The organism is Streptomyces sp. NPDC107581 (assembly GCF_055657175.1).
This window is the reverse complement of sequence record NZ_JBVKBH010000022.1, coordinates 1-55,581: the sequence shown is the minus strand read 5'-3', so window position 1 is coordinate 55,581 and position 55,581 is coordinate 1. Positions and strand designations below refer to the sequence as shown.

Here is a 55,581-nt window from a genome sequence, read left to right as displayed (position 1 = left end):
GCGAGGGCGACCAGGCCGAGCCACCACAGGATGGTGACCTTGAAGTCGACGCCGCCCACGGTGAGGGTCGAGGCGAAGACGGCGTGGGCGCTGGGGAAGCCCTCCATGTCGGCGATGGTCTTGGTGGAGACCGTGCCGTCGATCAGCTTGGTGAAGCCGAGGTTCATGCCGGTCAGCATCAGGAAGGTGCCCAGCGTGATGATGAAGCTGGGCAGCCTGGTGCGGGTGAGCAGGAAGCCGTTGAAGGCGCCGATCGCCAGGGTGACCAGCAGGGACACCGCGACGCCGACCCAGGTGTTGGCCGTCATCTGGTAGCTGAACATCGACGAGACCAGCGCCGAGGACGTGACCAGGACGCCGGCCGACAGGTCGAACTCGCCGCCGATCATCAGCAGGGCCACGGGGACGGCCATGATGCCGATGGTCGAGGAGGCGTACAGGACCGTGCTGAGGCTGGCGGCGCGCACGAAGCCGTCGGCCGCGACGGCGAAGACCGCGAAGACGGCGAGCGCGCCGACCACGGAGCCCAGCTCGGGGCGGGAGAGCAGCTTCCGCAGCGGCGAACGCTGCAGAATCCTTTCGTCGGCCGTTCGTTCCAGGGTGGCGGTCATCGGGTGCCCCGCTCGGTGTACTCCGCCAGCGCGGCCGCCTGGTCCTTGGTGATGATCTGCGGGCCGGTGAGGACCGGCTTGCCGCCGCCGAGGACGTCGCCGTTGTACTTGTAGGCCCACAGCAGGTCGACCGCCTCGTAGCCCTGGAGGTACGGCTGCTGGTCCACGGCGAAGCCGAGGGTGTCGTCCTTGAGCTCGGCGGCGACCTTGGCGTTGAGGTCGAAGGTGTCCACCTCGGCCTTGCTGCCCGCGTCGGTCTTCGCCTTCACGGCGGTGTCGGCGTAGGGGGCGCCGAGGGTGACGACGGCGTCGACGGACTTGTCCGCCTGGAGCTTGGCCTCGATCGCGGACTGCACGTCGGGCATGTTGGTGCCGTTGACGTAGAGCTTCTGGACCGTGCCGCCGAAGGTCTTCGCGACGCCGTCGCAGCGCTGCTCGTGGCCGACGTTGCCCTGCTCGTGCAGGACGCACAGGGCCTTCTTCTTCCCGCGCTTGTTCAGCTCGTCGCCGACGGCCTCGCCGGCGATGGTCTCGTCCTGGCCGATGTGGGCGAGGGCGCCGAAGGCCTTGGACTCCTCGGAGCCGGAGTTCACCGTGATCACCGGGATGCCGGCCTTCTCGGCGCGGGCCACGGCGGCCTTGAGGGCGTCGGGCTTGGCGAGGGTGACGATGATGCCGTCGACCTTCTTGTCGACCGCCGCGTCCACCAGCTGGGCCTGCTGCTGTGCCTCGTCGTCGTGCGAGTACAGGAAGTTGATGTTGTCCTTGACGGCGGCCTGCTTGGCGCCGCTCTGCACGATGTCCCAGAAGGTGTCGCCGTCTCCCGAGTGGGTGATCATCGCGAAGGTCCAGCGGGGCGTGTTCACCGCCGCCCTGCCCTGGGCCGCGGCGGCCTTGCGGGCGTCCTCGGCCCGCTTGCCGCCGGTGCTGCTGCAGCCGGCGAGTGCGACGCTCAGCGCCCCCGCCACCGCGATGCCTACCCAGGTCCGAAACCGTGCCACGAGGCCATGCCCCTTCTTGCAGTGCTGACTGTGCTCCGACGTGCGCAAGGGGCGGGCGATCTCACCGTCGGTGCGTCCCGGCGGCCATCTCACCAGCCCCAAACACTTCAGTATCGAACACAGGGAACACCCATGACATGACCGGGGAGCCCGCGACGGTCGCATTGTCCGGACATTGCGACGAAGTCGGGGGCGGGCCTCAGGGCCGTACGAGCAGCTGGAACTCGAAGGAGTAGCGGGCCGGACGGTAGGTGTGGTCGCCGAACTCGACCGCGCGGCCGGTGTCGTCGAACGTGGTGCGCTGCATGGTGAGCAGCGGAGCGCCCTCCGCCTCGGCGAGCCGCTCGGCCTCGGCGGCCGTGGCGCCGCGGGCGCCGATGGACTGGCGGGCGCTGTGCAGGGTGATCCCGGCGGAGCGCATCAGCCGGTACAGGCCGGTGGCCTCCAGCTGGCCGGTTTCCAGGTCGAGCAGGCCGGGCGGCAGGTGGTTGATCAGGTACGCCATCGGCTCGCCGTGCGCGAGGCGCAGCCGCTCGACGCGGTGGACGTCGCTGCCCTCGGCGACGCCGAGCGCGGCGGCGACCTCGGCGGTGGCCGGCACGACGGTGTTGACCAGGACCTTGGTCGCGGGGCGCTGGCCGGCCGCCTCCAGGTCGTCGTAGAGGCTGCTCAGCTCCAGCGGACGCTTGACCTGGCTGTGCACGACCTGGGTGCCCACGCCCCGGCGGCGGACCAGCAGTCCCTTGTCGACGAGGGACTGGATGGCCTGGCGGACGGTGGGCCGGGACAGGCCGAGACGGGCGGCCAGCTCGATCTCGTTGCCCAGCAGGCTCCCGGGGGTGAGGTTGCCGTGCTCGATGGCGGCCTCCAGCTGCTGCGAGAGCTGGAAGTACAACGGCACCGGGGAACTGCGGTCCACACGGAGGTCGAGTGACACGGTCGGATCCACATCTGGTTTCGGCACGGGCCCGAGCGTAGCCGCGTGCATGGTTGACGGGAAGTTGTGTAGTCCGATTGTCCGGACATTTGCATTGACAGCGTACGGGGTCCGCCCTCACTTTGTTTCCATGCGCATCGGCGTCATCGGTACGGGCCGCATCGGCACCGTTCACGCGAACACACTGAGCCGCCACCGTGAGGTCGGATCACTGATCCTCACGGACGCGGACCCGGCGCGGGCACAGGAGCTGGCGCACCGGCTGGGCGAGACCGCGGCGCCGGGTGTGGACGAGATCTTCACCTGGGGCGTGGACGCGGTGGTGATCACCACCGCGACGCCGGCACACGCCGAACTGATCGGTCGGGCAGCCCGCTCGGGCCTGCCGGTCTTCTGCGAGAAGCCGATCGCCCTCGACCTGCCGGGCACCCTGCACGCGCTCGCCGAGGTGGAGGCTGCCGGAACGGTTCTCCAGATGGGCTTCCAGCGGCGCTTCGACGCGGGCTACACGGGCGCCCGGGAAGCGGTGCGCTCGGGCCGGCTCGGACGGCTGCACACCGTACGGGCGATGACCTGCGACCAGTCCCCTCCCCCGGTGGAGTGGCTGCCGCTGTCCGGCGGGCTGTTCCGGGACACGCTGATCCACGACTTCGACGTGCTGCGCTGGGTGACGGGCCGTGAAGTGGTGGACGTGTACGCGGCCGGCTCGGACGCCGGGCCCGCCATGTTCCGCGAGGCCGCCGACGTCGGCACCGGCGCGGCCCTGCTCACCCTGGACGACGGCACGCTGGCCACGGCGACGGCGACCCGGCTCAACGGCGCGGGATACGACGTCCGGATGGAGCTCGCCGGGGAGCTGGACACGGTGGTGGTGGGCCTGGACGACCGGACTCCGGTCGCCTCCACCGAGCCCGCCGGGCCGCCGCCCGCGGACAAGCCCTGGACCGGCTTCCTGGAGCGGTTCGGGCCCGCCTACGAGGCCGAGCTGTGCGCCTTCGTCGAGGTGCTGCTCGGAGGGCGGCCCAACCCGTGCGACGGCGGCGAGGCCCTCCAGGCCCTGCGGATCGCCGAGGCCTGCGAGGTGTCCCGGCGGGAACACCGCCCGGTACGGCTGGCGGAGATCCCGGACCGGGGGCGGGCGTCGTACGGCTGATCCCGGAGGGAGGCCCACCGGCTCGTGGGGCTCACGGACACCGACTCGGGGGCCCGGGAGGGCTCACCGGCTCGGGGGACTCACCGACTCGCGGGACTCACCGACTCGCGGGACTCACCGACTCGCGGGACTCACCGGCTCGGGAACGCTCGCGGGCTCGCGGGCGGCTCGCCGACTCGGGGGGCGGCTCACCATCGCACCGGCAATGTGCGCACCCCCCGCATCAGCATGCCCGGCAGCCAGTCGCCCGGGGAGCCGTCGAGCGCGAGGTCCGGAGCTCGCTCCAGGAGGGTGCCGACGGCGATACGGCCCTCCAGACGGGCCAGGGGTGCGCCCAGGCAGTAGTGGATGCCGTGGCCGAAGGCGAGGTGGCCGCGGCTGTCCCGGTGGATGTCGAACCGGTGCGGGTCGGGGTAGCGCTCGTCGTCGCGCTGGGCCGCGGTGAGGCCGATCACCACCGACTGGCCCCGCCGGATCTCCGCGCCGGCGATCTCCAGGGGTTCGGCGGCGTACCGGTATGTGGCGGTCTCCACCGGGCCCTCGTAGCGCAGCATCTCCTCGACGGCGCCGTCCAGGAGGGTCATGTCGGCGCGCAGGGCGGCGAGTTGGCCGGGGTGGGTGAGGAGGGCGAGGACGCCGTTGCCGATGAGGTTGACGGTGGTCTCGTGTCCGGCGATGAGCAACAGGTAGGCCATGCCGCGCAGTTCCTGCGGGGAGAGCCGGTCGCCGTCCTCGGCGGTGGTGCGGATCAGGTCGCTGAGCAGGTCGTCGGCCGATCCGGCACGCCGCTTGTCCTCGATCAGCTCGTTGAGGTACTCGGCGAGGCGGACGACCGCGTGGTACTCCGTGTCCGAGGTGGTCGGCGCGACCACCTCGGTGGACAGCTTCCGGAACTCCGTGCGGTCCATGTCCGGGACGCCCAGCAGTTCGCAGATGACGGTGATGGGCAGCGGAAAGGCGAGCGCGTCGATGAGGTTGGCGCGGCCGCGCGGCAGCATCTCGTCCAGCAGGTCGTCGGTGATCCGCTGGATCCGCGGGCGCAGCTGCTCCACCCGGCGCATCGTGAACGCGCGGGTGACGAGGCCGCGCAGGCGGGCATGCTGGGGCGGGTCGGTGACCAGCAGGTTCTTGCCGATCAGCTGCTCGTCCAGAAACGCCGAGTCGATCTTGCTGCGGTCCTTGGACAACCGGGGATCGGCGAGCGCGGCACGGGCCTCCTCGTACCCGACGACCAGCCAGGCCTCGTACTCGCCGTCGCCGTCCGGCAGCCGGACCCGGTGCACCGGTCCCTGCTCGCGCAGGCGTGCGTACACCGGGTGCGGGTCCTCGCGGAACGCGTCCCCCCACTCCCCCAGATCGATCACCTGTCGCCGGTCCATCGCGCCCCTTCCCGGAATCCCCCCGAGGCCCACCGGGCTCCTCCCGGTACCCCGGCAACGCGTGCGGCGCCCGCCTAGTGCCCGTCCTCCAGAAATCCCGCGTCATAGGCCAGCAGGGCGATCTGGACCCGGTTGTTGAGATCCAGCTTGGCGAGGATCCGGGAGACGTGGGTCTTGACGGTGGCCACGCTCATGAAGAGTTCGGCGGCGATCTGCGCGTTGGCCAGACCGCGGCCGACGGCGACGGCGACCTCCCGCTCACGGTCGTTGAGGGCGGCGAGCCGATCCCGCGCCCCTGCCTGGCGGGAGTCGGCCGCGGTGCCGGCCGCGTGCCGCATCAACTGACGGGTGACGGCGGGCGACAGCACCGGTTCCCCGGCCGCGACCCGGCGCACCGCGTCGACGATCTCGGCGGGCGGGGTGTCCTTGAGCACGAACCCGGCGGCGCCCGCGCGCAGGGCCTCCAGCACCTGTTCGTCGGCGTGGAAGGTGGTGAGCAGTACGACCTGCGGCGCGTCCGCCCGCGCCCGCAGCCGCCGGGTGGCCGTGAGCCCGTCCACGGACGGCATCCGGATGTCCATGAGCACGACGTCCGGCCGGGTCCGCCCGACCACGTCGTCGACCTCGCCTCCGTCGGCGGCCTCCCCGACGATCTCGATGTCCCCGGCCCCGCCCATCATCAGCGCGAGTCCGGCACGCACCAGGGGATCGTCGTCGACGAGGAGGAGCCTGATCGGAGTCGTAGTCATGGGGGTTACGTAATCATGTGCGGACCGGTCGGCGGGGGCGCACGTCCCAGGCGGCTCCCTCAGCTCCCGCCCGTCCCAGGCGGCCCCCTCAACTCCCGCACATCCGACGCGTCCCCCTCAGCTCCCGCCCGTCCCACGCGGCCCCCTCAACTCCCGCACATCCGACGCGTCCCCCTCAGCTCCCGCACGTCCCACGCGGCCCCTTCAGCTCCCGCACGTCCCAGGCCGCTCCCTCAGTTCCCGCCCCACGGCAGCCGGCCCCGTACCTCGAACCCCCCGTCCGCGGTCACCCCGTGCTCCAGGTGTCCCCCGGCCAGGGTGGCGCGTTCGGTCAGGCCGATCAGGCCCTGGCCGGAGCCGGGGACCGGCGGGACGTCGGGGGCGGGGGCGGGGTTGCGGACCGTGACCGTGAGGCCTTCTCCGGGGGCTCCGGAGACATGGACGGTGACCTCGGTACCGGGGGCGTGCTTACGGGCGTTGGTCAGGGCCTCCTGGGCGATGCGGTAGGCGGTGCGGCCGACGGAGGCGGGGACGGCGGCCGGGTCGGTGACACGCTGGTCGAGGGTGACCTTCATGCCCGCCTCACGGCTCTCGGCGACGAGGGCGTCCAGTGCGGCCAGCGTCGGCTGCGGCCGGCCGCCGGCCGCGTCGTCGGACTCCCCGGCGCGCAGCACGCCGATGATCTCCCGCAGGTCCTGCAGCGCCTCGTGGGCGCTCTCCCTGATCACACCGGCCGCCCGCGCGATCTCCTCGCGGGGCGCGTCCGGCCGGAACTCCAGGGCACCGGCGTGCACGCTCAGCAGGGTGAGCCGGTGCGCGAGCACGTCGTGCATCTCGCGGGCGATGGCCTCGCGGGCGAGCCGCTGGGCCCGGTCCGCGCGCAGGAGCGCCTCGGTCTCCGCACGCCGGGCCCGGTCGCGCAGGCTCAGCATGAGCTGCCGCTTGGAACGGACGAACATGCCCCAGCCGATGACCGCCACGGTGAGCAGTGCGCTGAACGCGACGATCCCGGCGTACGGCAGATCGGGGTCGGGCCGCAGCCAGTAGAAGAGCGGGATCAGCGCGAGGTTGATGCCGCCGATCCAGGCCACGTAGCGGAAGGGCCGGTGCACGGCGAGCGTGAACACGGCGACCATCGTCGCGCCGCCCGCGGTGTTGGACAGGAAGCCGACCGGGACCATCGCGACGGCGAGCCCGACCGGCCAGCGGCGGCGCAGCCAGACGGCCGCGCAGGCGACGCCGCCCAGCGTCCGGTCCAGGACGGCGAGGGACTGCGGCAGGCCTGTTTCCTGGGACAGGTTGTGCGCGGCCATCGCGCCCAGCACGGCGGCCAGCAGGAAGCAGGAGACGTCCACGGCCCAGTCGCGCGCCGTGCGCCGTGGCCGCCGGCCCGAGGTCGTGGCGTCCGGGTCCAGTTCGTGGATCAGGGCGGACGGGAAAAGCCACCGGCGCCGGACCGCGAATTCCTGCGGCACCAGCGCCGGCTCGTCATTGCTCACGGTCGACAAATCTACGCAGGTTCGGCCGCCGCGACCTCCCTGTGCGCGGGATCGCCGACCAAAGTCGCACCACTGTGGACTTTCGGTGGGCCCGCGCCGGCGGGAAGCAGTCCTGCGGCGAACGGACGGACGCCCCGCGGCCGGTGCATGGGGGAGGCCGCGGGGCGAGAGTCGTGCCGTGAAGCAGTTACTGGAACTACTCGGACTGATCGCCCTGGTACAGGGCGTGCTGGGCCTGGTGCACGGGTTCACGCACCGGCACGTGGGGCTCGTGCGGCGGCTCGGCTTCCTGGACGGCTACGAGGTGTACGCGAGCATCGCGCTCGTGCTGCTCGCGGTCGCCCTGTTCGCCGTCGCGGACGGCCGGGGATCCGGCTGAGCACGGATCGGGTCCCCGGCCGGACGCACCGTTCTTCCGGAACCGGCCGGCAGACTCAGCAGCCGAAGTCGACCAGGTCGAACGTGGCGTAGTGGTCGGAGGTGTAGTAGTCCTCCTGGGACTCCTCACCGGTCACGATGCGCCGGGCACCGCGCGTGGAGGAGCCCGGCGTCTTCACCGTGTACTCGTGGTAGTAGCCGGACGACTGGCTGGGCAGGACGCCTTCACGGTTCGAGAAGACGGTGCCGTCCTGCGAGTAGGGGAAGGGGCCGCCCTGGTCGATCAGGTTCAGCGTGTCGTGCGCCTGCGACGGCAGCTCGCCGTAGCAGATGCTGCCGACCGACGCGGCGGCGGCGTCCGCCGTGGTGGCGGAGACGGTTCCGCCGACCAGGAGGGCGGAGAGGAGGGCGGCTGCAGCGCCGATACGTGTTGCGCGTGGGGGGAATCTCATGACCTCATGATGACGCGCGTAGACGTTGGCATGTCAACGACAAGGTTGAAGATTTTCCCTTCAAGTCCGATGAATTTTCAGGAAGTTAACCTGCTGCCCGACGTCCTCACGAGGCCCCCACAGGGACCGGGCCCCGCCCGTGTCCGGGTGCCGTTCCCGCACGGGGTGAGGCAGCGGGCCTCCGGGGCACCAGTGCCGCACCGGGCAACGTACGCCCTGGTCACGGCCTCCCGCGGGCGTTCGTCCTGGCGTGTTCGTCCCGCTGGATGATCGGCGGCGTGTCGGTGCGTCGCGTTTCAGTGAAGTGCGGCCCTCATGTCCGGTGCGGCCGGCGCCTGTTGGTCCGGTCCGGGCCGGCCGGGGCCGGACCGGCACACGTGGTCATTCGGTGCCGAACGCCCGGCGCAGAACGGTGACGGCCTGGCTGATCGCGGCCTCGGCCGCATGGGTGCCGCGCAGGGCATTGAGCATCACGAAGTCGTGGATGACGCCCTGGCAGCGGGTGGAGGTGACGGGGACGCCGGCGGCGCGGAGCTTGTCGGCGTAGGCCTCGCCCTCGTCGCGCCGGACGTCGGCCTCGCCGGTGACGACCGGAGCCGGGGACAGGCCGGTGAGCTGATCGGTGGTGGCGCGCAGCGGGCCTCCGGGGACAGGTCGTGCTCCGGGAAGACCACGGCCGCCCCGGCGCCGGTGGCGAGTTCGCGGACCAGGCGGTCGTGGGTGTGGGCGTTGCCGAAGACCCGGCCCGCGCCGTGTATGTAGACGATCACGGGGAGAGTGCCGGTGGCGCCGGCCGGCTTGACGATCCGGGTGCGGACCGAGCCGGTCGGGCCGCCCGGAACGGTGACCCACTCCTCGTCCACCTGCGGCGCGGCGACGTCCGCCGGACTGGACCTCGTCGACGGCCTTGTGGCCCTCGGCCGGTCCGGGGTCGAACAGGTAGGGCGGGTTGGCGGTGGCGGCGGCGGCGAACTCGGCCGCGGCGGGCTCCAGCACCGGCGCGGTCGGGGTGCAGTCGGACATGGCGGGACTCCTCGCACGTGTCGCGGAGCGGGCGACTGCCCACGCCCAGAGCTGCCCAGCAGGGCCCCGGCCACCGCCCTGACCGAAGTCGCCGCCGGGGTCCTCCTCGGGGCCGCCGGGCGCCCGATGGACGCCGTCGAGTGTGACGAACACGGTGGAGACGAGCTTGCCCATGGCGGGTGCGTTCTTCCGGGCGCGGGGTCCGTTGCCATCGGTACAGACCCCGCTCGCGGCCTCAGCTCATCGGTTCAGCCGGTGTGCGTCGAGAACAGTCCGCCGGTCGGGCCCTGCTTGTCGCCGCCCTGGGCCTTCTTCAGGGCATTGGCGAGGCTCTCGATGGTGAGGGACTGCAGGATCACCCGGCCGTTGCCCTCCAGGGTGGCCAGGGACAGGCCCTCGCCGCCGAAGACGGCGTTCATGATGCCCTGGCGGTTGAGGCCGCCGACGCGCTGAACGCCGTACTGAATGCCTTCCTCGAAGGCGACCACACAGCCGGTGTCCACCTCGATCCGGCCGCCGAAGTCCGCCGGGTTGAGGTCGATGAAATTGCCCGCGCCCGCGATGATCACCGTGCCGTGCCCGGTGAACTTCTCCAGGATGAAGCCCTCGCCGCCGCTCATGCCGGTGCGGCCGCCCTGGAAGGCGATGCCGAACTCGACGGTGGACTCGGCCGCGACGAAGGCGTCCTTCTCGGCGAACCACGCACGCCTGCCGTCCAGCTCCAGAGCGCGCATCTCGCCGGGCAGCACGCCCGCGAAGCCGACCGTGCCCTCGCCGCCCTGGGCACTGAAGTACTGGAACGCCAGCGACTCGCCGGCCAGCATGCGCTGGCCGACCTGCATGGCGGTGCCCATGGCCTGGCGGAGCATGCCGCCCATGCCGCCACCGCCGCCGCTCTGCTGCTGACCGTTGCCCGACGGGCCGGACAGCCGGGTCTCCATGGTCACGTTCGTCGTCTTGAACAGGAACTTCCCCGCCTCGCAGTACACGGTCTGGCCGGGGTGCAGGTTGACGACCGCCATCTGCATGGCGTTGCCGACGATCTCTTGCTGAAGGGTCACGCGGGGAGAACGCGGGAGGTGGAGCGAAGAGTTCCGGCTACGGGCGGATTCGGTGTCCGTTCGCCGCCAGCGGACGGAGCGCCGGGCCGGTGGGATGGACGCATGCCGAACACGACGAACGAGATGAATACGGCAGACGCCTCGAATGAGACGAATGGCGCGATCGATGCGAATGAGGCGAACGGCATCGACTCGACCGGTGCGACGGACCCGTCCACCACGATGAACCCGACCACCACGATGAATGCGATGAACACGATGAACGTGACGGAGACGACCCAGGCCCACCGGGCTCTCGACGGCAAGGCGGCCCTGGTGACCGGGGGCAGCCGGGGCATCGGGGCGGCGGTCGCCCTGCGGCTCGCGCGCGCGGGCGCGGACGTGGCCGTGACCTACGTCAACGGCAAGGAGGCGGCGGACGATGTCGTACGGGCCGTGCGGGCGATGGGGCGCCGGGCGGTGGCCCTGCGCGCGGACTCGGCCGACCCCGGGGAGGCGGCGGGCGCGGTGGAGCGCGCGGCACAGGTGCACGGCGGCCTCGACGTGCTGGTGAACAACGTGGGGGTGGGTCTGCTGGGCCCGCTGCCGACGCTCACGCTGGAGGACGTCGACCGGGTCCTCGCGGTGAACGTGCGCGGGGTCTTCCTCGCCTCCCAGGCGGCTGCCGCGGCGATGCCGGCGGGCGGGCGGATCGTCACGGTGGGTACGTGCATGACGCAGCGGGTGCCGGGGCCGGGCGGGACGCTGTACACGATGAGCAAGGCGGCGCTGGTGGGGCTGACGAAGGCGCTGGCGCGGGAGCTGGGTGAGCGCGGGATCACCGCGAACATCGTGCATCCGGGGCCGACGGACACGGACATGAATCCGGCGGACGGGCCGTATGCGGGGGCGCAGGCGGCGATGACGGCGGTGGGCCGGTTCGGGACGGCGGATGAAGTGGCGTCCATGGTCGCGTACTTGGCGGGGCCGGAGGCGGAGTACGTCACGGGAGCGGAGTTCGCGGTGGACGGCGGGCACGCGGCATAGCCCTACCGGGCAACTCTGCCCACCCGCCCAGCCGTCTCGGTAAGCCGCGAAGGGCCTCGGTACGCCGAGAAGCGGACCTCGGTACGCCGAGAACCGGATCTCGAACGGCCGAGCGAAGGTGCGAACCGGCGTACCGCCCGCGCACCCCGTCGCGCGGCCGGCCGGACGGGCACAGCCACCCGCACGGCCGGCCGAGTGGCCAGCCAAGTGACCGGGCGGGCACAGCCATCCCATGAGAACGGAAGAGCCAAGCCGAGCCGGAGGCCAACGACCTGCCCCCCGCGCCCAGTCGGGCACGGGGGGGGCAGGCGGCCGCCACCTCACAGCGGCACGGACAGGCCGTCCGGCGCCAGAAACCGACACACCGCTTCCTCGCACCCCACCAGACCCGTGGGTCGGCGCAGCCGGGCACAAGGGTGCCGACGCGATTGGCGGGGCTGGTTCGGTTCTTGGATCGTCGGGTCGGGTCGGGTAGGCGGTGGGCCGAGAGAGGTGAAGGGTCAGGCGCCCAGTTCCTGGTGGCGGGCGGACAGGGCGGTTGCGCCCGTCTCCGTCAGGGTGCCGAACAGGCGCAGGCGGGAGATGCCGCCGTCGGGGAAGATGTCCACGCGCGCGTGGGTGCCGACGGCCGGCTGCGGCAGCACGAAGCGGTGGTTGGTGTCGGGCTGCAGCCGGGTGCGCGGGAGGACCTCGGTCCAGGCACCGCCCTCGCCGTCCTGCACCGACACGGAGGCCCAGCCGGCGCTGTTGCCCTTCAGGTACGCCGTGTCGATCTCGATCGCGCGGATCTGGGACTGGGCGGCCAGCCGGTAGCGGATCCAGTCGTTGCCCTGGTCGCGGCGGCGGCGGGTCTCCCAGCCGTCGTCCATCTTGCGGGAGCGGCCCGGCTGGATGGTGTTGGTGGCCGGGGAGTAGAAGAGGTTGGAGGCGTCCTCGACCTGGCCGCCGTTCTCCAGGGCGACCACGTCGAAGGTGCCGAGGACCGCCAGCCACTCGGGGTCGGGTACGACCTCGCCGTAGACGCGCAGGCGGGCGATGCCTCCGTCGGGGTGCTGGTTGACGCGCAGGTGCGTGAAGCGCTGCTCGACCGAGACGGCGAAGCCGTTGGCCGCGTGACCGCCGATCGGCGTGCGCGGTACCAGCGTCGTCCACTTCACGTCGTCGCCCAGCAGCTCCTGCGGGGACGGGGAACCCGGTACCGACGCACCCTCGATCGACACCGCCTGCGGGTAGTTGCCGCGGAAGTGGGCCGTGTCGACCACGATGCCGCGGATCACGCCGGGCGCGCCGAGGCGGACCAGCGCCCAGTCGTGGTCCTCGGCCGTCGGCCACGGGTGCTCGGCCGACACGCCACGCCGGCGCCTGGTCTCCCAGCCGTCCATGATCTTGCCCTTGTGCCCGAAGTGCTCGGGGTCGAACTCGGCCCGCTCGGGCACCAGCAGGTTCTCGCGCTGGGCGAAGAACTCGTCGTTGGCGGCGATGACCCCGGCGCCGAGCTGCCGGTCGGCCAGGTTGGCGTACTGGGTGAAGGGGAAGTCGGCGGTGCGGTAGTCCGCGTACGGGTCGCCGCCTCCGTAGGGGTTCGCGTCGCCGGTGAAGCTGGGTATCGCCGTCACGGTGATCAGGGGTTCCTTTCCATAGTCGGCGGGGTGCCGGGGGCAGCGGGGGCTTACCGGGGGCGGGTGAGCAGACGGCCCTTCGGCTCGGTGAACTCACCGTCCGCGAAGATGCGCTCGCCGCGCAGCCAGGTGGACTTCACGACGCCGTGGAGGGTCTTGCCGGCGTACGCGGTGACCCGGTTGCGGTGCTGGAGGCCTGCCGGGTCGACGGTGAAGGTCTCGTCGGGGGCGAGGACCGCGAAGTCGGCGTCGTGGCCGGCTTCGATGGCGCCCTTGCGCGCGCCGAGACCGGCGAGGCCGGCCGTCCGCACGGACATCCAGCGGACCACGTCCTCCAGAGCGTGCCCGCGCCTGCGGGCCTCGGTCCACACCGCGGGCAGGCTGAGCTGCAGGCCCGATATGCCGCCCCACGCGGTGGCGAAGTCGTCGGTCTTCAGGTCGGCCGTGGAGGGCGAGTGGTCGGTGACGATGCAGTCGATGGTGCCGTCGGCCAGGGCCTGCCAGAGCAGGTCCTGGTTGGCGGCCTCGCGGATGGGCGGGCAGCACTTGAACTCGCTTGCGCCGTCCGGTACTTCCTCGGCGGTCAGGGTGAGGTAGTGCGGGCAGGTCTCCACGGTGAGGCGTACACCCTCGGCGCGGGCGGCGGCGATGAGCGGCAGCGCGTCGCTGGAGGACAGGTGCAGGATGTGCACGCGCGCCTGCAGGCGCCTCGCCTGCGCGACGAGGCTCGCGATGGCCGTGTCCTCGGCGTCGCGCGGGCGGGAGGCCAGGAAGTCCGCATACTTGGGGCCGCCGTGCTGCGGGGCGGCGGCGAGGTGGTGCGGGTCTTCGGCGTGCACGATCAGCAGGCCGTCGAAGCCGGCCGTCTCCGCCAGGGACTGGGCGAGCTGATCCTGGTCGAGGTGCGGGAACTCGTCCACGCCGGACGGCGACAGGAACGCCTTGAAACCGAAGACCCCGGCGTCGTGCAGCGGGCGCAGGTCCTTGACGTTGTCGGGCAGGGCGCCGCCCCAGAAGCCGACGTCGATGTGCGCCTTGTCGGTGGCGACCTGCTGCTTGATCCGCAGGTTCTCGACCGTGGTGGTCGGCGGGAGGGAATTGAGCGGCATGTCGATCAGGGTGGTGATGCCGCCGGCCGCCGCCGCGCGCGTGGCGGTCCAGAAGCCCTCCCACTCGGTGCGGCCGGGGTCGTTGACGTGCACATGGGTGTCGACCAGACCGGGGAGCAGGACGTGGTCGCCGAGGTCCTCCAGACGTGCCACGGCCGGGACCTCGGCGTCGTACGGCAGTACGGCCGTGATCGTGCCGGCGGACACGGTGACCGTGGCGGCCCGCGTCCCTTCCGGAGTGATGACGCGCGTCGAGCGCAGCACCAGTTCAGCGTCGGACACCCGAACCCCTCTCTCTGCCACCGTTTTATCTCCGGAAAACGGGATGTACACCCACGTAACGGAATTCAACGTTCTGTTGAAGGAGTCTTCACTCCCGCCATCCCGTCGTCAAGAGGCACACTTCTGAGCGGTACGGACAGGCGTCTACTCTAGACGTTTCCACAAAGCGGAATTACAATTCCGGCAGGCAGAACGTAGTTACGTACGAGCAGGGAGTCAACCGACTGCCGGGTAGGCTTCTGACCTTCTTGCCAGTCCCGAAAGGAACGCGCCGTGCCGACGTCCGACGCCAGCACCACCGACTCCGCCAAGTCCACCGCCAGCGGCGGGGTCCAGTCCCTGGAGCGTGCCTTCGATCTGCTCGAGCGGATGGCGGACGCGGGCGGTGAGGTCGGCCTGAGCGAGCTGTCCGCGTCCAGCGGGCTGCCGCTGCCCACCATTCACCGGCTGATGCGCACGCTGGTGGCCTGCGGTTACGTACGCCAGCAGCCGAACCGGCGGTATGCGCTCGGCCCGCGGCTGATCCGCCTCGGCGAGTCCGCCTCCCGTCTGCTCGGCACCTGGGCGCGGCCGTACCTGGCGCGCCTGGTGGAGGAGACCGGCGAGACGGCGAACATGGCGCTGCTGGACGGCGACGAGATCGTGTACGTGGCGCAGGTGCCGTCGAAGCACTCGATGCGGATGTTCACCGAGGTGGGCCGGAGGGTGCTGCCGCACTCCACGGGGGTGGGCAAGGCGCTGCTGGCCGGTGTGCCCGATGACGAGGTGCGGGCGCTGCTCTCCCGGACGGGGATGCCGGCCGCGACGGAGAAGACCGTCACCACGCCGGAGGGGTTCCTGGCGGCGCTGGCGGACGTGCGGCGGCTCGGGTACGCGGTCGACGACAACGAGCAGGAGATCGGGGTGCGGTGCCTCGCGGTGTCCGTGCCGGACTCCCCCACCATGGCGGCCATCTCGATCTCCGGGCCCGCCGGGCGGGTCACCGAGGAGGCCACGGACAAGATCGTGCCGGTGCTGCAGCAGGTGGCCCTTGAGCTGTCGCAGGCGCTGGCCAGCTCCGGCGCATAGCGGGAAGGCCGGCAAAAGCAGGTCGGGGCTGGTCTACGGTGCGTGAGCGGCTGCGGGAGCGTCGGGGCCGTTCGCGCAGTTCCCCGCGCCCCTTGACGATGTGACCGGGGCATTCAAGTCCTCGGTGGTTCTCTCGACAGATGCGCCACCTGCGGGAGCGTCGGGGCCGATCGCGCAGTTCCCCGCGCCCCTGACCGTGCAACCGGGGCTCTCAGGCTCTCGGCGACTCCCCCTACAGATGCGTCACCTGCGGGAGCGTCGTGGCCGATCGCGCAGTTCCCCGCGCCCCTGACGATGTGACCGGGGTCTTCACGTTCTCGGTGGTTCTCCGAACAGGTCTACCGCCTGGCGTACGCCGGAGAGGCTTCGTGACAGTGCGCTGACCGAGCCGATCGCTCCTGCGATCAGCAGCAGGGACCTGCGCAGGCGGGGGATCTCCGGCAGACCGCCGGCGGCCATCGCCGCGAGTGTGGCCAGTTCGTCCTCGGCTATGCCGCGGTCGGGGAACTCGGACGGCAACGCGGCGAGTTCGCGGCGCAGCCGGGACACCGCGGTCCGCAGTTCCGCCACCCTCGGGTCCTCGTCGCTGCCGGTCACTGGCCTCTGTCCCAAGCTCCGCAACACAGCTCTCCCCCCTGGCGCTCCCTCGTGCGCGGGTCAGTTAACGCCACCCCGTGCGGCAGCGCCACCGCACGGGCCGAAATTCAGCCCAAGGAAGCGGGCCGCCGCGTTCCGCGTCAGGTATGCAGGACGCATGACGGACAAGCAGGACCGATACCAGGAGATCGCCGGACTGCTGCTCGCCGCGGGCGGCGGCAGACGGCTCGGCGGGCGGCCCAAGGCGCTGCTGGAGCACCGGGGGCGCCCCCTGGTCGAACACGCGGTCGGAGTGCTGCGGGCGGCCGGATGCGGGCGGATCCACGTGGTGCTCGGAGCGAAGGCCGACGAGGTCCGGGCGCGCGCCGAGCTGAACGGCTGCGTCCTCGTGGACAACCCCGACTGGGCCGAGGGCATGGGCTCCTCCCTGCGCGCCGGACTCGGCTCGCTCGCCGGCACGGGCGCACGCGCCGCCCTGGTGAGCCTGGTCGACCAGCCGGGGATCGGGCCGGCGGCCGTGGCCCGGGTACTCGGTGCCTACGAGGACGAGAAATCACTGGTCTCGGCGGCGTACGACGGTGTGCGCGGGCATCCGGTGCTCTTCGGCGCGGGGCACTGGCCGGGCATCGCGGCGACGGCCACCGGTGACCGCGGAGCACGTGCCTACCTGAAGGAGCATGCGGCGGCGATCCGGCTGGTGGAGTGCGCGGACGTGGCCGCGCCGTACGACATCGACACCGAGGCCGATCTGAGCCACCTTGAGTGAACGGGGTGGCACTGAGCGCCACCTTGCCTCGACCCAGAGAATCTCGATATCAACAAACCATTGAGGTTCCACGATGAGGAAACTACTATCCACTGTTCAGAAGCGTCCGACCGTACAGCGGGCGCTGATTGCCCTATTCGTGCCTCCTGGCACCCGGTGCCACCGCTGAAGGAAGTGACAGCTCATGTCCGCACCAGCGCCGTCTCCGCTGGCCATCGTCGACGCCGAGCCCCTGCCCCGGCAGGAGGAGGTCCTCACCGACGCGGCGCTCGCCTTCGTGGCGGAGCTGCACCGGCGGTTCACCCCGCGCCGTGACGGACTCCTCGCCCGCCGGGCCGAGCGCCGCGCCGAGATCGCCCGCACCTCCACGCTCGACTTCCTCCCGGAGACGGCCGCCGTCCGCGCGGACACCTCCTGGAAGGTCGCCCCGGCCCCGGCCGCGCTGAACGACCGGCGCGTCGAGATCACCGGCCCCACCGACCGCAAGATGACCATCAACGCGCTCAACTCGGGCGCGAAGGTCTGGCTCGCCGACTTCGAGGACGCCTCCGCCCCCACCTGGGAGAACGTGGTCCTCGGCCAGCTCAACCTGGGCGACGCCTACACCCGCAGCATCGACTTCACGGACCCGGCGTCCGGCAAGTCGTACGCCCTGCGCCCGGCCGGGGAACTCGCCACCGTCGTCATGCGCCCGCGCGGCTGGCACCTGAACGAGCGCCACCTCGTCGACGCCGACGGCAAGCCGGTCCCCGGCGCCCTCGTCGACTTCGGCCTCTACTTCTTCCACAACGCCCAGCGCCTGCTGGACCTCGGCAAGGGCCCGTACTTCTACCTGCCCAAGACCGAGTCGCACCTCGAAGCCCGGCTGTGGAACGACGTGTTCGTCTTCGCGCAGGACTACGTCGGCATCCCGCAGGGCACCGTCCGCGCGACCGTCCTGATCGAGACGATCACGGCGGCGTACGAGATGGAGGAGATCCTCTACGAACTCCGCGACCACGCCTCCGGGTTGAACGCGGGCCGCTGGGACTACCTGTTCTCCATCGTGAAGAACTTCCGTGACGGCGGGCCGAGGTTCGTCCTGCCGGACCGCAACGCGGTGACGATGACCGCCCCGTTCATGCGGGCGTACACCGAACTCCTCGTCCGTACCTGCCACAAGCGCGGTGCGCACGCGATCGGCGGCATGGCGGCCTTCATCCCCTCCCGCAAGGATCCCGAGGTCAACAAGGTCGCCTTCGAGAAGGTCCGCGCCGACAAGGACCGCGAGGCGAACGACGGCTTCGACGGCTCCTGGGTCGCCCACCCGGACCTGGTCCCGATCGCCCTGGAGTCCTTCGACCGCGTCCTCGGCGACAGGCCGAACCAGAAGGACCGGCTGCGCGAGGACGTCCACGTCGAGGCGGCCGACCTGATCGCGATCGACTCGCTGGCCGCGAAGCCGACGTACAACGGGCTCGTCAATGCCGTCCAGGTCGGCATCCGGTACATCGAGGCGTGGCTGCGCGGGCTCGGCGCGGTCGCCATCTTCAACCTGATGGAGGACGCGGCCACCGCCGAGATCTCCCGCTCGCAGATCTGGCAGTGGATCAACGCGGGCGTCGAGTTCGAGAACGGCGACAGGGCCACCCCGGAGCTGGCCCGCAAGGTGGCCGCCGAGGAGCTGGACGCGATCCGCAAGGAGCTCGGCGAGCAGGCCTTCTCGGCCGGTCACTGGCAGGAGGCGCACGACCTGCTGCTGCAGGTCTCCCTCGACGAGGACTACGCCGACTTCCTCACCCTGCCGGCGTACGAGCAGCTCAAGGGCTGACCCTTACGGCGAAGGAGCAGCTCAGGGGCTGACCCATACGGCGTGAGAGCAGCTCAAGGGCTGAGGCTTACGAGGTTCCCTCCGAGTGGCCCAGGGACTTTCCCGGGGCCACTCGGTCGCGTACGGCCCGCTTCACCGCCGTGGGCTCCGGGAAGCCCTGCTCGCGGCGGTCCCAGACGACCTCGTCGTTCACCCGGACGACGAAGACGCCGCCGGTGCCGGGCTTGAGCGACAGTTCGGTCAGCTCGGTCTCGAAGGTGGTGAGCAGCTCCTGCGCCAGCCAGGCCGCGCGGGGCAGCCAGCGGCACTGGGTGCAGTACTCGATCTGGACGCGCTGTATCATCGGGTGGTCCTCATCCCAGGTGTACCGACCAGTCCTGTTCCGCCCCCGGCTTGCCATGCAGATCGGGGACCTGCTTGAGCCAGGCCGGGCGGCCCTGCCGGGTCCTGGCCGCGCGGTCGGCCTCCTCGGCCGCGAGTTCCTCCCGGTTCGGGAAGTCCGTGGGCAGCCACTCCTCGGACAGTCGTACGCGCGCGAGGAGGTAGTCGACGTAGGCGGCCCGGACGTCGTCGGGGGCAGCGAATCCGGCGTCCTCGGCGAGCCAGGCATCCGGCACCTCGCCGACGATCCCGCGCAGCAGCTCCTCGGTCACCCGGGGAGCCAGTTCCGCGTCGGCGGCCCGCACGTCGGGGGCGTGGTGGCCGAGCGCATGATGGCGGAAGTCGTACCTCTTGCCCGGGGTGGTGGTGTCCCAGCGGTGGTGGAAGACGAGGGCGGCGCCGTGGTCGATGAGCCACAGGCGCGGGGGCGCGGTGCCGAGCGTCGGCCAGACCATCAGGTTGGAGCTGTGGACCGTACGGTCCACGTTGACGGTCAGGGCGTCGAGCCAGACGATCCTGCCCGCCTCCACGGGATCCACCGGGAAGGCCTCGGCGATCTCCGGCGTGAAGTCGGCGGCGCCGGACAGGTAGTCCATGCCGAGGTTGACCCCCGCGCTCGCGCCGTGCAGCTCGCGCACCTCCTGGTGCGGCTCGTCCGCGGCGATGGCCGGGTCGAAGTGGACGAGGACCAGCTCCGGGAAGCGCAGGCCGAGAGCGCGGGCGAGTTCGCCGACGATCACCTCGGCGACCAGCGCCTTGTGTCCCTGCGCGGAGCCGGTGAACTTCACGACGTAGGTGCCGAGGTCGTCGGCCTCGACGACGCCGGGGACGGAGCCGCCGGAGTGCAGGGGTTCGACGTAGCGGGTCGCGGCGACCTCTCTCAGCATGGTCCCGGGCTCCATGGCCCCGCTGTCCTGCCATCCATGGCCAACCCCAACCTGGTGCGACCCGGGGATCCGTCACTGACGGGGCGGCGCCCCTGGTCTCCGCCCTCCGGCATCACGTGTGCATGGTAACCGGGCGTGACCGCGGTCGAGGAGTGCGGCAGGGCGCCGGTGCCCGTCGTGCCCGGCGTGCGCCGTGTCGCCGTGTCGGCCTCGCTCACTCACCCAGCAGCGGGTTCGGCAGGGGCAGATAGCGGGCGTCGGCGCCGTCCGCGTCCGTCCAGCGCAGCAGCAGGTTGGTCTTGCCGGGCAGGGTGGGCGCGGCGAGCAGGGCCGGGATCTCGGGCAGGTCGTGGCGGGCGAGTTCGCGGCGGGCGGCGGGCCAGGGGTCGAGGCCCGGGTGGTGTTCGGCGAGGGCGGCGGCGATCTCGGCGAGGTGGTTGACGACCAGGCAGTACACCAGCCGCTCCCAGCCGGCGGCACGGGAGACGTCGGGCAGCACCTTGGCGCCCTCGGCGTCCCGGAACAGCGCCTGTACGGGCGTGCCGGCCGGGTCGACGGCGACCAGGGTGTTCTGCAGATGCGCCTCGACGACGACCCCGTGCTCGTCGAACGCCCTGAGGGCGGGCGGGATCACCTGCCGCAGGTACGCCTCCCACCAGGCCTGCGGATCGGCCGTGGCGGCCAGCGGACTGCCCTCGAAACCCTCGGCGAGCCCGGCCGCGAGCAGCGGGGTGGCGCCTTCCAGGAGGTGGCCGCGCAGCCCGTCCCGGACGAGCACGGCCAGCTCCTCGAAGGCGAAGGCGGCCGTGCGGTAGCCGCGGTCGCCCAGCCAGGCCGCGGGTCGTCCCACGGCGGCGAAGGCGGCGGTCGCGGCCGTGTCGGTGCGGCGCAGTTTCAGCAGGTCGTGGCGCCACAGGCGGCGGATGTCGTTGGTGATGCGCACATCGAGGCTGAACTTCAGGAACAGGTCGCGCCCGGCTTCGTACACCGTGCGGATCGCCGCCGTCGGCCAGGTGTCGAAGGCGGTGTCGCCGAGCCGGACGAGGCGGCCGTCGGCGAAGGCGGGGGCGAGGTCGTCGGCGACGAGGCCGAGCTGCCAGGGGTGGGCGGGAAGCAGCCGGTAGCCGGGCGGGGCCGTGCCGAGGGAGTCCAGGGCGCGGGTGTCGCCCTCCTCGGCGATCTGGTCCTCGCGGACGCCGAGCAGCACCAGCGGGAAGTGCGCGTACGCCTCGGGGGCGTACGGAAGCCAGGCCGCGACCGGGCCGCCGCCGCGCGCCTTGGGGGCGGGGTGGCAGGGGTGACCGGTGATCAGGGACTGCTCGGAGCGCAGGTAGGGGTCCTCGGGCGGCGTCGCCGCGGCGCGCGCGGCGAGCAGCGCGGCGACCGCGTCCCGGCTGTCGATCATCTCGGCGGGCAGGTCGCCGCCCGGTTGCCCGGTGTGCCGGCGCAGTTCCTCGGCGACCAGTTTGACCAGTTCGGTGTGGCCGAGGCGGCGCCAGGCCCCGGCGGCGTGCACCTCGGGGTCGGCCGGCCGCCGTCCGGGGCGCACGCGCAGCAGGCGGCCGGTGCCGGGCAGCCGGTAGGCAGGCCGCTCGCCGGGGTCCGGGAGCGGTTGGGCGACCTCCCGCAGCAGGCAGTTGAGCAGGGGGGCGGCCGCATAGGCGTCGGCACGCTGTCCGACGATGCCGGTGGGTGGGTTGAGGTCCACGCGATCCATTCGTTCTTCGTCCGGGGCCCGAGCGAACAGTATGTCTTTCGTCCCGGACAATCGTGCCCCGCGCCGCCGTTCCCGAGGAGACCGACCGTGTATCAGTCCCCCACCGCCGAGGCCGAGACCGCCGAGGAGCTGGCCGCCGTCCGGCCCGGCCTGCTGCCCCGGTACTCGGCCGAGCTGCCGGGTGCCCGCGCGGCGGTGCTGACCCGCCTGTGGCGTGGGCTCGCCCACGAGCCGCTGCCGTGGGTGACCGGCAGGGTGCGCGGGGCACACGGTCTCGCCCTGCGGCTGGCCGACGGCCGGACCCTGCACGGCCCGTACGCGGACCCGTACGCGACCGCCGACCACGTCACCGCCGTCCGCCTGGACCGCGAGCGCTACGAGGATCCCGCGCGGCTGATGACCGACCTCGCGGTGCCGCACGCGGCGGGCTTCGCGGTCGAACTCGGGCACAGCGTGGCCTCGTTGGCGCTGTCCCGGGCCGATGCGGATCACCCGAAGGGGTGGTCCGAGCGGGAGTGGGAGTGGGAACAGCGGGTGGTCGACGGCCATCCCTTCCACCCCAACTGCCGTTCCCGGCCGGGGCTGTCGGTGGCGGACCAGCTGGCGTACGGCCCGGAGCACCGCCCGGTGGTCGAGCTGGGGACGGTCGCCGTGCCGGCCGCCGAGTGCCTGGTGTCCGGAGCGTGGCCGGAGGAACTGCGGGACGGGGACGACCTGTTGCTGCCGGTGCACCCCTGGCAGGCGGCCCATGTGCTCAAGCGGTCGTACGCCCCCTGGCGCCCCGCACACCCGCTGATGTCGCTGCGCACGCTGGCCCTGCCCGGCGGCCCGCATGTGAAGACCGCGCTCAGCGCCCGGCTCACCTCCTCGGTACGGGACATCTCCACGTACTCGGTCGGGGCGTCCGCGGCCCTGTCGGCCTTCGCCACGGACCTGGCCGCGCGCACGGACGGGCTGCTGCACATCACCCGCACCCTCGGCGCGGCCACCGCCCACTCCCCCGATCTGGCCGCGCTGCTGCGCGAGTCTCCCGAGCAGTACGCGGGGGCGGACGAGCGGGTCCTGCCGGTGGCCGCGCTCCCCGCCACCGCTCTTGCCGAGTCCCCCGCCTGGCTGGCCGCCTTCGCCCGCCTCGCCCTCACGGCCGGTCTGCGCCTGCTGGACCTCGGGGTGGCCCTGGAGGCCCACGGCCAGAACCTCCTGGTGGTCCTTTCGGCCGACCGCACGCCCCTGCGTCTCGTCTACCGCGACCTCGCCGACATCCGCATCAGCCCCGCCCGTCTCTCCCGCCACGGCATCACCCCGCCCGACCTGACCGGCCGGCTCATCACCGACGACGAGACGGTTCTGCGCCGCAAGCTGTTCGGCTCCCTCGTGGCGGGCGCACTCGCCGGTACGGCGGGCTCGGGCCCGGCGCTCGGGGCCGCGCTGGCGGCCGCCGTACCCGGTCTGCCCCGCACCCCCGATCTGGCGGCCCTGCTCGAAGGTCCCGTCCCGGCGAAGGCGTTGACGCTGATGCGGCTCTCCCCGGACACCCCCGGTGACCAGTGGACCTCGCTGCCGAACCCGCTCGTGTTGGAGCCCGGCGCCCGAGATCAATAAGATCCACCGATGATCAGAAGACAACGGCTGGCGGCGGGCGTCTGCGCTCTGCTCGCCGCCCTGACGGCCGGGCTCGCGTTCCCGGGCCCGGCTGTGGCCGATGAGACGGAACAGGCCGCTCCGAAGGTCGAACTCGTCCTGGACGTCAGCGGTTCCATGCGGGCGCGGGACATCGACGGCGGCTCGCGGATGGCGGCCGCGAAGCAGGCGTTCAACGAGGTGCTCGACGCGACGCCGCAGGAGGTCCGGCTCGGCATCCGTACGCTGGGCGCCAACTACCCCGGCAACGACCGCAGGACGGGCTGCAAGGACACCGAGCTGCTCTACCCGGTCGGCCCGCTGAACCGGACCGAGGCGAAGACCGCGGTGGCCACGCTGGCGCCGACCGGCTGGACGCCCATCGGTCCCGCGCTGCTGAAGGCGGCCGCCGACCTCGACGGCGGCGACGGCACCCGCCGTATCGTCCTGATCAGCGACGGCGAGGACACCTGCCAGCCGCTCGACCCCTGCGAAGTCGCCCGCGAGATAGCGGCCAAGGGCATCGGGCTGACCATCGACACGCTGGGCCTGGTGCCGGACGCCAAGACCCGCAACCAGCTCAGCTGCATCGCCCACGCGACCGGCGGCACCTACACCTCCGTGCAGCACAAGGAAGAACTGACCGACCGCGTAGGACAGTTGGTGGACCGGGCCGCCGATCCGGTGGTGACTCCGGTGGCCGCGGAGGGCGCGGACCAGTGCACCGACGCCCCGTCGCTCAAGTCCGGGCTGTACACGGACCGCGAGGAGTTCGGGCGGCAGCGCTGGTACAAGGTGGACGTCAAGCCCGGCCAGGAGCTGCGGGCTTCGGTGAGCGTGGCGGACGACCGGACGGTCAACCCCGACTACGGGGTGCTGCTGCGGGCGGTGACCGTGCACGGCCGGGAGATCGTGCGCGGCGAGGCGGCGGGCAACGGGCGTACGGACGTCATCTCCACGGGTCTCAGGTACCCGAAGGCCGAGAGCGACGACGACAACGCCACCGCCGAGACCGTGTGCCTCCAGGTGACCAACTCCTACTCGGCCGCCTCGGGCGTCAAGACGACGCCGGGACTGCCGCTGGAGCTGACCGTCGATGTCGTGGACGGCCCCGACAAGGCGAGCGACGTGGCCTCCTTCGGCCTCGGGCGCGGCTGGTGGCTGCTCGGCGCACTGGTGCTGACCGGCTTCGTGGCGGGTCTGCTGTGGGGCTGGCTGTCGCGCTGGCGGGTCGCGGTCTGGAGGACGAACTGATGCGTATCACACGAGTGCTGGGTGCCGCGCTGCTGGCGCTCGGGCTGGCCGCCGGGCCTGCGGCGGCCGACGCCTCCCCGTCGCCGAGCGCCTCGGACGACGGCAGGGCGCCCACGCAGGCGGGCACGTCGTTCCGTACGGCGACCGGGATCGAGCAGGGGCAGCCGGCCACCGCGTCCGCTTCCACCGGTGACTACCTGTACTGGTCCTTCGCCGCCGACGCCGGGCAGCGCCCGACCGTCAAGGCGACCGTGAAACTGCCCCGGACGCACGGGGTGCAGACCTGGCAGATCGACGTGTACGACGGTCTGCGCCGCCGCCAGGCCTGCCAGTACGGCGCGGCCACCCGCGCCGCCGCGCAGGAGGCGTCCTCGGTCGAGCTGACCTGTGTGCTGCGCACGGTGCGCGCCTGGTCGGAGCCGTGGGCCAACGACCCGCTGCCGGGCACGTACTACGTACGGCTGACGGTGATGGACAACCTCGCCGGTTCCGCCGACCTCGGACTGCCGGTGAGCACCGAGGTGCGGGTGGACTCCAAGGACATCGGCGGCTCGGCGGCGGTGGACGGCTCGCTGGCCGAGCCGCTCGTTCCGGGTGTGGCGGTCAAGTCCAAGGCGGAGCAGGACGGTTCGAAGCCCGCGGTGCTCTCCAGCATCAAGCCCGACGACGGCTGGTCGTCCGGCTGGTGGACCGACCGCTGGGTGTGGACCGCGGTGGGCGGCGTGCTGGCCGCGCTCGCGGGCATCGGCGGGTACGCGCTCACGCGCGGCTCGGGGCGGCCGTCCCGGGTACCGCCGAACGCCTGAGGCGTCCGAAGGGCCGCCCATGGTAGCGCCGATCGTCTGAGGCGTCCGAAGGCCCGCCGACGGTGCCGTTGAGCGCCCGAGTCGTTCGAAGGCCCGCCCACCCGGCGGGCCTTCTGCCTTTTCAGGCCTCCCGCAGCGCCTTCGCGAGCGTGCCGTCACCGGTGACGGTGACCCGTCCGGCGCGGACCGCCTCCGGCAGGGTGCAATCGCCGCGGGCGACGGCCGCGCAGGTCCCGGCGTCCATGACGAGCCGGGCGTCCGCCCCGCCGGGCGCCGGTCCGTCGCCGTAGACCGCTCCGCGCCTGGCGCCGACGCGCAGATGGAAGTCCCCCTCCTCCAGACCGACTTCGACGAGCCCTTCGCCTTCGATGGCCCGCAGCAGGGGCAGGGCGAACCAGTGGGCGCGCACGGCGTCCGTGGGCCGCCGCTCACCCAGCTCGGCCTGCCCCCACTCGCCCAGCGCCTGCAGGACGGGCAGCAACCGGCTTCCGTGCTCCGTGAGTTCATACACATAGGCCGCGCCCGGCGGAGGCAGCCGCCGCCGGGTGGTCAGCCCGTCCCGTTCCATGTCCTTCAGCCGTGAGGCGAGGACGTCCGTGCTCACCCCGGGCAGGTCCGCGTGCAGGTCCGTGTAGCGGCGGGGGCCGGCGAGCAGTTCCCGGACGATCAGCAGGGTCCAGCGGTCGCCGACGAGGTCGAGGGCGCGGGCTGCGGAACAGTACTGGTCGTAGCTTCGGCGAGGTGGCATGGGACGCAGTCTAGACATGTTGTTGGACTTTCCAAGCTCCCACTTGGTAAAACCAAGCAACACAAGTTTCCGGAGGGACGCATGGAATTCCGGCAGTCGAACAAGCTCAGCGAGGTCTGTTACGAGATCCGCGGCCCGGTGATCGAGCACGCCAACGCGCTGGAGGAGGCGGGCCACAGCGTGCTGCGCCTGAACACCGGCAATCCCGCGCTGTTCGGCTTCGAGGCGCCCGAGGAGATCCTCCAGGACATGATCCGGATGCTCCCGCAGGCGCACGGCTACACGGACTCCCGCGGCATCCTCTCCGCCCGCCGTGCGGTCGCCCAGCGCTACCAGAGCCTGGGCCTGGAGGTGGGCGTCGACGACGTGTACCTCGGCAACGGCGTCTCGGAGCTGGTGTCCATGGCCGTGCAGGCACTGGTCGAGGACGGCGACGAGATCCTCATCCCGGCGCCGGACTTCCCGCTCTGGACGGCCGCGACGACCCTGGCCGGCGGCAAGGCGGTGCACTACGTGTGCGACGAGCGGGCCGAGTGGAACCCGGACCTGGCCGACATGGCGTCGAAGATCACCGACCGCACCAAGGCCGTGGTCATCATCAACCCCAACAACCCGACGGGCGCGGTCTACCCGAAGGAGGTCGTGGAGGGCATCCTCGACCTGGCGCGCCGTCACGGCCTGATGGTCTTCGCCGACGAGATCTACGACCAGATCCTGTACGACGACGCCGTCCACCACTCGGCCGCGGCCCTCGCTCCCGACCTGGTGGTCCTCACCTTCTGCGGCCTGTCGAAGACGTACCGGGTGGCGGGCTTCCGCTCCGGCTGGCTCGTCGTCACCGGTCCGAAGCAGCACGCCCGGGACTACCTGGAGGGCCTGACCATGCTGGCCTCCATGCGGCTGTGCCCCAACGCTCCCGCGCAGTACGCCATCCAGGCCGCGCTGGGCGGCCGCCAGTCCATCCGCGAACTCGCCGCGCCCGGCGGGCGGTTGTACGAGCAGCGGAACGTGGCCTGGGAGAAGCTCAATGAGATTCCCGGGGTGTCGTGCGTGAAGCCCAAGGGCGCGCTGTACGCCTTCCCGCGCCTGGACCCCAAGGTCCACAGGATCCACGACGACGAGAAGTTCGTCCTGGACCTCCTCCTGCGCGAGAAGATCCAGGTCGTGCAGGGTACGGGCTTCAACTGGCCGGCCCCCGACCACTTCCGGATCCTCACCCTGCCCCACGCGGACGACCTGGAAGCGGCGATCGGACGGATCGGGCGGTTCCTCGGCGGATACCGGCAGTGACCGGGCGGCCCGGGCCGGGGCCGGGCCCACCGGCCCGGACACGGCCGGCCCCACCGGCTCCACCACACTCGGCGCCACCGTGCTCGGCCCCGCCACACCGGGCCCCACCGGTCACACCCCCGGCGGCCCTGAGGACTCACTGCGCGAGCCGGTCCAGCTCCTCGCCGATCGCCGCGCGCAGGGCATCGTGACGCGGACCGAGCAGATGACTGTCGTCGCTCCACGTCCGTCGTGGGTACAGCCACACCGGAAGGCCCACGAGTTCGGCCGGCTCCCACTCGTACCGGGGCCACACGTGCGCGTGCAGGAACGCGTCGGTGTTGCCGAGTATCTCCAGGTTCACCCGCCGGAAGGCCGGGTCCAGGCGCTTGCACGCACACTCGACGGCCTCGCCGAGCCGGTCCATGCCGTCCAGGAACCGCATGCGTGCGGCCTTCGGCAGGTCCGACAGCCGTCCCACGGCGGGATCGTCCGCGATCAGCACCGAATAGCCGGGCAGGAACTGGACGTCCCCGATCACCGCGAACCCCGCGTCCAGGCGCCGCAGCACCGTGGGGTTCTCCCCCCGGAGAGCGCTGCCGATCCGGTCCTTGCGCCAGTCCTCAGTCATGCCCCGACCTTAGGGAGTGCCCCGGGACGCGCCGCTGCCGGGCCCCCGTGCTCCCCGGTGCTCGTCAAACCCCGGGGTACGGCGCGGCCGTGGTGACCACCCGTCCGGCCCAGTCCGCCCCGCGGGCCCCGGGCGCCGTGTGGCACGGTGCCTGAAGGCGGGCGTGCCCGACAGTCGAGCGGGAAGGGCGCTGACATGGGTGACCTCTTTCTCGTCCGGCACGGCGAGACCGAGTGGTCGCGGTCCGGACGGCACACCGGCTGGACCGACGTGCCCCTGACCGAGCACGGGCGGCAGGAGGCGCGCCGGCTGGTGCCGCTGATCCGCTCGCAACGGATCGGCGCCGCCTTCGTCAGCCCCCTGCAACGGGCCCGGGAGACCGCCGGCCTCATCGGCGTCCACGACGCCCGGGTCGACGCCGACCTGCACGAATGGGACTACGGCGGCTACGAGGGTGTGACCACCGTGGAGATCCAGAGCACCCGGCCCGGCTGGTTCCTGTTCACGGACGGGGTCGCGCCGGGGCCGCCCGAGCATCCCGGGGAGACCCCGGAGCAGGTCGGAGAGCGGGCCGACCGGATGCTGGGCAAGGTGGACGCGACGCTCGCCGGCACCGAGGGCGGCGTCGTCCTGGTCGCCCACGGCCACTTCCTGCGCGTCCTGGCCGCACGGCGCCTCGGCCTGTCCCCGCAGCACGGTGCCCTCTTCCAGCTGGCGACGGGCACGCTGTGCCGCCTGGGCACCGAGCACGACCGGCCGGTGGTGGCGGGCTGGAACATCCGGCCACCCGACTGAACCACCTCCCCGGTCCCGTCCAGCCCTCCCTTGCCTTTTCCGTGGCTCCGCAACGGGGCCTCCGGTCCTCGGTCGCCGGTGCGTTGTCAGCGTTGTCAGACCCCGGTCGTACGCTTCGAACGAGCCGTCCGCCCGGCGGTTCCAGGGCCCCGACGCACCGGAGGGAGCACGCCGTGAGCCGACCGCCGACCGCCGCGCAGCGGCAGGTGATCGATGCCGCCGACCCGGTCACCGGCCGGCTGCGCGGTACGGAGGCACAGCTGGTCGCGCTGGTGAAGCGGGGCCTCGCCTTCCGCCATCCGCGGCCGCCGCACGATCACTTCCTCACTCCTGCGGGGCACCGGACACGGGAGGCGGTGCCCGAGGCCCCGGCCGAGCCCGCACCCTCCGCAGGGGTGTTCGCGGCGCGTGTCGGCGGCGAGGAGGAGCCACCGACCCCCTCGTCCGGTCCGGCCCGGCTGCGTGAGGTGCACAGCGCCTGGCAGGGGCTGCTGGAGCTGCGCCGGATGACCAACCCCGGCGGGGCCACCGACCGCCCGTGCGGCTGGGAGCGGACGCACCTGGTGCGGGCCGCCGCACTCGCCCTGGAGGCGGCCGGGCACCGCCCGGCGGGCCCGGACGACGACGGCTACCGGGTGCGGGCGACCCCGCAGCCGGAGGCGGTCGCCGTGCACGGACCGGACGAGGAGACGCTGCGGGTCTGCGCGGTCACGCTGGAGCGGGCGGGCTGGCAGACCGGCGCGTACAGGGAGCCGCGCACCCGGGTGCGCTATCTGCTGGCCTCGCCGCGCCGGGTGTGAGGCGCGTGCCAAGATCGGTGGACCGGAGATCCGAACGTGAGAAGGGCAAGCAGTGTCCGAACCGTTTTCCGTCCGTGTGAGCGTCCGCGGCTACGAGACCGATGCACAGGGGCACCTCAATCAGGCGGTGTACCTCAACTACGCCGAGCACGCGCGCTGGTCGTTGCTCCAGGCCGCCGGAACCGGCCAGACCCAGCTCGTCGGCCGCGGTGTGGGCCCGGTGACGCTGGAGACGACCGTCCGCTACCGGCGCGAGCTGCTCGCCGGGGACGAGGCCGACGTCACCTGCGAGTTCGAGTGGGGCGGCGGCAAGACCTTCCGGATCCTGCAGGAGATACGCAAGACGGACGGCACGGTGGCCGCCGAGGTCACCGCGGTGTGCGGCCTGATGAACCTGCGGGAGCGGAAGCTGCTCGCCCACCCCGGGGAGGTGTTCAGGGAGCTGGCGAAAGACCCCCACTTCTTCAGCTTCTGACGGCCCCCGGGTTCTTGGGCTTCTGACGGCCCCGGGGTTATTGGGCTTCTGACGGCACCCCGGGTTCCTGGGCTTCCGACCGCACCCGGGGTCCTCGGCTTCCGACCGCACCCGGGGCCGTAGGCCTCCGGCCGCCCCCCGGGCCTACGCGTCGAGCAGTTCGGGCTGGTGCTCGGCGTCGTAGGCCGCCCGCGCCTCGGCGATGTACACCCGGTTCTCCTCGGCCCAGTCGGTCAGGCGCCGCAGCGTCTCGTGCAACTCGTGGGCGACCGGCGTGAGTTCGTACTCCACCTTCGGCGGCACCGTCGGGTGCACGGTGCGGGTGACCAGGCCGTCGCGCTCCAGGTTGCGCAGGGTCAGCGTGAGCATGCGGCGGCTGATGCCCTCGATGCCGCGCTCCAGCTCCGTGAAGCGCAGCGGTCCGCGGGCGGCCGCGACGAGGATCTGCACGCTCCACTTGCCGGCCACCCTGTCGAGAACCTCACGGACGGGGCAGGCGTGCGCGTCCACGGCCTGGACGGTAACACCGGTGTTCCTCCGGGACATCCGACTGTCTCCTTACGCCAGCCTCCATGGTCACCCACGGTGGACTCCGTCGCACATCGTGCACCGAGGTGCACGATGAGGAACGGGGAGCCAGGTCGGCCGCGATCGAGAACAGTCCGTCACCGGCAACGGTGGCACCTTCACGAACATACCCCCGCCGGCCGTGGCTCGCCGTGCTGTGGCGGGCACACTGATGACGCTCCTGGACGGCACCGTCGTCACGGTGGCGATCGCCACCGGTCTGCTGATGCCGGGCCTGTCGGCACGGGGCCCCGCGCGGTGCGGCGGCCACCGTGCTGCCGGCCGACGGGTGCCTCGGCGGCACGGCGCGGGAGCGCCGGCTAACCGGCCGTGAAGGCCTCCCTGTGGTCCTCCGCCCACTCCCGGAACGACCGGGCCGGCCTGCCCAGCGTCTCGGGCACGTCCTCGGTGACCAGCGCGTTGCGGCCGGCGCGGACGTAGCCGACACCGGTCAGCACGCCCTCCGCCCGTACCTCGTCGAAGCCCCAGGCCGAGCGCAGGAAGGCACGGGTCTCGTCGGGCGACAGGTCCCGGGTCCCGACCGGACGGCCGAGGACCGAGGCGAGGACGGCGGCCTGTTGCGGGGCGCTGATCGCCTCGGGCCCGGTCAGGGTGTACGTCCGCCCCGCGTGCCGGCCGTCGAGCAGGGCATGCACCGCCACCTCCGCGATGTCGCGCGGGTCGATGACGCCCGACGCCCCGTCACCGGTCAGGTTGGGCACCGGCTCGTCCCGGCCGACCGCCTCCGCCCAGCTCAGGGTGTTCGAGGCGAACGACGACGGCCGCAGGACCGTCCATGCGGCCCCGCTCTCCGCCACGGCCCGCTCCCCGTCCGTGTGCCAGGTGCCGGACGGACCGACTCCGGCCTCTCCCGTCCCGATGGCGGACAGCTTCACCAGCCGCCGCACACCCGCCGCACCGGCCGCCGCGACCAGCGCGGTATCGTGCCGCCCGGCCTCGGGCCCGGGCGGACCCGCCAGGAACGCGGCCGTCACCCCCGCCATGGCACCCTCCAGGGAGCCGGGGTCGAGGAAGTCCCCGCGCACCACCTCCACCCCGGCGGGCACCCGGGCCCCCGCCGGGTCGCGGGTCAGGGCGCGCACCTTCTCACCGCGCGCCGCGAGCTGTCGTACCACGTCACGTCCGATGGTGCCCGTGGCACCCGTCACCAGAATCATGAGGACCACGGTGCTCCCGGCGGCGGTCCCGGCTCTTGGAAATTCCGGCACGATCGGGCCGGCCGGAAGCCGGTGCGGCGCCCGTACCGTGGAGGGGTGCCGAACACCACCGCCGAACAGGCCCCGACCACGCCCGAGGTCCTGCGTCCCTGGATCGCCGGGGTGCGGACCGTGTCCTTCACCGAGCCGGCCGACGAGGCCTTCGTCCACCTTCCCGACGCGGTCACCAAGGTGGTGCTCCGCGTGGGGCCGGGCGGGCACCGCGATGTGCTGGCCGTCGGGCCGCGGGTGCGCGCCGGTTACTACGAGGGCAAGGCCCATGTCTCCTGTGTGGAACTGCGCCTCGCACCGGGCACGGCCCGTCCCCTGCTCGGTGTGCCGGCGGCCGAGCTGGCCGGCCGCGTCGTGGCGCTGGACGAGCTGCCGGGCCGGGCGGCCCGCCGGCTCGCGGGCGAGCTGCGGTGGCTGGACCCGCGCGAGGCGGTGCCGCACCTCGCCCGGGCGCTGCCCGAGCTGCTGTCCGCCGCCGTGGACCCCGCCCGCACGGCCCTGCTGCGGGCGGGGGTCGACGCGCTGTCGGTCCATGCGGACCGGGCACCCGCCCAGGTGCGGGAGGTCGCCCGGGAACTCGCCGTGAGCGAGCGCCAGTTGCGCAATCTGTTCACCGAGGGCGTCGGTGTCTCCCCGAAGCACTATGCCCGTATCGACCGTGTCCGCACGGTCATCGGCCAGGCCACGGCCGCGCCCTGGGCCGAACTCGCCGCGGCCACCGGCTACTACGACCAGGCGCACATGACGTCCGACTTCCGCGCTCTGATGGGCGTCCCGCCCCGCTCGTACTTCACCGGCCGGCTGCCGGCCTCCGCTCCGTGCCGGGCGGGCCGGCCCGGCTGAACTCCCGCCGCGGCGGCCTGTCTCAGGGCGAGGCCGGGGTCTGCCGGGTCGGCACCGGCACCTGGTTGAAACCGTAGTAGAGGGCGAGCACCCCGTGGGCCGCCAGGGTGAGGGGAGCGGAGACGAAGGCGAGACCCACCGTGACGGGGTAGGCGAGGGAACCGAGGGCGAAGCGGGCCCGGGTGGCGCGTGCCGCGGCGACGTCGACGCGGGAGTCGAAGAGACGGCCGGTGCGGGTGAGGTGCCACCACAGCCCCTGGAAGGTGAACGCCATCGCGACCATGACCAGGCTGTAGACCGCGGCGGCGACGTGCGAGGTCCGCTCCTCGCGCAGGTACTCGGCGAGCATCGCGGTGGGCCAGGGCACCGCGGCCACCACCATCAGCACCAGCAGGTTCAGGAACATCAGCGTGCGGTCGACACGGGCGACATAGCTGAACAGCTGGTGGTGGTTGACCCACATGATGCCGATGACGAGGAAGCTCACCACATAGGCCGCGTACGAGGGCCACTGGTCGCCCAACGCCCGCCACAGATCACCGTGTTCGCCGACCTTCGGGACCTTGATCTCCAGGATGAGCAGGGTGATGGCGATGGCGAAGACGCCGTCGCTGAAGGCCTCCACACGGCCGGACTCGTTCATGCGCCCAAGCCTGCCCCAAACGGCCGCTCGGGGTACGGCATCCGCCGTACCCCGAGCCGGACCGGGTGCACGGGTTCAGTGCGCGGGGGCGAGTTCCTCCCCGGATTCCATCGGATGGGTCACGTCCTCGGCCTCACGGCCCTTGCCCAGGTGGTTGAAGACCAGGTTGAGCAGGACCGCGGCGACGCAGCCGGTGGAGATGCCCGAGTCCAGGACGATCCGGGCGGTCTGGGGGAACGCGTGGTAGAAGTCCGGCGCCGTGATCGGGATGATGCCGACGGCCAGGGACACGGCCACGATGAGCACGTTGTTGTCCTTGTCCAGGCCCGCCCTGACCAGGGTCTGGATGCCGCTGGCCGCCACCGAGCCGAACAGGACCACGCCCGCGCCGCCCAGGACGGGACGGGGCACGACGGCGATCAGGGACGCGGCCGTCGGGCACAGGCCCATCAGGACCAGGAAGGCGCCGCCGGTGGCGACGACGTAGCGGCTGCGGATGCGGGTCATGGCGACCAGCCCGATGTTCTGGGCGAAGGCGCTGCACATGAAGCCGTTGAACAGGGGGCTGAGGGCCGAGCCGAGGGTGTCGGCGCGCAGGCCCGCGGCGATCGTCCGCTCGTCGGCCGGGCGCTCGACGATCTCGCCGAGCGCCAGCATGTCGGCGGTCGACTCGGTCATCGAGACCACCATCACCACGCACAGGGACAGGATCGCGGCGAGGTGGAACTGCGGGGCGCCGAAGTGGAACGGCGTCGGGAAGCCGATCACGTCCGCGTCGGCGACCGGGCCGAAGTCCGTGGCCCCGAAGGGGATCGCGACGAGGGTGCCGATGACCAGGCCGAGCAGTACCGCGATCTGCTTGACGAAGCCGGTGGTGAAGCGGCGCAGCAGGAGGACGATCAGGAGGGTCGCGGCCGCCAGGCCCAGGTTGGTGCCCGAACCGTAGTCGTGCGCGGTCGGGTCGGGGCCCTGGGCCCAGCCGAAGGCGACCGGGAGCAGGGAGACGCCGATGAGGGTGATCACGGAGCCGGTGACGACCGGCGGGAAGAAGCGGACGGCCTTGCTGAAGAAGGGGGCCGCTATGAAACCGAGGATGCCGGCGACGATGACCGCGCCGTAGATGACGGGCAGGGCGTCGGACTTGTGGTGCGCGGAGGCCACGATCGCGGTCATGGGGGCGACACCGGCGAAGGTGACGCCGTTGACGAACGGCAGCCGGGCACCGATCTTCCAGAGACCGAGGGTCTGCAGGAAGGTGGCGAGGCCCGCGGTGAACAGGCAGGCGCCGGTGAGGAAGGTGAGTTCGGTGCCGCTGAGGCCGACGGCGGCGCCGACGATCAGGGGCGGGGCGACGACTCCGGCGTACATGGCGGCCACGTGCTGCAGACCGGTGGTCGCCATCTTGAGGGCGGGGAGCTTCTCGTCGACAGGGTGGGTCTCGACGACAGGGTGGGCGGACACGGGCGGCTCCTCCGGTCGGTTATACACGTCGGCTCCGACGTGGGTTTCAGGGAGGTGGTGCGCGGTCGTGCGGGACCGGAGGCCCTGGGGGGCCTGAGGACGGAGACCGTTCCGGAGCGCGCGCATGCACGCGCGCCCCGGAGACGGCCGCCATGGACCCCGCTCGGGTCCACGGCTGCCGGCCGGGAGCCGTCCCTCCCGGCCGGGGTCCGGCGTGGGCTCAGCCCTGGGCGGCGATCCGCGCCAGGCGCTGGGCCTCGTCCCGCGTGGAGCGGGCGATGGCGTCCTCGTCGACGGTCAGCAGGCGGCCGTTCTCGACGATCTGACGGCCGTTGACGAAGGAGGCGGTGACCGGGGCCGCCGCACCGAAGACCAGCGCGGTCACCGGGTCGGCGATGGAGGCGTGCGCGAGGGTGTCCAGCTTCCACAGCACCAGGTCGGCCAGCTTGCCGGCCTCCAGCGAGCCGGTCTCGGCCGCGCGGCCGAGCACCTGGGCCCCGCCGTGGGTGCCGAGGCGCAGCGCCTGGCGGGCGTTCAGCGCGGCCTCGCGGTGGGCGCCGAGACGGTTGATCAGCAGGGCGTTGCGCAGTTCGGTGTGGAGTTCACCGGACTCGTTGGAGGCGGTGCCGTCGACGCCGAGGCCGACCGGGACACCCGCCTGGAGCATGTCGGGGACGCGGGCGATGCCGGCGGCGAGCCGCGCGTTGGAGGAGGGGCAGTGCGCGACACCGGTCTTCGTGCGGGCGAAGGCGGCGATGTCGGAGTCGTTCATGTGGACGCAGTGCGCCATCCACACGTCCTCGCCGAGCCAGCCGGTGGACTCGAAGTAGTCGGTCGGGCCCATGCCGAACAGCTCGTGGCAGAACTTCTCCTCCTCCACGGTCTCCGAGCCGTGTGTGTGCAGCCGCACGCCGAGGCGGCGGGCCAGCTCGGCACCCTCACGCATGAGTTCGGTGGAGACGGAGAAGGGGGAGCAGGGCGCGACGGCGACCTGGGTCATCGCGTCGAAGGAGGCGTCGTGGTGCTCCTTGACGGTGGCCTCGGTCCCGGCGAGCGCGCCTTCGAGGGTCTCGACGGCGAAGTCCGGGGGCAGGCCGCCGTCCTTCTCGCTGCGGTCCATGGAGCCGCGGGCCAGGGTGAAGCGGACACCCGTCTCGCGGGCGGCGCGGATGATCGCGCCGGACAGGTCGCCGGAGCCCTGCGGGAAGACGTAGTGGTGGTCCATGGCGGTGGTCACGCCACCGCGGGCCATCATCGCGAGCGAGCCCTGGGCCGCGGAGTAGGCCATCTGCTCGTCGATGCGCGCCCACGTCGGGTACAGCGCGACCAGCCAGTTGAAGAGGTTGTGGTCGGTGGCCAGGCCCCGGGTGATCCACTGGTAGAAGTGGTGGTGGGTGTTGATCAGACCGGGGGTCACGAGATGCCCGGTGGCGTCGATACGGCGTACGACGTTCTCCAGGCCCTCGGGGGCCTTGCCCGCGCCGACCGCCTCGATACGGTTGCCGGCGACGACCAGGTACCCGGAGGCGTACTCGGTGTCGTCGGCGTCGACCGTCGCGATCGAACAGTTCTCGATGACGATGCGCTGGGCTGCTGCCATGATTCGTCCTTTTCGCTCAGTGGACTGGAGGGTGGGCACGGCAGGACCCTAGGGAGTTTGAGTGCCGTGGCCGGGGATTGCAGACGGTGCGTCGCCCGGCCACGGGTGCCGCAAGTGGGGTGGATCAGAGATTGGTGAGGTCCACCGGGATCTTCGGCTCGCAGCCGTCCCGGAGGATGGTCGCCTCGATCAGGCCGTAGGGCCGGTCGGCGGCGAAGTAGACCTCGTTGTCGTTCTTCAGCCCGAAGGGCTCGAGGTCGACCAGGAAGTGGTGCTTGTTCGGCAGGGAGAAGCGGACCTCGTCGATCTCGCTGCGGTTGTTGATGATGCGCGAGCCCATCTGGTACAGCGTCTGCTGCAGGGAGAGGGAGTACGTCTCGGCGAAGGCCTGGAGCATGTGCTTCCTGGTCTGCTCGTAGGACTTCTCCCAGTTGGGCATCTTCTGCTCGTCGTCGGTCCAGTTGAACCGCCAGCGGCCGGAGACCTGGGTGGCCAGGATGCGGTCGTACGCCTCCTGGAGGGTCGTGTACTTGTCCTTGACGTAGCCCCAGAACTCGGAGTTGGTCGAGTTCATCACGACCAGGTCCTTCAGGCCGGAGATGACCTCCCACTTCTCACCGTCGTAGGTGATCTGGGTGACGCGGGTCTCCTGGCCCTTGCGGACGAAGGAGTGCTTGACCTCGTCGGCGCCGATGAACTTGGAGTTGGCGTCGGAGGTCGCGATCCGCTCCCAGGCGTACTCCTCGATGCGGATCCGCGCGACCTTGATCGGCTCCTGCGAGGTGACGAAGTGGCGGGCGAGATGGATGCCGAACTGCTCGGCGGACTCGATGCCGTGCTCCTTGGCGAACGCGTACACCGTGTTCTTGGTGGTGTCGGTCGGCAGGACGTGGGCGTTGGAGCCGGAGTAGTGGACCTCGTCCATGTCGCCGCTCAGCGCGACGGAGACGTTGAGGTCCTTGATGTGGTGGGTGGCGCCGTCCCGCGTGATCTTTACGACTCGGTTCTCGGCCTTGCCGTACTGGTTCTGTCCCAGGATCGTGGGCATGTTTCTGCTAGCTCCCTCGGTAAACGGAGTAGCCGAACGGGTTGAGCAGCAGCGGCACGTGGTAATGCTCCCCGGGGTTCACGGCGAAGGTGATCGCCACCTCGGGGAAGAACACGGCACCGCTGTCCCGATTCGCGGGGGCGTCCTGCTGCGCATCGGCTTGCTTCTTCTCGAAATACGGCTCCACCGCGAAGTCGAGCCGTACGTGGGTGGTCCCCTCCGGCAGGTCCGGAAGGTCCTTGCACCGGCCGTCGGCGTCGGTCGCGGAGCCGCCGAGTGCCTGCCAGTCCGCGGCCCCGCCCGAGCGGGCGGAGAGGTGGACGGCGACGCCCTCGGCGGGGCGGCCGACGGAGGTGTCCAGGATGTGGGTGGACACGGAGGCGGTGGTGCTGGTGCTCATGGTCTCAGGCGTCCTCTTCGACGAGTCGGGCCAGTCGGATGCGGTTGATCTTGCCCAGCTCGGTGCGGACGATCTCCCGCTCCTGCTCCGGTGCGTTGCCGATCCGCTCCTTGACGGCGTCCCGCATCTGCTCGCCGGTCCGGCCGGTGGCGCAGATGAGGAAGACGTGGCCGAACTTGTCCTGGTAGGCCAGGTTGAGTTCGAGCATCTCCGCCCTGAGCTCCTCGGCGGCGCCGGCCATGCCCGCCTGCTCCCGCGCGGACGTCGGGTCGCCGGGCTTGGGGCGGCCGATCGGCGGATGGCCGGCCATCGCCTCTTCCAGGTCCGCGGTGCTCAGCTCGGCCATGGCGGCGTCGCTGGCCGTGCAGAGGTCGTCGGCGGTGCTGTAGGGGCGGGCTGCGAGCAGCCGTCGGCCCCACTCGGCGGAGGCGCACGCCTCGTGGAGGGCGGCGAGGGCCGCGTGCTCCTCCAGGACGTTGAACCGGGCCAGGCCCGGGGGCGTGGAAGTCGTAGTCACGGGAGCCTCCGTGGCCGGAAACGGCCTTCGTGCTGAACGGGCTGCCGATAGCTAACGCCCTCGGAAACATCCCGTCAACACTTTGTTGAAAATTCCGCGTAACAAGCCGGGCCGCACCCGGTCGTCAGGCGCCCTTCTCCCGGTTGAGGTAGTTGTAGACCGTGAAGCGGCTGACGCCCAGCGCGCCCGCCACGGTCTCCACTCCGTGCCGCACGGCGAAGGCGCCCCTCGCCTCCAGTATCCGCACGACCTCCTGCTTGGCCTTGCGGTCCAGGTCGGCCAGCGGCCGGCCCTGCCGGCGCTCCATGGCGGCGAGGATGTGGTCGAGGGAGTCGGCGAGCTGGGGCAGGCGTACGGCGACGACGTCGACGCCCTCCCAGGCGAGGACGACATCCTCGGGACCGGCCTCGTCGGGCGGGAGCATCTCCCCGCCCATGGCGTCGACCAGCGGCTTCACGGCAGTGATGAAGGGCTCGTCCCCGCTCATCCAGCTCCCTCCCCGCTCTCGTCCTCGATCACGTTGACCTGGAGCGAGACCCGGGTGGCGCCGGCCTCCAGGGTTCTGCGCAGCAGCGCGTCCACGGCGGAGAGCACGCTGTCGGCGCCCCCTTCGGCCGTGTTCCCGAACGGGCCGACGTCGACGGCGTCCAGCTCGGCGGCCTCGACGACCTCCCGCGCCACCAGGGCATGCGCGGGCGCTTCGTCGAGGTCGAAGGGTTCGGTCGTGAACTCCACTCTCAATCGCACGCGCACAACCTAACGCGCAGTACGGGCTTTCGGGCAGCCCCGCCCGGACCGCGGCCACACCGTGGACCGGGCCCCCTTGACAAGCGGCGACACACGACGGCAATCTTCCATTAAGCAGAAACGAACTTCCGTATTACGGAAACTCAACCACGGAAGGGAGCGCGGCCCGAATGCCAGGTTCTGGATGGAGCACAGCCGCAGACCAGCGCTTCAACGTCAACCTGTCGATCCTCTTCACGGAACTCCCGCTCCTGGAGCGCCCCGCGGCCGCCGCCGCGGCGGGCTTCACCGCGGTCGAGCTGTGGTGGCCCTGGGTCGACTCCCCCACCCCCGAGCAGTCCGAGCTCGACGCCCTGAAGCAGGCGATCGAGGACGCGGGCGTCCAGCTCACGGGGCTGAACTTCTACGCCGGACAGCTGCCGGGCCCGGACCGCGGCGCCCTGTCGATCCCCGGTGCGGAGTCGGAGAAGTTCCGCGCCAACATCGACGTGGCCATCGACTTCGCCCAGTCCCTCGGCTGCACGGTGTTCAACGCCCTGTACGGCAACCGCGTCGACGGCGTGGACCCGGCCGAGCAGGACGCACTCGCCCTGGAGAACCTGGTCCTCGCGGCCCGGGCCGTAGGCCGGATCGGCGGGACCGTGCTGATCGAGGCACTCAACCAGCCCGAGTCGCCGAAGTGCCCGATCGTGAGCGCGCCCAAGGCGATCGAGATCGTGGACAAGGTCAACGCGGCGACGGGCCTCGGGAACGCCAAGTTCCTCATGGACCTGTACCACCTGTCCATGAACGGCGAGGACCTGCCGTCGGTGATCGAGCAGTACGCGGCCAGGACCGGCCACGTCCAGATCGCCGACAACCCCGGCCGCGGCGCCCCCGGGACCGGTTCGCTCCCGCTGGAGGAGCTGCTCGGCCTGCTGCGGAAGGCCGGTTACGACGGCTGGGTGGGCCTGGAGTACAAGCCGGGCGACAAGCCGAGCGCCGAGGCCTTCGAGTGGCTCCCGCGCGAAGCGCGCGCAGCTCGCTGAACCCCCCGACTTTGCAGAGCAGCTAGAGAGGCACCCCCAATCATGAGCAACACCCTCCCCAAGATCGCCTGGGTCGGCCTCGGCATCATGGGCTCCCCCATGTCCGAGAACCTGATCAAGGCGGGCTACGACGTCACCGGCTTCACCCTGGAGCAGGACAAGCTGGACCGGCTGGCCGCCGCCGGCGGCACCGCGGCCGCCTCGATCGCCGAGGCCGTGCGCGACGCCGACGTGGTGATCACCATGGTGCCCGCGTCCCCGCAGGTCGAGGCCATCTGCTACGGCCCCGAGGGCATCCTGGAGAACGCGCGGTCCGGCGCGCTGCTGATCGACATGTCCTCGATCACCCCGCAGACCTCGGTCGACCTGGCCGCCGCGGCCAAGGACAAGGGCATCCGCGTCCTCGACGCCCCCGTCTCCGGCGGCGAGGCCGGTGCCATCGAGGCGGTACTGTCGATCATGGTCGGCGGCGGGCAGGCCGACTTCGACACGGCCAAGCCGATCCTCGAGGCGCTGGGCAAGACCATCGTGCTGTGCGGCCCGCACGGCTCCGGCCAGACCGTCAAGGCGGCCAACCAGCTGATCGTCGCCGTGAACATCCAGGCCTGCGCCGAGGCCGTGGTCTTCCTGGAGAAGTCGGGCGTGGACCTCACGGCCGCGCTGAACGTCCTCAACGGCGGCCTCGCGGGCTCGACGGTACTGACCCGCAAGAAGGACAACTTCCTGAACCGCGACTTCAAGCCGGGCTTCCGCATCGACCTGCACCACAAGGACATGGGCATCGTCACCGACGCCGCCCGCAACGTCGGCGCCGCGCTGCCGGTCGGCGCGGTGGTCGCCCAGCTGGTCGCCTCGCTGCGCGCCCAGGGCGACGGCGGCCTGGACCACTCGGCGCTGCTGCGGGCCGTGGAGCGCCTGTCCGGCGCCCAGGTCTGACCCACCCAGAGCTTCCGGGCGGCGCCGCCGCTGACACCTGTCCTGTCGCGCCCAGGCGGTGGCGCCGTCCGGAATTCACTTCAACAAAATGTTGACGCCTGGTTCACCCAAACCTAGGCTCACCCAAGCGGAAGCTCCATAAAGCGGAAATCTGTTTCCGAGGATGCTGCCCATTCCGCAGATTCCCGCTGCCCTCTCGCACGGAAGGTCCACGATGTCGAAGCGCGTGCTCACGACAGAGTCCGGCGCACCGGTCGCCGACAACCAGAACTCCGCCTCCGCCGGCGTCGGCGGCCCGCTCCTGCTCCAGGACCAGCACCTCCTGGAGAAGCTCGCGCGCTTCAACCGCGAGCGGATCCCGGAGCGTGTGGTGCACGCCCGCGGCTCCGGCGCCTACGGCCACTTCGAGGTGACGGACGACGTCACCGGCTACACCCACGCCGACTTCCTGAACACCATGGGCAAGCGCACCGAGGTGTTCCTGCGCTTCTCCACGGTCGCCGACTCCCTCGGCGGCGCGGACGCGGTACGTGACCCGCGCGGCTTCGCGCTGAAGTTCTACACCGAAGAGGGCAACTACGACCTCGTCGGCAACAACACCCCGGTGTTCTTCATCAAGGACCCGATCAAGTTCCCCGACTTCATCCACTCGCAGAAGCGGGACCCGTTCACCGGCAAGCAGGAGCCGGACAACGTCTGGGACTTCTGGGCGCACGCCCCCGAGGCCACGCACCAGGTGACCTGGCTGATGGGCGACCGCGGCATCCCGGCGTCCTACCGCCACATGAACGGCTACGGCTCGCACACCTACCAGTGGACGAACGCCCAGGGCGAGGCCTTCTTCGTCAAGTACCACTTCAAGACGAACCAGGGCATCCGCTGCCTCTCCGCCGAGCAGGGCGCCGAGCTGGCCGGCAAGGACGCCAACTCGCACCAGACGGACCTGCTCCAGGCCATCGAGCGGGGTGTGCACCCGTCCTGGACCCTGTACGTCCAGATCATGCCGGCGGCCGAGGCGGCGGACTACCGCTTCAACCCGTTCGACCTGACCAAGGTGTGGCCGCACAAGGACTACCCGCTGCAGCGGGTCGGCCGCCTGGTCCTGGACCGCAACCCGGACAACGTCTTCGCCGAGGTCGAGCAGGCCGCGTTCTCCCCGAACAACTTCGTTCCGGGCATCGGCCCCTCCCCCGACAAGATGCTCCAGGGCCGTCTGTTCGCCTACGCGGACGCGCACCGCTACCGCCTGGGCGTCAACCACACCCTGCTGGCGGTCAACGCCCCGAAGGCGACGACCGCGCAGAACTACGGCCGTGACGGCTTCATGGCGTCCAACGCCCAGGGCCGGAACGCCAAGAACTACGAGCCGAACTCGTACGACGGCCCGGTGGAGACCGGCCGCCCGCTGTCGGCCCCGCTGGCGGTCTCCGGTCACACGGGCGCCCACGAGGCCCCGCTGCACACCAAGGACGACGACTTCTTCCAGGCGGGCGAGCTGTACCGGCTGATGTCCGAGGAGGAGAAGCAGCGTCTGGTCGCGAACATCGCCGGCGGCCTCTCGCAGGTCTCCCGTGACGACGTGATCGAGAAGAACCTGGCCCACTTCCACGCCGCCGACCCGGAGTACGGCAAGCGCGTGGAGCAGGCGGTCCGCGCCCTGCGCGAGGACTGAGGCCACGGACGGCGTCCGGGTTCCGACGGGGAGGTCGGGGCCCGGACGCGGACGACCCGCAACCGAGCGGTCCGGATGAGGGGTGACCACTCGGTACTGCGGGCAGGGCGAGGACCGCGGCGGTGTGCGAGCCAGTGCGGTGGTGAAAGATCCGAGTCCCTTCTCGACCAGAGGGAAAGGGTTCCCGGATCCATCGCATCCGCCGCGGTCCCCAGCCACGACCTCACTGAGGTCACCGTCTCCGTCCGGCGGCGCGAATGTCCTGTCGCGCCCAGCCTCGCGCCGCCGGACGGCCAGCACACCCCACCGAAGCGCCCCCCTGGTCAGGGAGGGCGCTTCGTGCTGTCCGGGGGCCGGCTCCGGCGTGCGCGTGCGCCGCATCCGCAGGACGCTGAAGCCATGGGCAATCCGACGCAGTACCCGCACATCGTGGTCCACGCTCCGGCCCTGGACGGCTCCCGCCGGGTCACCGAGGGGGAGGTCACCCTGGGCCTCGCCTCCCACCTGGACGACGTGATCGAGATTCTGCGGCTGGCCGACCTGGACCGGATCGAGGTCGAGGAGAGCGATCTCATCGAATGGCAGGGCGGCGGCCCGGAAGACTGGCCGGGACTGTCGGAGCACGAGGTCTAGGACGGCCCGGGGGCAGACCCGGGGGACGTCCGTAGAGCGGGTCCGGGGTACCTCCGCAGGGAGGTCCGGGGCACATCCGGAGGGCGATCCGGGGCACGCCCGCAGCACGGGGTCCGGAGCAGTCCGGAGCAGGCTCGGGACACGTCCGGAGCAGTCCGGAACACGGCCTTCGGAGCCAGGTCCGGAACAGGTCTCCAGGGCGCGTGCAGAGCCCGTCCCGCGTGTTCCGGCGTGTCCGGCGCTGGGCGCGCCGCGTACGGCAGCGGCCGTACCCCGCCTACGCAACCCTCAAATCAACCTCTGAACACCGCCGAGAAGCCCCCAACCGCCCGCGGGATCGGGCACATTACCGGCACGCGGGGTCCCGCCGACACGGGGGCGGCGGGCCCCTCGCGCAGGGGCCGCTTCCGGGCGGGGCCCGCCGCCCGGAAGCGGCCCCTGCGGCTCTGACCACCAGGCACGGGTTTCCTGGAGGCCCTGCCCGGCGCCCCCTGCCGGCCGCCACCGGCCCCGTGAGGGCTTCCCGGCCGCGCCCGGACGACCGCCCCGGAGACGGTCCCGGCATCGCTCCCGGGCAACGGCCCCGCAGCTGCTCCCGGGCAACGGCCCCGCGGTCGGTCCCGGGAAACCAACGGCCCCGGCAACGCTCCCGGGCAAACGCGAAGGGGCGGCCCCTCCCTGCTCGGGAGGGGCCGCCCCGGTGGTGCCTCGGGCGGGTCAGACCTTCAGCGGCTTGATCGACGTCGGCGCGTGGCCGGGCTCGGTGGCCAGGTCCTCGAACTCGGAGATGTCGCTGATGTCCATGGTGCGGCTCATCGAGATGTTGGTGATCCGCTCCAGGATCGCCTCGACGACGACCGGCACCTGGTACTCGGCGGCCAGCTTCTTGGCCTGCTCGAAGGCGGCGCCCAGCTGGTCCGGCTCGGTGACCCGGATGGCCTTGCAGCCCAGGCCCTCGGCGACCTTGACGTGGTCCACACCGTAGACGCCCAGTTCGGGCGCGTTGATGTTCTCGAACTCCAGGTTGACCTGGAAGTTGATGTCCAGGCCGATCTGCGCCTGCCGGATCAGGCCCAGGTAGGCGTTGTTCACGAGGACGTGGACATAGGGGATCCGGTGCTGTGCGGCGACCGCCAGCTCCTCGATCAGGAACTGGAAGTCGTAGTCGCCGGAGAGCGCGACGACCGGGGAGTCCGGGTCGGCCTTGGCGACACCGATCGCGGCCGGGATCGTCCAGCCGAGCGGGCCGGCCTGGCCGCAGTTGATCCAGTGCCGCGGCTTGTAGACGTGCAGCATCTGCGCGCCGGCGATCTGGGAGAGGCCGATCGTGGTGACGTAGCGGGTGTCGGGGCCGAAGGCCTTGTTCATCTCCTCGTACACGCGCTGCGGCTTCATCGGCACGTTGTCGAAGTGGGTGCGGCGCAGCAGGGTGGCCTTGCGCTCCTGGGTGGAGGCGACCCAGTCGGCGCGCTCGGGCAGCCTGCCCTCGGCCTTCAGTTCCCTGGCGACCTCGACGAACAGCTCCAGCGCCGCCTTGGCGTCGGAGACGACACCGTAGTCCGGCGGGAAGATCCTGCCGATCTGGGTGGGCTCGATGTCGACGTGGACGAACTTGCGGCCCTGGCGGTAGACGTCGAGCTTGTAGCCGGTGTGGCGGTTGGCCCAGCGGTTGCCGATGCCGAGGACGAAGTCGGACTCCAGGAAGTTCGCGTTGCCGTAGCGGTGCGAGGTCTGGACGCCGACCATGCCGGCGTTCAGCTCGTGGTCGTCGGGCAGAGTGCCCCAGCCCATCAGGGTCGGGATGACCGGGGTCCGGGTCAGCTCGGCGAACTCGACCAGCAGGTCCGAGGCGTCGGCGCCGATGATGCCGCCGCCGGCGACGATGACCGGGCGCTCGGACTCCAGCAGGAAGGAGATCGCCTTCTCGATCTGGGCGCGGGTGGCGGCCGGCTTGTAGACCGGGAGCGGCTCGTACGTCTCCGGGTCGAACTCGATCTCGGTGAGCTGGACGTCGATCGGCAGGTCGATCAGGACCGGGCCGGGACGGCCGGAGCGCATCAGGTGGAAGGCCTGCTGGAAGACGCCGGGGACCTGCGCGGCCTCCAGGACGGTGACCGCCATTTTGGTGACCGGCTTGGCGATCGAGGCGATGTCGACGGCCTGGAAGTCCTCCTTGTGGATCACATGGGTGGGCGCCTGGCCCGTGATGCACAGGATCGGGATGGAGTCGCCGATGGCCGAGTACAGGCCGGTGATCATGTCGGTGCCGGCAGGTCCCGAGGTGCCGATGCAGACGCCGATGTTGCCCGGCCTGGTGCGGGTGTAGCCCTCGGCCATGTGCGAGGCGCCCTCGACGTGGCGGGCGAGCGTGTGGCTGATCCCGCCGCCCTCCTTCAGCGCCTTGTAGAAGGGGTTGATCGCCGCGCCCGGCACACCGAAGGCGTCGGTGACGCCCTCGCGCTTGAGGATCTCAACTGCCGCGCGGGCAGCGGTCATACGAGCCATCGAGTACTCCTGCTTCGGCTGTCGGATGCGTACTCCCGTCGCGCCCCGCGGTGAGCACAGTCTCCAGATTTGACTACTTCCACAATGCGGAAGTTAACTTCTACTATCTGGAAACAATGTAGGGGGGTGTGCGGACCTCGTCAAGAGAGGGCAAGACAGTGGGAAGCGGCGGACAAGCGGGGTACGCCAGGAGGACGATGGGGACGCTGTCCTGTGCGACCGTCCCGACGTGACGGATCCGACGCGACGCCTTGGAGTGGCCATGCCCGAGAGCGTGCCGGTGCGCTGTCCGGCCTGCCGGCGTGAGCACGTCTACACGGCGCCGCCGTATCCCTGCGCCTGCGGCAGCCCCGCGGCCCCGCGGCTGGACCGGACGGCGGAGCCGGCAGTGCTCGCGCACCGCAGCTGGGACGAGGAGTGGGTCACCGTGCGCTGCGCCGCCTGCGGCCGCGGCAATCAGTGGCCGCATCCGGAGCTGGGCTGCCCCTGCGGCACGGTCCTGCGCATTCCGGTGAGCGACGCCCCCTCACCGGGGACGGGACCGGAAGCGGACGCCGGGGAGGCTCCCGCCCACCGAGCCCCCTTCCGGCCCCGCACCATCCGCACCGCCCGGGACGCCGTCACCACGGCCGCGCTCTATCTGCGCTGGCTCGGCTACCGGGACATCCGCCGCGCCGACCAGCGGCCCCCGTCCGGGATCGGGCTCGCCGCGCACGGCCTGGTCGCCCAGGTGGACCCGGCCGTGCGCCCGGCCTCCCCGAGGGACGTCGAGTGCCTGTGGCTGACGGCCATGACGGAGTCGGCCGAGTGCGCCTACTTCTCGCTGTCCGGGTACGCGGCGGAGGCCCGGGCCCGGGCCGACACGCTGAGCGTCCCGCTGTTCGTCCTCGACCTCACGGGCACCCCGACCCCGGTGAACGGCCCGGGGCAGGAACTCTCCGAGTCGGGTGCGGCCTGACCGCTCAGACGCCGTACTTCTCCCGCAGCTCCACCTTGCGCACCTTGCCGGACACCGTCATCGGGAAGGAGTCGAGGATCCGGAGCCGGCTGGGGATCTTGTAGTGGGCGAGCCGGTCCCGGCAGAAGGAACGCAGATCCTCCAGCGTGAGCGGGTCGGCGGGGTCGCGCAGGATGACGCAGGCCAGGACCTCCTCGCCGTACTTCTCGTGCGGCACCCCGACGACCTGGACATCCCTGATCCTGGGGTGGGCGTACAGGAACTCCTCGATCTCGCGCGGGTAGATGTTCTCGCCGCCCCGGATGATCATGTCCTTGATCCGGCCGACGATCTCCACATATCCGTCCTCGCGCATCAACGCGAGGTCCCCGGTGTGCATCCAGCGGCCCGCGTCGACGGCCTCGGCGGTCCTCCCGGGCTCGTCCCAGTAGCCGAGCATCACGCTGTAGCCGCGGGTGCACAGTTCCCCCGCCGTGCCGCGCGGCAGGGTGATCCCGGTGGCCGGGTCGACGACCTTGACCTCCAGGTGCGGCAGGACCCGGCCGACCGTGCCCGTGCGGTGCTCCAGGTCGTCGTCCCGGCGGGTCTGGAGGGAGACCGGGGAGGTCTCGGTCATGCCGTAGCAGATGGACACCTCCTCCATGTGCAGCTCGGCGACCACCCGCTTCATCACCTCCACCGGGCAGGGCGAGCCCGCCATGATGCCGGTGCGGAGGGCGGAGAGGTCGTACGCCGCGAAGCCGGGGAGGTTCAGCTCCGCGATGAACATGGTCGGGACGCCGTACAGCGAGGTGCACCGCTCCTGCTGGACCGCCTCCAGCGTGGCCTGCGGGTCGAAGGACGGTGCCGGGATGACGATGCACGCGCCGTGCGAGGTCGCTGCCAGGTTCCCCATCACCATGCCGAAGCAGTGGTAGAAGGGCACCGGGACGCAGATCCGGTCCTGCTCGGTGTAGCCGAGCAACTCGCCCACGAAATAGCCGTTGTTGAGGATGTTGTGGTGGGAGAGCGTGGCGCCCTTCGGGAAGCCCGTCGTGCCCGAGGTGTACTGGATGTTGATGGGGTCGTCGCAGGACAGCTGCTCGTACACGGCGGCACCGGTCCCGCGCCCGAGCAGCGCCTCCCAGCTCGGGTCGCCGACGTACACGACCTCGCGCAGCTCGGGACAGCTCCCCCGCACCTGCTCGACCATCGCCCGGTAGTCGCTCGTCCTGTGCCGGAGCGAGGCGAAGAGGAGGGAGATCCCGGCCTGGTCGAGGACGTACCCGACCTCGTGGGTGCGGTAGGCGGGGTTGATGTTGACCATGATCGCGCCGATGCGGGCGGTGGCGTACTGGACCAGGACCCACTCCGGGCAGTTGACGGCCCAGATGCCCACCCGGTCGCCCTTGGCGATCCCGGCGGCGACCAGTGCCTGCGCCAGCTCCTCGACGTCCGCCGCGAATCGGGCGTACGTCCAGCGCCGCCCCGACGCCACGTCGACCAGCGCCTCACGGTCCGGCCAGGCGGCGACGGCCCGGTCCAGGTCGGCGCCGATGGTGTCCCCGAGCAGGGCGGTCCCGCTCGTCCCGTGCGCGTACGAGAGCTCGCTCACCGGAAGTCCTCCTCGCGGTAGTCGTCCTGCGAGCCCGCGGCCGTCGACTCGCGTGCCCCGGACGGGCTGATCCAGTTCTCCACGACCGGCGTTCCCGGCACGTCCGCCAACGCTTCCCTCCGCTCTCCCCGAAGGCCCGTGCGGAGCCACCGGTGCCGCATACCCCGCGGTGAGCGGGTGCGGCACGGCCGGCGCCGGGGCCGTCAGTTCCCGTCTTCCTTGTCCTTGAGAACCAGTCTGTTCTGCACGAAGCACAGTCGGTAGACCTTGGCCTCCATGGCGAAGAATCCGCCGCCTTCGGCGCGGTAGTACTTGCACAGCGAATGCGGCGGGGCCGGACTCCAGCCCAGGGCTCCCCCGTCGTGCACCTGCTGTTCGGGGAGCACCGACTTCAGGTCCTCCCAGCGCTGCCCCGTCTCCAGGCCCTGGTAGGTGTCCGCGTCGAGGGTCATGCCGTCGAACCACCGCGAGATGTAGACCACGGTCATCGCGCACACCGCGACCGCCGCGGCGAGCGGCACCGCGAGCACGACGGCGAGGCTGCGGCGCACCCTGCGTTCGGCGTGCTGCTGGGCCGCGAGCGTCCGCGGGGCTTCCGTCGGGACGTCCTCGTCCCTGGTGTCCGGGACCCGCCCGACGCCCGAGTGCGGCAGACTGGCCGCGACCTCGAACCCGTCCTCGCGGTGGCGGGCGGTGAGGGTGCCTCCCAGCACCCGCGCACGCTCGGCGAGCCCGACCAGTCCCATGCCGTTCCCGCCGCCCGAAGAGGGCTGGTCGGAGGCGTCGTTGGCGACCGTGACGACCGTGCGGTTCACCGTTCGCTCCAGCCGGATCCGCACCTCCGCCCCCGGGGCGTGCCGGGCCGCGTTGGTGAGCGACTCCTGGACCACGCGCTGCACGGCCTCCTCGATCACCGGCGGCGCGGCCGTCTCCAGGCCCACCCGGGTGAAGTCGACCAGCATCCCGGCCGCCCTGGCCCGGTTCACGGTCGCCGTCAGATCCTCGCGGGGCCCGGTCGGCTGCTGCACATCGTCGACCCGCAGCACCCCGATGATGTCGTTCAGACGGTGGACCGCCTGCCCCGCACTGCGGCGCAGCTGTCCCGCGGTGCTGCGGACCGACTCGTCGAGCGTCGGGAAGATTTCGAGGGCGGCCGCCTGCATGGCTATCAGGGTGAGGTCATGGCCGAGCTGGTCGTGCATGTCCTGGGCGATCCTGGTCCGTTCCCGGATCCGTGCCCGGTCCGCGGCCAGCTGCTGTTCCCGCTCCAGGTGCCGGGCCCGGTCCCACCCGGCCCGTTCCAGCTCCCTGCGCTGCTGCCGGTGGCGGCCCGCGAGCCAGGCCGTCACGGCGCCGACGAGCAGGGGCGCGCTGTTGAGAGCCGTCGTGAGGTACCCGTCCGTCAGGCCCAGTGCCCCGAGGACCGCGAGGACGGCGCTCGCCGCCGCCGCCATCTCGGCCGGCCGCTCCCGCAGATCGCGCCGGCCCGCCAGATAGCTCATCACCAGCGCGCTGGGGGCGAACCAGGGGTTGATGAGGCTCAGGCCGGTGCTGACGCCCCACGCCAACGCCGGTCTGCGGTGCCGGAGTCCGACGACGGGCACCAGGAGCAGCGCGCCGGCCCAGGGCCACCACGCCACCCCCGTGTCGGGGGCGCCGAACACGTCGAGCAACACGGGTACGGTGAGTGCCAGCCAGAGAGCCGCACCCCGAACGGTCCTGCTGCGTACGGTCCTTCGCACGAGGATCCGGGACCGGTCGGCGAGCGAGTCAGGCGGGGGAGCCTGAACGGTGTCTTTCATCGGGAGTCCTGATGACGGGCAGAAGCGGCCGCCGCGACGGAGCGGGCAGAAAAGGGGAGCAAGTGATTCGGGTTCTGATCGCCGACGACGAGACGATGATGCGAGCGGGGGCGCGCGCGATCCTGTCCGCCGACCCGGAGATCGAGGTGGTGGCCGAGGCCGCCGACGGCCAGGAGGCCGTGGAACTGGTACGCCGCCACCGGCCCGATGTGGCGCTCCTCGACGTGCAGATGCCCCAGCTGGACGGCCTGGACGCCTCGTCCGCGATCCTGGGCTCCGGCGCCGGCACCGCTGTCATCATCTTCACGACGTTCAGCAACGACGACTACATCTCCCGCGCCCTGAGCGAGGGGGCGAGCGGGTTCCTGCTGAAGTCGGGGGATCCGCGCGACCTCATCGCGGGCGTCCACGCCGTCGCGAACGGGGCGGCCTTTCTCTCCCCCGAGGCCGCGCACCATGTGATCCGGGGCATGTCGTCGGGGCGGGTGGCTCGCGGCTCCGCGGCCCGGGAACGCATCGACCGGCTGAGCGCCCGGGAGCAGGAGGTGCTCGCTCTGCTCGCCGAGGGACTGTCCAACATCCAGATCGCCCGCCGACTGCACCTCGTGGAAGGCACCGTCAAAACTCATGTCAGTTCCATCCTCGCCAGGCTGGCAGTGGGCAACCGGGTGCAGGCGGCCATCATCGCCTATGAGGCTGGACTGATCGAAAAGGTCGACTGATTCCGGACGGACGAGTGCCCGCCCCGGAACCGGGCGGGCACTATCCGCCCCGGTGGATCACCACGTCCTGGGGGGAGAACGGGCACGCCCAGCCCTGCGGTACGGCACGCCCCGAGTACTGGCGGGCCTCGGAGGACTCGCCGTGGTCGGCCAGCATGGGATTGATGTCCCCCTGGAGCCGTACCTCCCGCTCCCTGATTCTGCGCTGCAGGCCGTAGTACGTTCCCTGGGCCTTCAGCCGGGCGAACTGCCGGTGCGCATTGAAGACGAGCGCCGGATGAGAAAAGCGTCGGGATATGCGCGAAGAATCCGGATGGACTCCGGCCACGAAGAAGGCATGCCCGGCCACGCTGTAGGCGAACTCCGCCGAATCCGGATCGCTGGAATATTCAGGAGTCCATGAATGATTCCGGGTGTCAAGCCGGTGCAGTCGGTCCAACTGCCGCCAGAGGATGTTCTCGAACCCCTCCTCACCGGTTCCCCGGGGTTCGCGGAAGATGGCGACGAACGATGCGAAATCCGAATCCCCGGAGAGGTGCTCCGCCGTGAATGCGGACAGGTCCCCGTGCAGCAGGGCCGTACCAGCATCCGTGTCCATCTCGTCGTACACCCGGATCACCAGTGCGTCCTGACGCAGTGACGCACGGGCGCCGAGACAGGTGAAGGACTCGCTTCCTATCCAGGATGTAAATTCCTGCGCAAGGTCTTGTGCTGCCATTCTGGCTCCAACTCCCCCAGCAAGTGCCGCAACCCTAGCAGCAATAGAGAATCAGCCAGCTCAATGCCACCTCTTTAAGCGAGGAGTTGACTAGGCACAGGGTGTCGGACCGACCTCACATCGGAATTTAAGGCAAGGGTTAAATTCCCGCGCATTACTTTCTTGACAGACCGCCCACTCACCCAAATAGGTTGCTGGCCAAGTATTACTGCCAGCCATATTGCAACGCTGGCCACATCGATGAATGCGGTTCGAGTGGGAGAGACGGCAGTGACGCGACAGCCACGCAAGATCGAGGACATCTACCCGCTGTCTCCCCTCCAGGAGGGTCTCCTCTTCCACAACGTCCTCGAGGGAGCAGGCGAAGGAGCGGGCACCGACGTCTACGTGGCGCAGGTGACCACGGACTTCGAGGGCGCCCTCGACAGCGGCGCCCTGCGCGCCGCCGGTGCGGCACTCCTCTCCCGCTACCCGAACCTCCGCGTGGCGTTCCGGCAGCGCAAGTCGGGCGAGTGGGCCCAGCTGGTACTGCGCGACGTGGAACTGCCGTGGCGCACCGTCGATCTCACCGGCCTGCCGGAGGACGAACGGACGGCACGGGCGGAGCGCGAGGCGCTCGACGACCGCGAGCGCCGGTTCGACCTGGGGCAGGCACCCCTGGTGCGGTTCACCGTGCTCCGACTGGGCGAGCGACGCTTCCGCTTCCTCCTGACGAACCACCACATCCTGCTCGACGGCTGGTCGATGCAGATCCTGATGAAGGACCTGTTCGCCCTCTACCTCTCCCGGGGCGACGCCTCCGGCCTGCCGCGCCCGCGCCCGTTCCGCGACCACCTCACCTGGCTCGCCGCCCAGGACACCCGGGCGGCGCGCGAGGCCTGGGCCGAGGCCCTGGCCGGTCTGGAGGAGCCCACCAGGGTGGCGCCGCCCGCCCCGGGCCGGGCTCCGGTGGTCCCCGACCACATCACCTTCGGACTCGACGACGCCGAGACCCGGGCGCTCACCCGGTTCGCGCGCGACCGCGGCCTGACCCTGAACACCCTGGTCCAGGGCGCCTGGGCGCTGCTCCTCTCCCGGCTGACCGGCCTTGACGACGTTGTCTTCGGCGTCACCGTGTCCGGGCGCTCACCGGAGCTCGACGGGGTCGAGGAGATGGTCGGCCTCTTCATCAACACACTGCCGCTGCGGGTACGGCTGCGCCCCGAGGAGTCCCTGGCGGCGCTGGTGACCCGGGTCCAGGAGGAGCAGAGCCGGCTGCTCGCCCATCAGCATCTCGGGCTCGCCGAGATCCAGCGCCTGGCCGGACTGGGCGAACTCTTCGACACCTCCATGGTGTTCGAGAACTATCCCCTGGACGCCTCCGCCCTCGGCCACGGCACCGACGACCTGACGATCCTGCGCACCGTGGGGTACGACGCCACCCACTATCCGCTGGGGCTCGTCGCCATGCCCGACACCGCGCTGCGCTTCCAGCTCGACTACCGGCCGGACATCTTCCAGCTCCGCCAGGCCGAGGAGCTCTCCGGTCAGCTCCTCGGCATTCTGCGCCTGCTGATCACCGACCAGGACCTGCCCGTGGGCCGGGTCGACGTCCTCGACCCCGGGCAGCGCCGGCGCATGCTCGTCGACTGGAACCGCACCGAGCGCGCGATGCCGTCGGACATCCTGCCGCGCCTCTTCGAGGCCCAGGTGGCCCGCACCCCCGACGAGACGGCGATCGTCTTCCAGCACACCCGGGTCACGTACCGCGAGCTCAACGCCCGCGTGAACCGGCTGGCCCGTCTCTTCATCGAGCACGGCATCGGTCCCGAGGACATCGTGGCCGTCGTACTGCCCCGCTCGGTCGACTCCATGGTCGCCCTGCTCGCCGCCATGAAGGCCGGCGCCGTCTATCTGCCCGTGGACCCGCAGTACCCCGCCGACCGCACCTCGTTCATGCTGGCCGACTCCGCGCCGGCCCTCGTCGTGACGGTCTCCGCCGCGGAGGACCGGGTCACCCTGCCGGCCGGCTCCGCCGTGCCCGTCGTCCGGCTCGACGACGCCGCGACCCGGCGCGCCCTCGACGCCCAGCCCGACACCGACCCCACGGCGGACCGAGCGACCCGCGCGAACGGCGCCTACATCCTGTACACCTCCGGCTCGACGGGCCGCCCCAAGGCTGCCCTGATCAACCACTCGAGCCTCACCAATCTGCTCCACCACCACCAGCACGAGGTGCTCACCCCCGTGGCGCAGGCCGTGGGCGGCCGTCGGCTGCGCATGGCGCACACCTCGTCGTTCTCGTTCGACGCGTCCTGGGGCCTGTTCCTGTGGATGGCCGCCCACGGCCACGAACTCCACCTGATCGACGACGACACCCGCCACGATCCCGAGGCGTTCGCCCGCCAGGTCGACGAGCACCGCATCGACGTCGTCGACATGACTCCGTCCGAGTGCCAGCACCTCATCGCGGCAGGGCTGCTGAACCCCGGACGGCATCGCCCCGCCCTGGTCGTCCTGGGCGGCGAGGCGATCGGCGAGTCGCTGCGCGGCGCCCTGGCCTCCGTGCCCGGTCTGATCGCGTTCAACTTCTACGGGCCCACCGAGTGCACCGCCGACAGCGTCACCGGTGTCGTCCGCGACGCGTCCCCGGCCGAACTCGGCACTCCCGTCTCCAACGCCCAGGTGTACGTCCTGGACGCGGCCCTGCGCCCGGTCCCGGTCGGCGTACCGGGCGAGCTGTACGTGGCGGGCGCGGGCGTCGCCCGCGGCTACCTGGGCCGCGCCGCCCTCACCGCGGAACGCTTCGTCGCCGATCCCTTCGGCCCGGCGGGTACACGCATGTACCGCACGGGCGACCTGGTGCGCTGGACCGCCGAGGGCGTCATGGAGTTCATCGGGCGCGCGGACCACCAGGTCAAGGTGCGCGGTTTCCGTATCGAGCTCGGCGAGATCGAGTCACTCCTCAGCGCTCATGGGACGGTCGCCCAGGCCGCGGTCGTCGTCCGCGAGGACCAGCCGGGCGACAAGCGCCTCGTCGCCTATGTCTCCGCCACCGGGAGCGCCGAGCCCGACCCCGCCGAGCTGCGCCGGTACGTCGCCGACCACCTCCCCCAGCACATGGTTCCGGCGGCCGTGGTGCTCCTGCCCGACCTGCCGCTCACGCCCACCGGCAAGCTCGACCGCCGCGGTCTGCCCGCCCCCGACTACGCGAGCGCCGGTGAGTCGGCGCGCCGCCCGCGCACGGACCGCGAGGAGATCCTGTGCGGTCTGTTCGCCGATGTCCTCGGTCTGAGCCGGATCGGCATCGACGACAGCTTCTTCGACCTGGGCGGCCACTCCCTGCTCGCCACGCAGCTGGTGTCCCGGATCCGCACCGCGCTCGGCGTGGAGCTTCCGGTCCGCGCCCTGTTCGAGGCGCCGACCGTGGCCGCGCTGGCGGACACCCTCACGGGCGCATCGGCAGCGCGCGCCGCTCTTGCCGCACGGGAACGGCCGGAGCGGGTGCCGTTGTCGTACGCCCAGCAGCGCCTGTGGTTCCTGCACCAGTACGACCCCGACAGCGCCCTCTACAACATCCCCGTCGCACTGCGCCTGACCGGAGACCTCGACCGCCCCGCCCTGCACACCGCACTGACCGACATCGTCCAACGACACGAAGCACTGCGCACCATATACACGCAGGACGAATCAGGCCCCCGCCAGATCATCCTCGGCACAGCCACACCCGACCTCACCACCCACACCACCACCCCCGACCAACTCCACGAAGCCCTGCGCCACACCACGGCCCAGCCCTTCACCCTCACACACGAACCCCCCATCCGGGCCGCCCTGTTCCAGACCGGCACCCACGAGCACGTCCTGCTCCTCGTGGTCCACCACATCGCCGCCGACGGCTGGTCCATGGCCCCCCTCGCCCGCGACCTGACCACCGCCTACAAAGCCAGGACCACCGGCCAGACCCCCACCTGGACACCACTGCCGGTCCAGTACGCCGACTACACCCTCTGGCAACACGACGTACTCGGCACCGAAGACGACCCCGACTCCGTCATCTCCCGCCAACTCACCTA

51 protein-coding genes and 1 pseudogene (1 of these 52 only partly in view) are annotated in these 55,581 nt (G+C 71.4%); 21 read left to right on the top strand and 31 right to left on the bottom strand.

Going from position 1 to position 55,581, the window contains the following annotated elements:
• The 3 genes from ACZ7P3_RS38255 to ACZ7P3_RS38245 form a co-directional block, all read right to left on the bottom strand.
• Window positions 1–611, bottom strand: the 5' portion of a protein-coding gene (locus ACZ7P3_RS38255; protein ID WP_472088902.1) for an ABC transporter permease. Its footprint begins 430 nt before the window's first position; only the first 611 of its 1,041 coding nucleotides appear in the window; its start codon is at window positions 609–611; its stop codon lies off the left edge, out of view.
• Complete coding sequence (locus ACZ7P3_RS38250) at window positions 608–1,612, bottom strand: sugar ABC transporter substrate-binding protein (RefSeq protein ID WP_472088900.1); 1,005 nt, start codon at window positions 1,610–1,612, stop codon at window positions 608–610. The genes ACZ7P3_RS38255 and ACZ7P3_RS38250 overlap by 4 nt, the downstream gene beginning before the upstream one ends.
• Before the next feature lie 199 nt (window positions 1,613–1,811).
• On the bottom strand, window positions 1,812–2,549 hold the full coding sequence (locus tag ACZ7P3_RS38245) for a GntR family transcriptional regulator (RefSeq protein WP_472089012.1): 738 nt from the start codon (window positions 2,547–2,549) through the stop codon (window positions 1,812–1,814).
• A gap of 130 nt (window positions 2,550–2,679) precedes the next feature.
• On the opposite strand from ACZ7P3_RS38245, the gene ACZ7P3_RS38240 reads away from it, so the two are divergent.
• Complete coding sequence (locus ACZ7P3_RS38240) at window positions 2,680–3,702, top strand: Gfo/Idh/MocA family protein (RefSeq protein WP_472088898.1); 1,023 nt, start codon at window positions 2,680–2,682, stop codon at window positions 3,700–3,702.
• Between the two features lie 188 nt (window positions 3,703–3,890).
• On the opposite strand, the gene ACZ7P3_RS38235 is transcribed toward ACZ7P3_RS38240, so the two are convergent.
• From ACZ7P3_RS38235 to ACZ7P3_RS38225, 3 genes are all read right to left on the bottom strand, one after another.
• On the bottom strand, window positions 3,891–5,081 hold the full coding sequence (locus ACZ7P3_RS38235) for a cytochrome P450 family protein (protein WP_472088896.1): 1,191 nt from the start codon (window positions 5,079–5,081) through the stop codon (window positions 3,891–3,893).
• A gap of 74 nt (window positions 5,082–5,155) precedes the next feature.
• Window positions 5,156–5,830: a response regulator gene (locus ACZ7P3_RS38230; protein WP_472088895.1), complete on the bottom strand. Its 675-nt coding sequence runs from the start codon at window positions 5,828–5,830 to the stop codon at window positions 5,156–5,158.
• Window positions 5,831–6,063: 233 nt separating this feature from the next.
• Window positions 6,064–7,338, bottom strand: coding sequence for a sensor histidine kinase (locus tag ACZ7P3_RS38225; protein WP_472088893.1), 1,275 nt, complete (start codon window positions 7,336–7,338; stop codon window positions 6,064–6,066).
• Window positions 7,339–7,507: 169 nt separating this feature from the next.
• On the opposite strand from ACZ7P3_RS38225, the gene ACZ7P3_RS38220 reads away from it, so the two are divergent.
• A complete protein-coding gene (locus ACZ7P3_RS38220; RefSeq protein ID WP_472088892.1) occupies window positions 7,508–7,708 on the top strand; it encodes a hypothetical protein in 201 nt (66 codons plus the stop codon).
• A gap of 55 nt (window positions 7,709–7,763) precedes the next feature.
• Here ACZ7P3_RS38220 and ACZ7P3_RS38215 read toward each other — a convergent pair whose 3' ends face one another.
• From ACZ7P3_RS38215 to ACZ7P3_RS38205, 3 genes and pseudogenes are all read right to left on the bottom strand, one after another.
• Complete coding sequence (locus ACZ7P3_RS38215; protein ID WP_472088891.1) at window positions 7,764–8,159, bottom strand: guanyl-specific ribonuclease; 396 nt, start codon at window positions 8,157–8,159, stop codon at window positions 7,764–7,766.
• Between the two features lie 381 nt (window positions 8,160–8,540).
• Window positions 8,541–9,182, bottom strand: a pseudogene (locus ACZ7P3_RS38210) (alpha/beta hydrolase).
• Window positions 9,183–9,430: 248 nt separating this feature from the next.
• Entirely contained in the window at window positions 9,431–10,243 is an 813-nt protein-coding gene (locus tag ACZ7P3_RS38205) for an AIM24 family protein (RefSeq protein WP_472088889.1), read from the bottom strand.
• A 258-nt stretch (window positions 10,244–10,501) separates the two neighbouring features.
• Between ACZ7P3_RS38205 and ACZ7P3_RS38200 the strand changes: the two genes are divergently transcribed.
• The gene (locus ACZ7P3_RS38200; RefSeq protein WP_472089011.1) at window positions 10,502–11,269 is read left to right on the top strand and encodes an SDR family oxidoreductase; all 768 of its coding nucleotides are present in this window, start codon (window positions 10,502–10,504) and stop codon (window positions 11,267–11,269) included.
• A 500-nt stretch (window positions 11,270–11,769) separates the two neighbouring features.
• On the opposite strand, the gene alc is transcribed toward ACZ7P3_RS38200, so the two are convergent.
• Together alc and allB are read right to left on the bottom strand one after the other, a co-directional pair.
• The gene (gene alc, locus ACZ7P3_RS38195) at window positions 11,770–12,885 is read right to left on the bottom strand and encodes an allantoicase (RefSeq protein WP_472088888.1); all 1,116 of its coding nucleotides are present in this window, start codon (window positions 12,883–12,885) and stop codon (window positions 11,770–11,772) included.
• 53 nt (window positions 12,886–12,938) lie between these two features.
• A complete protein-coding gene (gene allB, locus ACZ7P3_RS38190; RefSeq protein WP_472088886.1) occupies window positions 12,939–14,279 on the bottom strand; it encodes an allantoinase AllB in 1,341 nt (446 codons plus the stop codon).
• 273 nt (window positions 14,280–14,552) lie between these two features.
• On the opposite strand from allB, the gene ACZ7P3_RS38185 reads away from it, so the two are divergent.
• Window positions 14,553–15,347, top strand: coding sequence for an IclR family transcriptional regulator (locus ACZ7P3_RS38185; protein ID WP_472088885.1), 795 nt, complete (start codon window positions 14,553–14,555; stop codon window positions 15,345–15,347).
• Window positions 15,348–15,656: 309 nt separating this feature from the next.
• Here the strand turns inward: ACZ7P3_RS38185 and ACZ7P3_RS38180 are convergent, their stop codons facing one another.
• Entirely contained in the window at window positions 15,657–15,971 is a 315-nt protein-coding gene (locus tag ACZ7P3_RS38180; RefSeq protein WP_472088884.1) for a DUF5955 family protein, read from the bottom strand.
• A 130-nt stretch (window positions 15,972–16,101) separates the two neighbouring features.
• Here ACZ7P3_RS38180 and ACZ7P3_RS38175 point away from each other — a divergent pair, with 130 nt between their 5' ends.
• Window positions 16,102–16,710: a nucleotidyltransferase family protein gene (locus ACZ7P3_RS38175; RefSeq protein ID WP_472088882.1), complete on the top strand. Its 609-nt coding sequence runs from the start codon at window positions 16,102–16,104 to the stop codon at window positions 16,708–16,710.
• 184 nt (window positions 16,711–16,894) lie between these two features.
• The gene (gene aceB, locus ACZ7P3_RS38170; protein ID WP_472088880.1) at window positions 16,895–18,520 is read left to right on the top strand and encodes a malate synthase A; all 1,626 of its coding nucleotides are present in this window, start codon (window positions 16,895–16,897) and stop codon (window positions 18,518–18,520) included.
• Window positions 18,521–18,587: 67 nt separating this feature from the next.
• On the opposite strand, the gene ACZ7P3_RS38165 is transcribed toward aceB, so the two are convergent.
• The 3 genes from ACZ7P3_RS38165 to ACZ7P3_RS38155 form a co-directional block, all read right to left on the bottom strand.
• Complete coding sequence (locus tag ACZ7P3_RS38165) at window positions 18,588–18,863, bottom strand: Rdx family protein (protein WP_472088879.1); 276 nt, start codon at window positions 18,861–18,863, stop codon at window positions 18,588–18,590.
• A gap of 10 nt (window positions 18,864–18,873) precedes the next feature.
• Entirely contained in the window at window positions 18,874–19,788 is a 915-nt protein-coding gene (locus tag ACZ7P3_RS38160) for a HipA family kinase (protein ID WP_472088878.1), read from the bottom strand.
• A gap of 214 nt (window positions 19,789–20,002) precedes the next feature.
• Window positions 20,003–21,505: an IucA/IucC family protein gene (locus tag ACZ7P3_RS38155; RefSeq protein ID WP_472088876.1), complete on the bottom strand. Its 1,503-nt coding sequence runs from the start codon at window positions 21,503–21,505 to the stop codon at window positions 20,003–20,005.
• Between the two features lie 87 nt (window positions 21,506–21,592).
• Here ACZ7P3_RS38155 and ACZ7P3_RS38150 point away from each other — a divergent pair, with 87 nt between their 5' ends.
• Genes ACZ7P3_RS38150 through ACZ7P3_RS38140 form a run of 3 tightly spaced genes read left to right on the top strand, consistent with a single transcriptional unit; the run spans window position 21,593 to window position 25,185 of the window.
• Complete coding sequence (locus ACZ7P3_RS38150) at window positions 21,593–23,107, top strand: IucA/IucC family protein (RefSeq protein WP_472088874.1); 1,515 nt, start codon at window positions 21,593–21,595, stop codon at window positions 23,105–23,107.
• Window positions 23,108–23,116: 9 nt separating this feature from the next.
• Window positions 23,117–24,379, top strand: a complete 1,263-nt coding sequence (locus tag ACZ7P3_RS38145; RefSeq protein ID WP_472088872.1) for a VWA domain-containing protein — start codon at window positions 23,117–23,119, stop codon at window positions 24,377–24,379.
• Window positions 24,379–25,185 carry a hypothetical protein gene (locus ACZ7P3_RS38140; RefSeq protein ID WP_472088870.1) on the top strand — a complete coding sequence of 269 codons (807 nt, stop codon included), beginning with the start codon at window positions 24,379–24,381 and terminating at the stop codon, window positions 25,183–25,185. Before ACZ7P3_RS38145 ends, ACZ7P3_RS38140 begins: the two co-directional genes overlap by 1 nt.
• A 121-nt stretch (window positions 25,186–25,306) precedes the next feature.
• Here ACZ7P3_RS38140 and ACZ7P3_RS38135 read toward each other — a convergent pair whose 3' ends face one another.
• The gene (locus ACZ7P3_RS38135) at window positions 25,307–25,933 is read right to left on the bottom strand and encodes a winged helix-turn-helix transcriptional regulator (protein WP_472088868.1); all 627 of its coding nucleotides are present in this window, start codon (window positions 25,931–25,933) and stop codon (window positions 25,307–25,309) included.
• Between the two features lie 81 nt (window positions 25,934–26,014).
• Between ACZ7P3_RS38135 and ACZ7P3_RS38130 the strand changes: the two genes are divergently transcribed.
• Window positions 26,015–27,223, top strand: a complete 1,209-nt coding sequence (locus tag ACZ7P3_RS38130) for a pyridoxal phosphate-dependent aminotransferase (protein WP_472088866.1) — start codon at window positions 26,015–26,017, stop codon at window positions 27,221–27,223.
• A 136-nt stretch (window positions 27,224–27,359) separates the two neighbouring features.
• On the opposite strand, the gene ACZ7P3_RS38125 is transcribed toward ACZ7P3_RS38130, so the two are convergent.
• Window positions 27,360–27,833 (bottom strand): HIT family protein, encoded by a 474-nt coding sequence (locus ACZ7P3_RS38125; protein WP_472088864.1) that lies wholly within the window; start codon window positions 27,831–27,833, stop codon window positions 27,360–27,362.
• A gap of 195 nt (window positions 27,834–28,028) precedes the next feature.
• On the opposite strand from ACZ7P3_RS38125, the gene ACZ7P3_RS38120 reads away from it, so the two are divergent.
• The 3 genes from ACZ7P3_RS38120 (at window position 28,029) to ACZ7P3_RS38110 (ending at window position 29,903) form a co-directional block, all read left to right on the top strand.
• Window positions 28,029–28,628: a histidine phosphatase family protein gene (locus ACZ7P3_RS38120; protein WP_472088863.1), complete on the top strand. Its 600-nt coding sequence runs from the start codon at window positions 28,029–28,031 to the stop codon at window positions 28,626–28,628.
• Between the two features lie 173 nt (window positions 28,629–28,801).
• Entirely contained in the window at window positions 28,802–29,428 is a 627-nt protein-coding gene (locus ACZ7P3_RS38115) for a hypothetical protein (RefSeq protein WP_472088861.1), read from the top strand.
• Window positions 29,429–29,480: 52 nt separating this feature from the next.
• Entirely contained in the window at window positions 29,481–29,903 is a 423-nt protein-coding gene (locus ACZ7P3_RS38110; RefSeq protein ID WP_472088860.1) for an acyl-CoA thioesterase, read from the top strand.
• A gap of 144 nt (window positions 29,904–30,047) precedes the next feature.
• Here the strand turns inward: ACZ7P3_RS38110 and ACZ7P3_RS38105 are convergent, their stop codons facing one another.
• Window positions 30,048–30,449 carry a winged helix-turn-helix transcriptional regulator gene (locus ACZ7P3_RS38105; RefSeq protein WP_472088859.1) on the bottom strand — a complete coding sequence of 134 codons (402 nt, stop codon included), beginning with the start codon at window positions 30,447–30,449 and terminating at the stop codon, window positions 30,048–30,050.
• Between the two features lie 341 nt (window positions 30,450–30,790).
• Window positions 30,791–31,648 (bottom strand): NAD(P)H-binding protein, encoded by an 858-nt coding sequence (locus ACZ7P3_RS38100; protein WP_472088858.1) that lies wholly within the window; start codon window positions 31,646–31,648, stop codon window positions 30,791–30,793.
• 96 nt (window positions 31,649–31,744) lie between these two features.
• On the opposite strand from ACZ7P3_RS38100, the gene ACZ7P3_RS38095 reads away from it, so the two are divergent.
• Window positions 31,745–32,542 (top strand): AraC family transcriptional regulator, encoded by a 798-nt coding sequence (locus ACZ7P3_RS38095; RefSeq protein WP_472088857.1) that lies wholly within the window; start codon window positions 31,745–31,747, stop codon window positions 32,540–32,542.
• Window positions 32,543–32,564: 22 nt separating this feature from the next.
• On the opposite strand, the gene ACZ7P3_RS38090 is transcribed toward ACZ7P3_RS38095, so the two are convergent.
• From ACZ7P3_RS38090 to ACZ7P3_RS38055, 8 genes are all read right to left on the bottom strand, one after another.
• Window positions 32,565–33,185 (bottom strand): TMEM175 family protein, encoded by a 621-nt coding sequence (locus ACZ7P3_RS38090; protein ID WP_472088855.1) that lies wholly within the window; start codon window positions 33,183–33,185, stop codon window positions 32,565–32,567.
• Between the two features lie 75 nt (window positions 33,186–33,260).
• Window positions 33,261–34,646 carry a nucleobase:cation symporter-2 family protein gene (locus tag ACZ7P3_RS38085; protein WP_472088853.1) on the bottom strand — a complete coding sequence of 462 codons (1,386 nt, stop codon included), beginning with the start codon at window positions 34,644–34,646 and terminating at the stop codon, window positions 33,261–33,263.
• Between the two features lie 220 nt (window positions 34,647–34,866).
• Window positions 34,867–36,246 (bottom strand): 8-oxoguanine deaminase, encoded by a 1,380-nt coding sequence (locus tag ACZ7P3_RS38080; RefSeq protein WP_472088850.1) that lies wholly within the window; start codon window positions 36,244–36,246, stop codon window positions 34,867–34,869.
• A 124-nt stretch (window positions 36,247–36,370) separates the two neighbouring features.
• Window positions 36,371–37,294: a factor-independent urate hydroxylase gene (gene pucL / locus ACZ7P3_RS38075; protein WP_472088849.1), complete on the bottom strand. Its 924-nt coding sequence runs from the start codon at window positions 37,292–37,294 to the stop codon at window positions 36,371–36,373.
• Between the two features lie 7 nt (window positions 37,295–37,301).
• Complete coding sequence (uraH, locus tag ACZ7P3_RS38070; protein WP_472088847.1) at window positions 37,302–37,694, bottom strand: hydroxyisourate hydrolase; 393 nt, start codon at window positions 37,692–37,694, stop codon at window positions 37,302–37,304.
• A gap of 4 nt (window positions 37,695–37,698) precedes the next feature.
• A complete protein-coding gene (gene uraD, locus ACZ7P3_RS38065) occupies window positions 37,699–38,211 on the bottom strand; it encodes a 2-oxo-4-hydroxy-4-carboxy-5-ureidoimidazoline decarboxylase (protein WP_472088846.1) in 513 nt (170 codons plus the stop codon).
• Between the two features lie 124 nt (window positions 38,212–38,335).
• Window positions 38,336–38,698 carry a helix-turn-helix domain-containing protein gene (locus ACZ7P3_RS38060; RefSeq protein WP_472088845.1) on the bottom strand — a complete coding sequence of 121 codons (363 nt, stop codon included), beginning with the start codon at window positions 38,696–38,698 and terminating at the stop codon, window positions 38,336–38,338.
• A complete protein-coding gene (locus ACZ7P3_RS38055; RefSeq protein WP_472088844.1) occupies window positions 38,695–38,958 on the bottom strand; it encodes a YkoF family thiamine-binding protein in 264 nt (87 codons plus the stop codon). The genes ACZ7P3_RS38060 and ACZ7P3_RS38055 overlap by 4 nt, the downstream gene beginning before the upstream one ends.
• Before the next feature lie 170 nt (window positions 38,959–39,128).
• On the opposite strand from ACZ7P3_RS38055, the gene ACZ7P3_RS38050 reads away from it, so the two are divergent.
• The 4 genes from ACZ7P3_RS38050 to ACZ7P3_RS38035 all read left to right on the top strand — a co-directional run bounded on the left by ACZ7P3_RS38050 (window position 39,129) and on the right by ACZ7P3_RS38035 (window position 43,227).
• A complete protein-coding gene (locus ACZ7P3_RS38050) occupies window positions 39,129–39,986 on the top strand; it encodes a TIM barrel protein (protein ID WP_472088842.1) in 858 nt (285 codons plus the stop codon).
• A 42-nt stretch (window positions 39,987–40,028) separates the two neighbouring features.
• Window positions 40,029–40,922, top strand: a complete 894-nt coding sequence (locus ACZ7P3_RS38045; RefSeq protein WP_472088841.1) for a 2-hydroxy-3-oxopropionate reductase — start codon at window positions 40,029–40,031, stop codon at window positions 40,920–40,922.
• A gap of 214 nt (window positions 40,923–41,136) precedes the next feature.
• Window positions 41,137–42,594 (top strand): catalase, encoded by a 1,458-nt coding sequence (locus ACZ7P3_RS38040; protein WP_472088839.1) that lies wholly within the window; start codon window positions 41,137–41,139, stop codon window positions 42,592–42,594.
• A gap of 399 nt (window positions 42,595–42,993) precedes the next feature.
• On the top strand, window positions 42,994–43,227 hold the full coding sequence (locus ACZ7P3_RS38035; protein ID WP_472088837.1) for a hypothetical protein: 234 nt from the start codon (window positions 42,994–42,996) through the stop codon (window positions 43,225–43,227).
• Between the two features lie 717 nt (window positions 43,228–43,944).
• On the opposite strand, the gene gcl is transcribed toward ACZ7P3_RS38035, so the two are convergent.
• The gene (gene gcl / locus ACZ7P3_RS38030; RefSeq protein WP_472088835.1) at window positions 43,945–45,732 is read right to left on the bottom strand and encodes a glyoxylate carboligase; all 1,788 of its coding nucleotides are present in this window, start codon (window positions 45,730–45,732) and stop codon (window positions 43,945–43,947) included.
• 262 nt (window positions 45,733–45,994) lie between these two features.
• Here gcl and ACZ7P3_RS38025 point away from each other — a divergent pair, with 262 nt between their 5' ends.
• Window positions 45,995–46,690: a hypothetical protein gene (locus ACZ7P3_RS38025; protein WP_472088834.1), complete on the top strand. Its 696-nt coding sequence runs from the start codon at window positions 45,995–45,997 to the stop codon at window positions 46,688–46,690.
• A 4-nt stretch (window positions 46,691–46,694) separates the two neighbouring features.
• Here ACZ7P3_RS38025 and ACZ7P3_RS38020 read toward each other — a convergent pair whose 3' ends face one another.
• Window positions 46,695–48,284 (bottom strand): AMP-binding protein, encoded by a 1,590-nt coding sequence (locus ACZ7P3_RS38020; protein WP_472088832.1) that lies wholly within the window; start codon window positions 48,282–48,284, stop codon window positions 46,695–46,697.
• Between the two features lie 203 nt (window positions 48,285–48,487).
• Window positions 48,488–50,086, bottom strand: coding sequence for a sensor histidine kinase (locus ACZ7P3_RS38015; protein WP_472088831.1), 1,599 nt, complete (start codon window positions 50,084–50,086; stop codon window positions 48,488–48,490).
• 62 nt (window positions 50,087–50,148) lie between these two features.
• On the opposite strand from ACZ7P3_RS38015, the gene ACZ7P3_RS38010 reads away from it, so the two are divergent.
• The gene (locus ACZ7P3_RS38010) at window positions 50,149–50,808 is read left to right on the top strand and encodes a response regulator (RefSeq protein WP_472088829.1); all 660 of its coding nucleotides are present in this window, start codon (window positions 50,149–50,151) and stop codon (window positions 50,806–50,808) included.
• Between the two features lie 40 nt (window positions 50,809–50,848).
• Here the strand turns inward: ACZ7P3_RS38010 and gntA are convergent, their stop codons facing one another.
• A complete protein-coding gene (gene gntA, locus ACZ7P3_RS38005; protein WP_472088827.1) occupies window positions 50,849–51,526 on the bottom strand; it encodes a guanitoxin biosynthesis heme-dependent pre-guanitoxin N-hydroxylase GntA in 678 nt (225 codons plus the stop codon).
• Between the two features lie 270 nt (window positions 51,527–51,796).
• On the opposite strand from gntA, the gene ACZ7P3_RS38000 reads away from it, so the two are divergent.
• Window positions 51,797–55,581, top strand: a 3,785-nt coding sequence (locus tag ACZ7P3_RS38000; RefSeq protein WP_472088825.1) for an amino acid adenylation domain-containing protein, incomplete at its 3' end; no start/stop codon positions are given.

What these genes read in the sequence shown, in the direction of transcription:
- ACZ7P3_RS38240 (WP_472088898.1), top strand. Translation starts at nt 2,680, where the DNA reads ATGCGCATCGGCGTCATCGGTACGGGCCGCATCGGCACCGTTCACGCG.
- ACZ7P3_RS38235 (WP_472088896.1), bottom strand. Translation starts at nt 5,081, where the DNA reads ATGGACCGGCGACAGGTGATCGATCTGGGGGAGTGGGGGGACGCGTTC.
- ACZ7P3_RS38230 (WP_472088895.1), bottom strand. Translation starts at nt 5,830, where the DNA reads ATGACTACGACTCCGATCAGGCTCCTCCTCGTCGACGACGATCCCCTG.
- ACZ7P3_RS38215 (WP_472088891.1), bottom strand. Translation starts at nt 8,159, where the DNA reads ATGAGATTCCCCCCACGCGCAACACGTATCGGCGCTGCAGCCGCCCTC.
- ACZ7P3_RS38200 (WP_472089011.1), top strand. Translation starts at nt 10,502, where the DNA reads ATGAACGTGACGGAGACGACCCAGGCCCACCGGGCTCTCGACGGCAAG.
- ACZ7P3_RS38175 (WP_472088882.1), top strand. Translation starts at nt 16,102, where the DNA reads ATGACGGACAAGCAGGACCGATACCAGGAGATCGCCGGACTGCTGCTC.
- aceB (WP_472088880.1), top strand. Translation starts at nt 16,895, where the DNA reads ATGTCCGCACCAGCGCCGTCTCCGCTGGCCATCGTCGACGCCGAGCCC.
- ACZ7P3_RS38165 (WP_472088879.1), bottom strand. Translation starts at nt 18,863, where the DNA reads ATGATACAGCGCGTCCAGATCGAGTACTGCACCCAGTGCCGCTGGCTG.
- ACZ7P3_RS38160 (WP_472088878.1), bottom strand. Translation starts at nt 19,788, where the DNA reads ATGCTGAGAGAGGTCGCCGCGACCCGCTACGTCGAACCCCTGCACTCC.
- ACZ7P3_RS38155 (WP_472088876.1), bottom strand. Translation starts at nt 21,505, where the DNA reads ATGGATCGCGTGGACCTCAACCCACCCACCGGCATCGTCGGACAGCGT.
- ACZ7P3_RS38145 (WP_472088872.1), top strand. Translation starts at nt 23,117, where the DNA reads ATGATCAGAAGACAACGGCTGGCGGCGGGCGTCTGCGCTCTGCTCGCC.
- ACZ7P3_RS38140 (WP_472088870.1), top strand. Translation starts at nt 24,379, where the DNA reads ATGCGTATCACACGAGTGCTGGGTGCCGCGCTGCTGGCGCTCGGGCTG.
- ACZ7P3_RS38135 (WP_472088868.1), bottom strand. Translation starts at nt 25,933, where the DNA reads ATGCCACCTCGCCGAAGCTACGACCAGTACTGTTCCGCAGCCCGCGCC.
- ACZ7P3_RS38130 (WP_472088866.1), top strand. Translation starts at nt 26,015, where the DNA reads ATGGAATTCCGGCAGTCGAACAAGCTCAGCGAGGTCTGTTACGAGATC.
- ACZ7P3_RS38125 (WP_472088864.1), bottom strand. Translation starts at nt 27,833, where the DNA reads ATGACTGAGGACTGGCGCAAGGACCGGATCGGCAGCGCTCTCCGGGGG.
- ACZ7P3_RS38120 (WP_472088863.1), top strand. Translation starts at nt 28,029, where the DNA reads ATGGGTGACCTCTTTCTCGTCCGGCACGGCGAGACCGAGTGGTCGCGG.
- ACZ7P3_RS38105 (WP_472088859.1), bottom strand. Translation starts at nt 30,449, where the DNA reads ATGTCCCGGAGGAACACCGGTGTTACCGTCCAGGCCGTGGACGCGCAC.
- ACZ7P3_RS38100 (WP_472088858.1), bottom strand. Translation starts at nt 31,648, where the DNA reads ATGATTCTGGTGACGGGTGCCACGGGCACCATCGGACGTGACGTGGTA.
- ACZ7P3_RS38090 (WP_472088855.1), bottom strand. Translation starts at nt 33,185, where the DNA reads ATGAACGAGTCCGGCCGTGTGGAGGCCTTCAGCGACGGCGTCTTCGCC.
- ACZ7P3_RS38080 (WP_472088850.1), bottom strand. Translation starts at nt 36,246, where the DNA reads ATGGCAGCAGCCCAGCGCATCGTCATCGAGAACTGTTCGATCGCGACG.
- pucL (WP_472088849.1), bottom strand. Translation starts at nt 37,294, where the DNA reads ATGCCCACGATCCTGGGACAGAACCAGTACGGCAAGGCCGAGAACCGA.
- uraH (WP_472088847.1), bottom strand. Translation starts at nt 37,694, where the DNA reads ATGAGCACCAGCACCACCGCCTCCGTGTCCACCCACATCCTGGACACC.
- ACZ7P3_RS38060 (WP_472088845.1), bottom strand. Translation starts at nt 38,698, where the DNA reads ATGAGCGGGGACGAGCCCTTCATCACTGCCGTGAAGCCGCTGGTCGAC.
- ACZ7P3_RS38050 (WP_472088842.1), top strand. Translation starts at nt 39,129, where the DNA reads ATGCCAGGTTCTGGATGGAGCACAGCCGCAGACCAGCGCTTCAACGTC.
- ACZ7P3_RS38045 (WP_472088841.1), top strand. Translation starts at nt 40,029, where the DNA reads ATGAGCAACACCCTCCCCAAGATCGCCTGGGTCGGCCTCGGCATCATG.
- ACZ7P3_RS38040 (WP_472088839.1), top strand. Translation starts at nt 41,137, where the DNA reads ATGTCGAAGCGCGTGCTCACGACAGAGTCCGGCGCACCGGTCGCCGAC.
- ACZ7P3_RS38035 (WP_472088837.1), top strand. Translation starts at nt 42,994, where the DNA reads ATGGGCAATCCGACGCAGTACCCGCACATCGTGGTCCACGCTCCGGCC.
- gcl (WP_472088835.1), bottom strand. Translation starts at nt 45,732, where the DNA reads ATGGCTCGTATGACCGCTGCCCGCGCGGCAGTTGAGATCCTCAAGCGC.
- ACZ7P3_RS38025 (WP_472088834.1), top strand. Translation starts at nt 45,995, where the DNA reads ATGCCCGAGAGCGTGCCGGTGCGCTGTCCGGCCTGCCGGCGTGAGCAC.
- ACZ7P3_RS38015 (WP_472088831.1), bottom strand. Translation starts at nt 50,086, where the DNA reads ATGAAAGACACCGTTCAGGCTCCCCCGCCTGACTCGCTCGCCGACCGG.
- gntA (WP_472088827.1), bottom strand. Translation starts at nt 51,526, where the DNA reads ATGGCAGCACAAGACCTTGCGCAGGAATTTACATCCTGGATAGGAAGC.